General features: G+C 36.7%; 61 protein-coding genes, 20 tRNA genes, 2 rRNA genes and 5 riboswitches (2 of these 88 only partly in view). Of the genes, 21 read left to right on the top strand and 62 right to left on the bottom strand.

Annotated features, from left to right (window positions below; translation table 11 throughout):
* Positions 1–262, bottom strand: partial view of a DUF871 domain-containing protein gene (locus F0362_RS04165; RefSeq protein ID WP_001253371.1) — the 5' end (the start) only. 827 nt of this gene lie to the left of the window's left edge; the window shows 262 of its 1,089 coding nt (coding positions 1–262); its start codon is at positions 260–262; the stop codon falls past the left edge of the window.
* A gap of 472 nt (positions 263–734) precedes the next feature.
* Here F0362_RS04165 and F0362_RS04155 point away from each other — a divergent pair, with 472 nt between their 5' ends.
* Together F0362_RS04155 and F0362_RS04150 are read left to right on the top strand one after the other, a co-directional pair.
* A complete protein-coding gene (locus F0362_RS04155; protein ID WP_000503251.1) occupies positions 735–1,937 on the top strand; it encodes an MFS transporter in 1,203 nt (400 codons plus the stop codon).
* A 362-nt stretch (positions 1,938–2,299) separates the two neighbouring features.
* The gene (locus tag F0362_RS04150) at positions 2,300–3,955 is read left to right on the top strand and encodes a Na/Pi cotransporter family protein (RefSeq protein WP_000456282.1); all 1,656 of its coding nucleotides are present in this window, start codon (positions 2,300–2,302) and stop codon (positions 3,953–3,955) included.
* Positions 3,956–3,988: 33 nt separating this feature from the next.
* On the opposite strand, the gene F0362_RS04145 is transcribed toward F0362_RS04150, so the two are convergent.
* Positions 3,989–5,053, bottom strand: a complete 1,065-nt coding sequence (locus F0362_RS04145; protein ID WP_286675475.1) for a YhdH/YhfP family quinone oxidoreductase — start codon at positions 5,051–5,053, stop codon at positions 3,989–3,991.
* 248 nt (positions 5,054–5,301) lie between these two features.
* On the opposite strand from F0362_RS04145, the gene F0362_RS04140 reads away from it, so the two are divergent.
* Together F0362_RS04140 and F0362_RS04135 are read left to right on the top strand one after the other, a co-directional pair.
* Complete coding sequence (locus tag F0362_RS04140; RefSeq protein WP_079519101.1) at positions 5,302–6,591, top strand: LCP family protein; 1,290 nt, start codon at positions 5,302–5,304, stop codon at positions 6,589–6,591.
* Between the two features lie 142 nt (positions 6,592–6,733).
* Positions 6,734–7,174, top strand: a complete 441-nt coding sequence (locus F0362_RS04135; protein ID WP_000642358.1) for a hypothetical protein — start codon at positions 6,734–6,736, stop codon at positions 7,172–7,174.
* Between the two features lie 71 nt (positions 7,175–7,245).
* On the opposite strand, the gene F0362_RS04130 is transcribed toward F0362_RS04135, so the two are convergent.
* The 10 genes from F0362_RS04130 to F0362_RS04085 form a co-directional block, all read right to left on the bottom strand.
* The gene (locus F0362_RS04130; RefSeq protein WP_000060711.1) at positions 7,246–8,010 is read right to left on the bottom strand and encodes a sulfite exporter TauE/SafE family protein; all 765 of its coding nucleotides are present in this window, start codon (positions 8,008–8,010) and stop codon (positions 7,246–7,248) included.
* A gap of 33 nt (positions 8,011–8,043) precedes the next feature.
* On the bottom strand, positions 8,044–8,523 hold the full coding sequence (locus F0362_RS04125) for a DsrE/DsrF/DrsH-like family protein (protein WP_000437728.1): 480 nt from the start codon (positions 8,521–8,523) through the stop codon (positions 8,044–8,046).
* 73 nt (positions 8,524–8,596) lie between these two features.
* Positions 8,597–8,893, bottom strand: a complete 297-nt coding sequence (locus F0362_RS04120; RefSeq protein ID WP_016513814.1) for a rhodanese-like domain-containing protein — start codon at positions 8,891–8,893, stop codon at positions 8,597–8,599.
* Positions 8,894–8,909: 16 nt separating this feature from the next.
* Complete coding sequence (locus F0362_RS04115; RefSeq protein WP_001092539.1) at positions 8,910–9,269, bottom strand: rhodanese-like domain-containing protein; 360 nt, start codon at positions 9,267–9,269, stop codon at positions 8,910–8,912.
* 37 nt (positions 9,270–9,306) lie between these two features.
* Positions 9,307–9,537 (bottom strand): sulfurtransferase TusA family protein, encoded by a 231-nt coding sequence (locus F0362_RS04110; protein WP_002038023.1) that lies wholly within the window; start codon positions 9,535–9,537, stop codon positions 9,307–9,309.
* Between the two features lie 19 nt (positions 9,538–9,556).
* Positions 9,557–10,687: an MBL fold metallo-hydrolase gene (locus tag F0362_RS04105; RefSeq protein ID WP_149889663.1), complete on the bottom strand. Its 1,131-nt coding sequence runs from the start codon at positions 10,685–10,687 to the stop codon at positions 9,557–9,559.
* A 39-nt stretch (positions 10,688–10,726) separates the two neighbouring features.
* Positions 10,727–11,302: a sulfurtransferase TusA family protein gene (locus F0362_RS04100; RefSeq protein ID WP_015000162.1), complete on the bottom strand. Its 576-nt coding sequence runs from the start codon at positions 11,300–11,302 to the stop codon at positions 10,727–10,729.
* A gap of 73 nt (positions 11,303–11,375) precedes the next feature.
* The gene (locus tag F0362_RS04095; RefSeq protein WP_000456206.1) at positions 11,376–11,639 is read right to left on the bottom strand and encodes a metal-sensitive transcriptional regulator; all 264 of its coding nucleotides are present in this window, start codon (positions 11,637–11,639) and stop codon (positions 11,376–11,378) included.
* 240 nt (positions 11,640–11,879) lie between these two features.
* Entirely contained in the window at positions 11,880–13,544 is a 1,665-nt protein-coding gene (cdr, locus tag F0362_RS04090; RefSeq protein ID WP_149889662.1) for a CoA-disulfide reductase, read from the bottom strand.
* Positions 13,545–13,825: 281 nt separating this feature from the next.
* Entirely contained in the window at positions 13,826–14,410 is a 585-nt protein-coding gene (locus F0362_RS04085) for a DUF3238 domain-containing protein (RefSeq protein ID WP_149889661.1), read from the bottom strand.
* A 145-nt stretch (positions 14,411–14,555) separates the two neighbouring features.
* On the opposite strand from F0362_RS04085, the gene F0362_RS04080 reads away from it, so the two are divergent.
* Positions 14,556–15,029, top strand: a complete 474-nt coding sequence (locus tag F0362_RS04080; RefSeq protein WP_001016383.1) for a MarR family winged helix-turn-helix transcriptional regulator — start codon at positions 14,556–14,558, stop codon at positions 15,027–15,029.
* 55 nt (positions 15,030–15,084) lie between these two features.
* On the opposite strand, the gene spoVR is transcribed toward F0362_RS04080, so the two are convergent.
* Together spoVR and F0362_RS04070 are read right to left on the bottom strand one after the other, a co-directional pair.
* A complete protein-coding gene (gene spoVR, locus F0362_RS04075; protein WP_001202697.1) occupies positions 15,085–16,503 on the bottom strand; it encodes a stage V sporulation protein SpoVR in 1,419 nt (472 codons plus the stop codon).
* A 114-nt stretch (positions 16,504–16,617) separates the two neighbouring features.
* Positions 16,618–17,178, bottom strand: coding sequence for a nitroreductase family protein (locus F0362_RS04070; RefSeq protein WP_002093832.1), 561 nt, complete (start codon positions 17,176–17,178; stop codon positions 16,618–16,620).
* 234 nt (positions 17,179–17,412) lie between these two features.
* On the opposite strand from F0362_RS04070, the gene F0362_RS04065 reads away from it, so the two are divergent.
* The 9 genes from F0362_RS04065 (at position 17,413) to F0362_RS04025 (ending at position 24,102) form a co-directional block, all read left to right on the top strand.
* Positions 17,413–18,009, top strand: a complete 597-nt coding sequence (locus F0362_RS04065; protein WP_000276986.1) for a hypothetical protein — start codon at positions 17,413–17,415, stop codon at positions 18,007–18,009.
* Positions 18,010–18,133: 124 nt separating this feature from the next.
* The gene (locus F0362_RS04060) at positions 18,134–19,639 is read left to right on the top strand and encodes a spore germination protein (RefSeq protein ID WP_000489316.1); all 1,506 of its coding nucleotides are present in this window, start codon (positions 18,134–18,136) and stop codon (positions 19,637–19,639) included.
* Positions 19,636–20,718 carry a spore germination protein GerYC gene (locus F0362_RS04055; protein WP_000789833.1) on the top strand — a complete coding sequence of 361 codons (1,083 nt, stop codon included), beginning with the start codon at positions 19,636–19,638 and terminating at the stop codon, positions 20,716–20,718. The genes F0362_RS04060 and F0362_RS04055 overlap by 4 nt, the downstream gene beginning before the upstream one ends.
* 13 nt (positions 20,719–20,731) lie before the next feature.
* The gene (locus F0362_RS04050) at positions 20,732–21,841 is read left to right on the top strand and encodes a GerAB/ArcD/ProY family transporter (protein ID WP_000840374.1); all 1,110 of its coding nucleotides are present in this window, start codon (positions 20,732–20,734) and stop codon (positions 21,839–21,841) included.
* Positions 21,842–21,886: 45 nt separating this feature from the next.
* On the top strand, positions 21,887–22,396 hold the full coding sequence (locus F0362_RS04045; RefSeq protein ID WP_000761017.1) for a PCYCGC domain-containing protein: 510 nt from the start codon (positions 21,887–21,889) through the stop codon (positions 22,394–22,396).
* A 117-nt stretch (positions 22,397–22,513) separates the two neighbouring features.
* The gene (locus F0362_RS04040) at positions 22,514–22,762 is read left to right on the top strand and encodes a YhdB family protein (RefSeq protein WP_001195459.1); all 249 of its coding nucleotides are present in this window, start codon (positions 22,514–22,516) and stop codon (positions 22,760–22,762) included.
* Between the two features lie 164 nt (positions 22,763–22,926).
* Positions 22,927–23,346, top strand: a complete 420-nt coding sequence (locus tag F0362_RS04035; protein ID WP_000532269.1) for a disulfide formation protein C — start codon at positions 22,927–22,929, stop codon at positions 23,344–23,346.
* Positions 23,347–23,358: 12 nt separating this feature from the next.
* Complete coding sequence (locus tag F0362_RS04030; protein WP_000738448.1) at positions 23,359–23,814, top strand: thioredoxin family protein; 456 nt, start codon at positions 23,359–23,361, stop codon at positions 23,812–23,814.
* A gap of 72 nt (positions 23,815–23,886) precedes the next feature.
* On the top strand, positions 23,887–24,102 hold the full coding sequence (locus F0362_RS04025) for a DUF1540 domain-containing protein (RefSeq protein WP_001115393.1): 216 nt from the start codon (positions 23,887–23,889) through the stop codon (positions 24,100–24,102).
* A gap of 33 nt (positions 24,103–24,135) precedes the next feature.
* Here F0362_RS04025 and F0362_RS04020 read toward each other — a convergent pair whose 3' ends face one another.
* The 3 genes from F0362_RS04020 to F0362_RS04010 all read right to left on the bottom strand — a co-directional run bounded on the left by F0362_RS04020 (position 24,136) and on the right by F0362_RS04010 (position 26,187).
* On the bottom strand, positions 24,136–24,387 hold the full coding sequence (locus tag F0362_RS04020; RefSeq protein ID WP_000834196.1) for a hypothetical protein: 252 nt from the start codon (positions 24,385–24,387) through the stop codon (positions 24,136–24,138).
* A gap of 103 nt (positions 24,388–24,490) precedes the next feature.
* The gene (locus F0362_RS04015) at positions 24,491–25,252 is read right to left on the bottom strand and encodes a L,D-transpeptidase (protein ID WP_000756371.1); all 762 of its coding nucleotides are present in this window, start codon (positions 25,250–25,252) and stop codon (positions 24,491–24,493) included.
* Positions 25,253–25,320: 68 nt separating this feature from the next.
* Positions 25,321–26,187, bottom strand: coding sequence for an SDR family oxidoreductase (locus tag F0362_RS04010; RefSeq protein WP_001136297.1), 867 nt, complete (start codon positions 26,185–26,187; stop codon positions 25,321–25,323).
* 202 nt (positions 26,188–26,389) lie between these two features.
* On the opposite strand from F0362_RS04010, the gene F0362_RS04005 reads away from it, so the two are divergent.
* From F0362_RS04005 to F0362_RS03990, 4 genes are all read left to right on the top strand, one after another.
* Complete coding sequence (locus F0362_RS04005) at positions 26,390–27,691, top strand: NCS2 family permease (RefSeq protein ID WP_000482720.1); 1,302 nt, start codon at positions 26,390–26,392, stop codon at positions 27,689–27,691.
* 91 nt (positions 27,692–27,782) lie between these two features.
* A riboswitch (SAM riboswitch) is annotated at positions 27,783–27,888 on the top strand.
* An 88-nt stretch (positions 27,889–27,976) separates the two neighbouring features.
* Positions 27,977–29,089 carry a sugar ABC transporter substrate-binding protein gene (locus tag F0362_RS04000; protein ID WP_000732072.1) on the top strand — a complete coding sequence of 371 codons (1,113 nt, stop codon included), beginning with the start codon at positions 27,977–27,979 and terminating at the stop codon, positions 29,087–29,089.
* Positions 29,086–30,573, top strand: a complete 1,488-nt coding sequence (locus F0362_RS03995; RefSeq protein ID WP_080326600.1) for a sugar ABC transporter ATP-binding protein — start codon at positions 29,086–29,088, stop codon at positions 30,571–30,573. Before F0362_RS04000 ends, F0362_RS03995 begins: the two co-directional genes overlap by 4 nt.
* The gene (locus F0362_RS03990) at positions 30,557–31,552 is read left to right on the top strand and encodes an ABC transporter permease (RefSeq protein WP_001054978.1); all 996 of its coding nucleotides are present in this window, start codon (positions 30,557–30,559) and stop codon (positions 31,550–31,552) included. Before F0362_RS03995 ends, F0362_RS03990 begins: the two co-directional genes overlap by 17 nt.
* A 245-nt stretch (positions 31,553–31,797) precedes the next feature.
* Here F0362_RS03990 and F0362_RS03985 read toward each other — a convergent pair whose 3' ends face one another.
* The 3 genes from F0362_RS03985 to F0362_RS03975 all read right to left on the bottom strand — a co-directional run bounded on the left by F0362_RS03985 (position 31,798) and on the right by F0362_RS03975 (position 33,573).
* Entirely contained in the window at positions 31,798–32,001 is a 204-nt protein-coding gene (locus F0362_RS03985) for a hypothetical protein (RefSeq protein WP_000432816.1), read from the bottom strand.
* A gap of 127 nt (positions 32,002–32,128) precedes the next feature.
* Complete coding sequence (locus F0362_RS03980) at positions 32,129–32,983, bottom strand: patatin-like phospholipase family protein (RefSeq protein WP_000892699.1); 855 nt, start codon at positions 32,981–32,983, stop codon at positions 32,129–32,131.
* Positions 32,984–33,111: 128 nt separating this feature from the next.
* Positions 33,112–33,573: a MarR family transcriptional regulator gene (locus tag F0362_RS03975; RefSeq protein WP_000442447.1), complete on the bottom strand. Its 462-nt coding sequence runs from the start codon at positions 33,571–33,573 to the stop codon at positions 33,112–33,114.
* A gap of 139 nt (positions 33,574–33,712) precedes the next feature.
* Here F0362_RS03975 and F0362_RS03970 point away from each other — a divergent pair, with 139 nt between their 5' ends.
* A complete protein-coding gene (locus F0362_RS03970; RefSeq protein WP_052943444.1) occupies positions 33,713–34,894 on the top strand; it encodes an MFS transporter in 1,182 nt (393 codons plus the stop codon).
* A gap of 23 nt (positions 34,895–34,917) precedes the next feature.
* On the opposite strand, the gene kdpDN is transcribed toward F0362_RS03970, so the two are convergent.
* The 18 genes from kdpDN to tenA form a co-directional block, all read right to left on the bottom strand.
* On the bottom strand, positions 34,918–36,072 hold the full coding sequence (kdpDN, locus tag F0362_RS03965) for a KdpD-like non-kinase potassium sensor (protein ID WP_002038036.1): 1,155 nt from the start codon (positions 36,070–36,072) through the stop codon (positions 34,918–34,920).
* Between the two features lie 56 nt (positions 36,073–36,128).
* Entirely contained in the window at positions 36,129–36,710 is a 582-nt protein-coding gene (gene kdpC, locus F0362_RS03960; RefSeq protein WP_001085547.1) for a K(+)-transporting ATPase subunit C, read from the bottom strand.
* Positions 36,711–36,726: 16 nt separating this feature from the next.
* Positions 36,727–38,817, bottom strand: coding sequence for a potassium-transporting ATPase subunit KdpB (kdpB, locus tag F0362_RS03955; protein WP_001247984.1), 2,091 nt, complete (start codon positions 38,815–38,817; stop codon positions 36,727–36,729).
* 13 nt (positions 38,818–38,830) lie between these two features.
* Positions 38,831–40,498, bottom strand: coding sequence for a potassium-transporting ATPase subunit KdpA (kdpA, locus tag F0362_RS03950; RefSeq protein WP_000638325.1), 1,668 nt, complete (start codon positions 40,496–40,498; stop codon positions 38,831–38,833).
* A 19-nt stretch (positions 40,499–40,517) separates the two neighbouring features.
* Entirely contained in the window at positions 40,518–40,598 is an 81-nt protein-coding gene (gene kdpF, locus F0362_RS03945) for a K(+)-transporting ATPase subunit F (protein WP_000972378.1), read from the bottom strand.
* A complete protein-coding gene (locus tag F0362_RS03940; RefSeq protein WP_000887889.1) occupies positions 40,595–40,699 on the bottom strand; it encodes a SipW-dependent-type signal peptide-containing protein in 105 nt (34 codons plus the stop codon). Before F0362_RS03940 ends, kdpF begins: the two co-directional genes overlap by 4 nt.
* Before the next feature lie 98 nt (positions 40,700–40,797).
* Positions 40,798–40,943, bottom strand: a riboswitch (cyclic di-AMP (ydaO/yuaA leader).
* Positions 40,944–41,204: 261 nt separating this feature from the next.
* A complete protein-coding gene (locus tag F0362_RS03935; RefSeq protein WP_015000156.1) occupies positions 41,205–41,438 on the bottom strand; it encodes a hypothetical protein in 234 nt (77 codons plus the stop codon).
* A gap of 13 nt (positions 41,439–41,451) precedes the next feature.
* Complete coding sequence (locus tag F0362_RS03930; protein ID WP_000424095.1) at positions 41,452–41,838, bottom strand: hypothetical protein; 387 nt, start codon at positions 41,836–41,838, stop codon at positions 41,452–41,454.
* Positions 41,839–41,931: 93 nt separating this feature from the next.
* A riboswitch (cyclic di-AMP (ydaO/yuaA leader) is annotated at positions 41,932–42,080 on the bottom strand.
* Between the two features lie 89 nt (positions 42,081–42,169).
* Positions 42,170–42,976 carry a bifunctional hydroxymethylpyrimidine kinase/phosphomethylpyrimidine kinase gene (gene thiD / locus F0362_RS03925; RefSeq protein ID WP_000453552.1) on the bottom strand — a complete coding sequence of 269 codons (807 nt, stop codon included), beginning with the start codon at positions 42,974–42,976 and terminating at the stop codon, positions 42,170–42,172.
* Between the two features lie 15 nt (positions 42,977–42,991).
* Positions 42,992–44,011: a thiazole biosynthesis adenylyltransferase ThiF gene (gene thiF / locus F0362_RS03920; RefSeq protein WP_001065430.1), complete on the bottom strand. Its 1,020-nt coding sequence runs from the start codon at positions 44,009–44,011 to the stop codon at positions 42,992–42,994.
* Positions 44,004–44,774, bottom strand: a complete 771-nt coding sequence (thiG, locus tag F0362_RS03915; RefSeq protein WP_000932007.1) for a thiazole synthase — start codon at positions 44,772–44,774, stop codon at positions 44,004–44,006. Before thiG ends, thiF begins: the two co-directional genes overlap by 8 nt.
* Before the next feature lie 2 nt (positions 44,775–44,776).
* The gene (thiS, locus tag F0362_RS03910; RefSeq protein WP_001049505.1) at positions 44,777–44,980 is read right to left on the bottom strand and encodes a sulfur carrier protein ThiS; all 204 of its coding nucleotides are present in this window, start codon (positions 44,978–44,980) and stop codon (positions 44,777–44,779) included.
* 15 nt (positions 44,981–44,995) lie between these two features.
* Positions 44,996–46,105 carry a glycine oxidase ThiO gene (gene thiO / locus F0362_RS03905; RefSeq protein ID WP_149889660.1) on the bottom strand — a complete coding sequence of 370 codons (1,110 nt, stop codon included), beginning with the start codon at positions 46,103–46,105 and terminating at the stop codon, positions 44,996–44,998.
* Positions 46,098–46,718, bottom strand: coding sequence for a thiazole tautomerase TenI (gene tenI, locus F0362_RS03900; protein WP_000787163.1), 621 nt, complete (start codon positions 46,716–46,718; stop codon positions 46,098–46,100). The genes thiO and tenI overlap by 8 nt, the downstream gene beginning before the upstream one ends.
* A 10-nt stretch (positions 46,719–46,728) precedes the next feature.
* The gene (locus F0362_RS03895; protein ID WP_000670425.1) at positions 46,729–47,730 is read right to left on the bottom strand and encodes an ABC transporter substrate-binding protein; all 1,002 of its coding nucleotides are present in this window, start codon (positions 47,728–47,730) and stop codon (positions 46,729–46,731) included.
* Positions 47,727–48,479, bottom strand: a complete 753-nt coding sequence (locus F0362_RS03890) for an ABC transporter permease (RefSeq protein WP_002047254.1) — start codon at positions 48,477–48,479, stop codon at positions 47,727–47,729. The genes F0362_RS03895 and F0362_RS03890 overlap by 4 nt, the downstream gene beginning before the upstream one ends.
* On the bottom strand, positions 48,479–49,228 hold the full coding sequence (locus tag F0362_RS03885; protein WP_001256786.1) for an ABC transporter ATP-binding protein: 750 nt from the start codon (positions 49,226–49,228) through the stop codon (positions 48,479–48,481). Before F0362_RS03885 ends, F0362_RS03890 begins: the two co-directional genes overlap by 1 nt.
* On the bottom strand, positions 49,197–49,892 hold the full coding sequence (tenA, locus tag F0362_RS03880; protein ID WP_000666915.1) for a thiaminase II: 696 nt from the start codon (positions 49,890–49,892) through the stop codon (positions 49,197–49,199). Before tenA ends, F0362_RS03885 begins: the two co-directional genes overlap by 32 nt.
* Before the next feature lie 83 nt (positions 49,893–49,975).
* Positions 49,976–50,079, bottom strand: a riboswitch (TPP riboswitch).
* A gap of 60 nt (positions 50,080–50,139) precedes the next feature.
* A riboswitch (TPP riboswitch) is annotated at positions 50,140–50,252 on the bottom strand.
* A gap of 274 nt (positions 50,253–50,526) precedes the next feature.
* Here tenA and F0362_RS03875 point away from each other — a divergent pair.
* On the top strand, positions 50,527–51,687 hold the full coding sequence (locus F0362_RS03875) for an SH3 domain-containing protein (protein ID WP_001056042.1): 1,161 nt from the start codon (positions 50,527–50,529) through the stop codon (positions 51,685–51,687).
* A 5-nt stretch (positions 51,688–51,692) separates the two neighbouring features.
* Positions 51,693–52,025: a hypothetical protein gene (locus tag F0362_RS03870; RefSeq protein WP_001137815.1), complete on the top strand. Its 333-nt coding sequence runs from the start codon at positions 51,693–51,695 to the stop codon at positions 52,023–52,025.
* A 240-nt stretch (positions 52,026–52,265) separates the two neighbouring features.
* Here the strand turns inward: F0362_RS03870 and F0362_RS03865 are convergent, their stop codons facing one another.
* From F0362_RS03865 to F0362_RS03750, 24 genes are all read right to left on the bottom strand, one after another.
* Positions 52,266–53,417, bottom strand: coding sequence for a DUF3965 domain-containing protein (locus F0362_RS03865; protein ID WP_001203042.1), 1,152 nt, complete (start codon positions 53,415–53,417; stop codon positions 52,266–52,268).
* 476 nt (positions 53,418–53,893) lie between these two features.
* Entirely contained in the window at positions 53,894–54,313 is a 420-nt protein-coding gene (locus F0362_RS03860; RefSeq protein ID WP_000195540.1) for a CBS domain-containing protein, read from the bottom strand.
* Between the two features lie 132 nt (positions 54,314–54,445).
* Positions 54,446–54,517 (bottom strand) — tRNA-Glu (locus F0362_RS03855).
* A 1-nt stretch (position 54,518) separates the two neighbouring features.
* A tRNA-Asn gene (locus F0362_RS03850) sits at positions 54,519–54,593 on the bottom strand.
* Positions 54,594–54,602: 9 nt separating this feature from the next.
* Positions 54,603–54,679: transfer RNA gene (locus tag F0362_RS03845), tRNA-Ile, on the bottom strand.
* A gap of 10 nt (positions 54,680–54,689) precedes the next feature.
* Positions 54,690–54,760: transfer RNA gene (locus F0362_RS03840), tRNA-Trp, on the bottom strand.
* A 6-nt stretch (positions 54,761–54,766) separates the two neighbouring features.
* Positions 54,767–54,839 (bottom strand) — tRNA-Thr (locus F0362_RS03835).
* Positions 54,840–54,849: 10 nt separating this feature from the next.
* A tRNA-Phe gene (locus F0362_RS03830) sits at positions 54,850–54,925 on the bottom strand.
* An 8-nt stretch (positions 54,926–54,933) separates the two neighbouring features.
* Positions 54,934–55,009: transfer RNA gene (locus tag F0362_RS03825), tRNA-Asp, on the bottom strand.
* Positions 55,010–55,012: 3 nt separating this feature from the next.
* Positions 55,013–55,089 (bottom strand) — tRNA-Met (locus tag F0362_RS03820).
* A gap of 20 nt (positions 55,090–55,109) precedes the next feature.
* Positions 55,110–55,202 (bottom strand) — tRNA-Ser (locus tag F0362_RS03815).
* Positions 55,203–55,258: 56 nt separating this feature from the next.
* Positions 55,259–55,351 (bottom strand) — tRNA-Ser (locus F0362_RS03810).
* 20 nt (positions 55,352–55,371) lie between these two features.
* A tRNA-Ala gene (locus tag F0362_RS03805) sits at positions 55,372–55,444 on the bottom strand.
* A gap of 15 nt (positions 55,445–55,459) precedes the next feature.
* Positions 55,460–55,533: transfer RNA gene (locus F0362_RS03800), tRNA-Pro, on the bottom strand.
* 10 nt (positions 55,534–55,543) lie between these two features.
* Positions 55,544–55,617: transfer RNA gene (locus F0362_RS03795), tRNA-Arg, on the bottom strand.
* A gap of 3 nt (positions 55,618–55,620) precedes the next feature.
* Positions 55,621–55,709: transfer RNA gene (locus F0362_RS03790), tRNA-Leu, on the bottom strand.
* 16 nt (positions 55,710–55,725) lie between these two features.
* Positions 55,726–55,800 (bottom strand) — tRNA-Gly (locus F0362_RS03785).
* A gap of 30 nt (positions 55,801–55,830) precedes the next feature.
* Positions 55,831–55,911 (bottom strand) — tRNA-Leu (locus tag F0362_RS03780).
* 15 nt (positions 55,912–55,926) lie between these two features.
* A tRNA-Lys gene (locus F0362_RS03775) sits at positions 55,927–56,002 on the bottom strand.
* A gap of 4 nt (positions 56,003–56,006) precedes the next feature.
* Positions 56,007–56,081, bottom strand: a tRNA-Gln gene (locus F0362_RS03770).
* A gap of 12 nt (positions 56,082–56,093) precedes the next feature.
* A tRNA-Tyr gene (locus F0362_RS03765) sits at positions 56,094–56,177 on the bottom strand.
* A gap of 8 nt (positions 56,178–56,185) precedes the next feature.
* A tRNA-Val gene (locus tag F0362_RS03760) sits at positions 56,186–56,261 on the bottom strand.
* A gap of 4 nt (positions 56,262–56,265) precedes the next feature.
* Positions 56,266–56,381 (bottom strand): 5S ribosomal RNA (gene rrf / locus F0362_RS03755).
* Between the two features lie 101 nt (positions 56,382–56,482).
* Positions 56,483–57,469: ribosomal RNA gene (locus F0362_RS03750) — 23S ribosomal RNA — on the bottom strand (it continues 1,935 nt past the right edge of the window).

Below are 57,469 nucleotides of genomic sequence, written 5' to 3'. Positions count from 1 at the left end.
GGAAGAATGATAAATCATTATACGAAATACCTAATTGTTCAAAAACAGATGGACTAATATCAACTAATACTTGGAACCCTAATGCATTCGCATGAGAGATCGTTTCTTTAAATTCTTCAATAATTTTCTCTTTTTCTCCATCCACAGATAGTAAACATGTGAACACACGTGTAAATCCGTATTTACTTGCTAATGTTACATATTCCTTATCTTTCTCTACCGTTGAATGTTCTGGATAAATAGAAATACCTAATCGTCTCATATGTACACGCCTCTTTCTTCATTGTTTTGTAAACCTTTTCAAATATATGTAGCGAAAAAGTATATATCCCCTTCTCATTCACTACCTTTTGAATCCGCTTTCTTTAAAGAAAAAACAATTTCTATCATTCATAACAACTACAAGTCTATACATCTATACTTTACATCTTTTTTTCATAGTTGTGTAGCGTTTACACAAATTTGTCAGTTTTTCATTTTAAAAATTGTTATCCGCTTTCAAGACACCTTTCTTGACTGCTACATTGACCAATACATATACTCAAAAGAAAAGAGATAAAGTGAAACTTTAATCAGTGGGGGTTTTGTTCATCCCCCACCGATTATTAGCCTTCACCAATCGGGCGTTTGCTGGCAGCAGGGCTTCCACCTAACTTCTTTGCTCCAGCCAGATTTTGAGGTGGGAATTTTACTGTCCGCAATTAGCGGAAAAAATGTATATAGGGGATGAATATATGGGAGAGGCAATACTCGTAAAACGAGAACCGTTATGGACAAAAGAGTTTGTTGCTTTAATTTTTGCAAACTTATGTATGTTTTTAGGGTTTCAAATGTTAATTCCAACTTTACCTGTTTATGTGAAAGAAATCGGTGGCACAAGTTCAAATATCGGATTGGTCGTCGGTATGTTTACCGTTGCGGCACTTTTTGTTAGACCGCTAACTGGAAACGCCTTACAGAAATTTAATAAAAAAATCATTTTAATGATCGGTACTGCTATTTGTTTACTCGCTATGGGCAGTTACCTTTTCGCCTCTACCATTTTTCTCTTGCTTGCCGTTCGTATTTTACACGGAGCTGGCTTCGGTATTACAACGACTACATATGGAACTGTCGTTTCTGATTTAATTCCAGCAGCTCGCCGCGGAGAAGGCATGGGATATTTCGGACTTTCTGGAACCATTGCAATGGCTCTCGGCCCACTAATCGGACTATGGCTTATGCAAGCATATAATTTCAACGTTCTTTTTTTATGTGCACTTTCATGCACAATCGTTTCATTAATTTTAACGAAACTACTTCAAATCCAAAAAACGAAACAACCACCAAAACAATCATCTGGTACTTTTCTCGATGGATTTATTGAGCGCAAAGCTTTACTTCCTTCATTATTAATATTATGTATTACATTAATGTACGGAGGAATCGGCAGCTTTATCACACTATTTGCTACCGAAGTTGGCATTGCTGATATTAGTCTCTTCTTTTTATGTAACGCGCTAGCAATCGCTGTAACTCGTCCATTTTCCGGAAAGTTATATGATGCGAAAGGCCATACATTCGTCATCATTCCAGGGGTTATTATAACGTTCGCAGGTATTATTTTATTGTCGTATACAACGACAATTCCGAGCTTAGTTATTGCGGCAGCCTGTTACGGAAGTGGCTTCGGAGCGATTCAGCCTGCGCTACAAGCATGGATGATCGACCGAGTAGCACCGCACCGACGAGGAGTCGCAACAGCTACATTCTTCTCAGCATTTGACCTTGGAATTGGTGCGGGAGCGATTATTTTCGGATTCATTGCACATTTTACAAACTATGCGACTGTATATCGTTATTCTTCCCTATTACTTATTGCTTTTCTGTTCATTTACATTACAAGTATAAGAAAACAAAAGCACGGAGATAAAAATACAGAAAAAGCTGCTGGATAATTTAGCGGCTTTTTTTCTTGCAAAAAAAGACTACTTAATAAATATTAAACCCCATGTTGGCTTTATAAAACTACATGCATTTCCCTACATATTTTTTTAACTATCATCAAAAAATATACAATGAACTTGTAGAAGATTTCTTTGATATACAATTGAATAATACTATTCTAAAAAGTGTGATTTCTTTACAAAAACACTATTTACAAAAGACGAAAACCATTAAAATACAGCTGTTTCTTTAAAGAATTGTAAACTTTTCACCTCTTTGTAAATTTAGTGTAAATTTTACTAGCAAACCGTTTACAGTGCCTCAAGGTTTAGTTAATAATTACATCGTACATGAAATTTAAGGAGTGGAATGCGTGGAATATAATGTTCAAGAAATGATCTTCCAATTCATTGGTGGATTAGGTATTTTCTTATTCGGGATTAAATACATGGGCGATGGACTGCAACAAGCAGCTGGAGATCGTCTTCGCGATATTTTAGATCGTTTTACAACGAACCCACTTATGGGTGTACTAGCAGGTATGTTAGTTACTGTATTAATTCAATCAAGTTCAGGAACAACCGCTTTAACAGTCGGACTTGTAAGTGCCGGATTTATGACATTAAGACAAGCAATTGGTGTTATTATGGGTGCGAACATCGGTACGACAGTTACTGCATTTATTATCGGGATTAAAATCGGAGAATACGCTCTCCCAGTTATGGCAGTTGGAGCGATTTTACTATTCTTCTTTAAAAATAAAAAAGTACATTCTGTAGGTCAAGTTGTATTCGGTTTTGGTATGTTATTCTTCGGTTTAGAATTAATGAGCGCAGGTATGAAACCTCTTCGTTCATTAGAGGCATTCCAAGATTTAATGATTAGCATGAGTGATAATCCAATTTTAGGAATTATTGTCGGTACAGTCTTCACTTTAATTGTACAAAGCTCAAGCGCAACAATCGGTATTTTACAAGAATTATTCGGTCAAGGTGCAATCGATTTACAAGCTGCCCTTCCTGTATTATTCGGTGATAACATCGGTACGACAATTACAGCAGTATTAGCAGCAATCGGTACTTCAATTGCAGCAAGACGTGCAGCATTAGTTCACGTTATCTTTAATATTATCGGTACCATTATCTTTACGATTATATTGATACCATTTACAAATTTAATTCAATATTTCCAAACGTCATTAAACTTGAATCCAGAAATGACAATTGCATTTGCACATGGAACATTTAACGTAACGAATACAATCATTCAGTTCCCATTCATTGCAGTATTAGCCTGGATTGTAACAAAAATTATTCGTGGTGAAGATGCATCTATTAACTTCAAACCACAACATTTAAATCCAATCTTTATTGAACAATCTCCAGCTATTGCTTTAACAGAAGCTCAAAAAGAGATTATCCGTATGGCGGAGTTTTCATTAGATGGATTAAAAGAAGCAAACCAGTTTTTAAATACACAAGACAAAAAACACGCTAATATGGCTACTCAATTAGAAGGAGCTATTAACAATTTAGATAAAAAAATTACCGAGTATTTAGTTTTACTATCAGAAAAACCACTTTCATCAGCAGATTCTGAGAAGCATTCTGTTTTAGCTGGTGTTGTTGGAGATATTGAACGTGTCGGTGATCATGTAGAAAACCTTGTAGAACTTGTAGATTTCCAAATTTCAAACCGCGTTTCACTATCAGACGACGCACTAACTGAATTAAATGAAATGCTTGAATTAACAATTTCAACATTACAAGATGCAATCAATGCTTTAACAAACTTTGACACTGAACTAGCTCAAACTGTTATTGCAAAAGAACGTAAAATCGACCAAATGGAACGTGTTCTTCGCAAACGTCACGTAATACGTCTAAACGAACGCAGCTGTTCAGGCGATGCAAGCATCATCTTCGTTGACATGGTAAGTAACTTAGAGCGTATCGGTGATCACGCTGTAAATATCGCTGACGGTGTTTTAGGTGAACAAGGAAAAATCAATTTAAAACAATCATTATAATAGGAAAGAGACGCTCAAGTTAGCGTCTCTTTTTTATTTCATATTTACAACTGTTCTTCCTTTTAACTTTCCTTGCAATATGAGCGAAAACTTCTCATCTAATTTTTCTAATGTACATTCTTCTGTATATGATAATAGTTCTAAGTTTTTCCACTCTGTCGCTAACAATGCCCACACTTCTCTTCTCATATCTACTGGACATTGTACGGAATCTATTCCTACAAGGCTAATACCTCGCAAAATAAACGGATATACTGTTGTGTGTAATTCATGCCCTGCCACATTACCACATGTCGTTACACAACCGGCATATCGTACCAATTTCAATGCTGTTTCTAACATCTTTCCGCCCACAGTATCGATAACCCCGGCGTATATTCCTTTAAGCATTGGCCTTCCTGATTCATCACTCAACTCTACACGCTGAATTACCTTCTTTGCTCCTAAACGTAGTAACATCTCTTCTTCTTCCAATTTCCCTGTTGCTCCGACTACGTTATATCCTAACTTACTTAAAATACTAACCGCTACACTACCTACACCGCCCGTAGCACCAGTTACTAAAACATCTCCCATATTAGGCATAATTCCTGCTCCAATGAGCTTATATACCGATAGTGCAGCTGTAAAACCAGCTGTCCCATACATCATACTTTCCTTCAAAGACATTCCTTCTGGTAAAGAAACAATCCAAGATGATGGCACGCGAATATATTCTCCGAATCCACCAGACGTATTCATACCTAAATCATACCCCGTTACAATAACTTGATCCCCTACCTTAAAGGAACCATCTTCACTACTCACAACTTCTCCTGCAGCATCGATTCCTGGCGTATGAGGATATGTTCTCGTTACACCTTTATTACCAGTAGCTGAAAGCGCATCTTTATAATTTAATGAAGAGTAATGAACTCGTATTAGCACATCTCCTTCAGGTAAAAGATTGATTTCTCTCTCGACAAGCTTTCTTTCAAATTGATTATTTTCTTTTTCTTTCACGACGATTGCTCGGAATGATGTATGACCCATTATGCTCTCTCCTTCATCCGTAAAATTCTTCTTTATTATATAGAAGAAATAAGTAGTACTACCAATTTCTTATTGGCTATATTTCAACAAATCTTACTTCTCTCTCACTTTCTCACAATATATATTTTCATTTCTACTAAAAAAACATATACTTATCCTACATCTGAAAAATAACATATAGAAAATCTGACTTTTTATAAATAAATTGAATTTTTACGAAATGTAAATGATTTGTAATGTTTTTTTTCGTCAAATTTCATTATAATAAGTGGATGTGAGTGTCGTATTTCAATCCAAATGAAGGAGTACAAGAAATGGAGCAAAACCCATCTTTGCAAGAAAATACACGCAATAAACCGAAAAAAAGTAAGAAAAAAACAAAAATTATTATAAGCGTCATTCTATTCTTTTTAATAGTAGGAGGCGGTTATACGTGGTTTTTAGTAAATAAAGCATCTTCTGCTGTTCGAAATGCCGCACACGATTTAGCACGCGGTGATAAATCTGATTTACGTGATAAAGCTGTAAAACCTATTACGAACAATGTCTCTGTCTTAATAATGGGTGTTGATGAAAGCGATGTCCGAGGAAAAGAATATGGTGAAGCTATAAGAACAGATGCGCTGTTGCTTGCAACTTTTAATAAAGACAGCAAAACTGTTAAACTATTAAGTATTCCACGTGACACATATACTTACATTCCAGTAGAAAAGAAAAAAGATAAAATTACACACGCTCATGCATTCGGTTCTGCTAAAAACGGTAAAAAGGGTGGACCACAAGCAAGTATCGATGCAGTTGAAAAATTAATGAATGTTCCTGTCGATTACTTTGTAAAATTTAACTTTAAATCATTTATAAAAATTGTCGATGATTTAGGCGGCATTGAAGTCGATGTACCTGTTGAATTTTCAGAACAAGATAGTAATGATAATGCCGATGCAATTCACCTGAAAAAAGGTGTCCAAAAGTTAAATGGCGAAGAGGCTCTTGCTCTTGCTAGAACGCGACACATCGATAGTGATGCAATGCGTGGGCAACGTCAACAACTCGTTATTGAAGCTATTTTAAAGAAAATAACAAACGTTGGATCTGTAACAAAAGTTGGCAACATCATTGATGATATTAACGGACAATTCGTTACAAACTTAACATTCGATGATATGCTTTCATTCTATAAATATGGCGCAGATTCTTCAGTTGAAAAGTTACAAATTCAAGGTGATGACTGCTATATGGAAAAAGGTGATGATACATGTAGCAAATCTGCTGGTGGCGGTCGAACATATTACTACAATCCAGATAAAAAAGCACTAGCAAATGTTACGAACGAACTTCGTACTCACCTTGGACTACCTGCCTATACAAAAACTGACTTTGATTCGAAAAAAACAGATTCAGAGAAAACGAAAGACACTAACTCTGAGAGAACAAAAGACACTGACTCTGAGAGAACAAAAGACACTAACTCTGAGAGAATAAAAGACACTAACTCTGAGAGAATAAAAGACACTGACTCTGAGAGAATAAAAGACACTGACTCTGAAAATACAAACAAACGTGAGTCAAGTAACAACAACCATAATGATAATAACAATGAATAAAAAGAAACCGTACTCTATGGAGGTAGAGTGCGGCTTCTTTTTTCAAACATGAAAAATCAGAACTTTCCAACTATCTTTTTTAATATTTTTAAATTATAATAAATAATAGTAATCTATTCCAATTACCAGGGGGCTCATACATATGAAAGCTGCAGTAAAACATAACATTTCAGATTTTAAAGACTACTTAAAATCCAACGATATATACATGGAAGAAAATATAGATGAAAATGATGGTTCGGTGCATTTTTCAGTAGGATTAGAAACAGAAGCTGGCGCAAAAATTCAACTTATCGCTGCTTTCGAAAATGAAAATCCGACTGTGGATATATACTGCTTCAATGTTGCTCACGTACCTGACGAAACATCAACAAATGACATTTTACATGTCATCAATGAATTAAACACATCTTACCGATTTGCAAAATTCACACTAAATAAGCAAAATGCAATTGATATTTCAACATCTCTTGCATTCTCAGAACCAAACTTTAATCCAGCACTTGTTTTTGAGCATACGAGAATGCTGTATAAATTAGCGAACGACGAATATAAAAACTTAATGAAAGTTATTTGGGCATAAAGTAAAACTATAATCAGTGACGTTTTACTACCCACAAAACAAAAGGATGGGCTGCAAGCAGCACCATCCTTTTACTTCGATATCATATCAACCCACATTTTAACAGCAGTTCCTACAATTAAAGTGGACAATACATATTGCAGTACTTTTTGATTTAGCCTCTTCCCGACTCGTGCTCCAAGTGGCGCAGCAAATATACTTGCAACCGCAATAATTAGAGCTGGAATGATAACTACTTGCCCAGTAATCACTTTTCCTGTAGTAATCCCTATTGAGGAAATAAACGTAATAGCGATAGATGTTGCGATCGTCATGCGCAGTGGTAATTTTAAAATAACTAGCATAATGGGAACTAAAAGGAACGAACCTCCAGCTCCTATAATGCCTGAAGCTCCCCCTACAACGAACGCTAACAAGCTCGCTAACCATTTATTATACTTCACGTCTCCACTATTATTTTGTTTCGGTACAAACATCATAATAGCTGCAATTGTAGCTAATGCTGCATAAACAACATTCACTGTATGTTCCTCTAATATGTTAGCACCGAAACTCCCTATGAAGCTTCCTATTAATATACTAGCTCCCATATACATAACTAACGTTTTATTCATGTCATTACTTTTTCGGTATGCCCACGCACCTGCAAAAGTTGCAAAGAATACTTGTACCGCTGTAATACCGCTCACCTCATGTGCAGTATAACCAGTAAACCCTAGCAATACTGGAATGTAAAAGATCATCGGATAATTAATAATCGCGCCGCCAATCCCAACCATTCCTGATATAAACGATCCTATAAACCCAATTATAAAAAGTAATACGACTAAGCTCACCTTACATCCCCCGCCTTCTTAAAAGAAGGTGATTTAAATGAATAAGTTTACATTCCCATCCGAAGCATCTGCTAAATATGCTCCTACCCCAGCAAACTCTACCCCTTCCATAATCTCTTCCTCTTTTAACCCTAATAAATCTACTGTCATTTGACAAGCTACAAGTTTAATTCCTTGTTCTTTCGCCAAATCAATTAAATCCGGCAAAGGCATTGCGTTATGTTTTTTCATAATGCCTTTAATCATCTTCGGCCCCATGCCAGCAAAATTCATTTTGGATAATCCCATCTTATCGGCACCGCGCGGCATCATCTTCCCAAATACTTTCTCTATAAAAGTCTTCTTTACTTTCACATGCTCATCTTTTCTAAGAGCATTCAACCCCCAAAAAGTATGAAATATAGTCACTTCTTGATCATAAGCCGCTGCACCATTTGCAATAATATAGGCAGCCATCGCTTTATCATAATCTCCGCTAAATAACACGATTGTCGTTTTCTTCTGTTGTTCCATTTTGTTCCTCCTCTAAATTACCTATAGGGGTATTTAATTGTTTATAAAAAGGCTCAAATCTTTTATCTCTATGCTATATGACTTTACCTTCCCAAGCTAACATACCACCTACCATATTAATCACTTGAAAACCGTAACCTTCTAAAAATTGAACTGCTCTTGCACTTCTTCCTCCCGAGCGACAAACGATAATGTATTCATTATTTTTATCAAGCTCATGCATTCGAAACTCTAGTAAGCCTAACCTAATATGAATCACGCCTGGAATTTTCCCTTCCCTCACTTCTTCCACTTCACGAACATCAATTACATGTATCTCTTCATTTCGTAACAATCTTTCCTCTACTTCTCTCGCTGTAATTTCTTTCATCTTAATATTCCTTTCCTTACAAAGCGTTCATACCACCTGAAACATTTATAATGCGCTGAAATCCTAATTTCTTTAATACTTTTGCTGCTTGCTTACTTCTCATCCCACTCTGACAAATAACGATTACTTCCTTATTCTTATTTAATTGATTTGCCTTACTAACTAACTCATTTAGCGGGATATTCTGAAAGCCCTTCATATGGTTCCCTCTATATTCGCCTACTGTACGAACATCGATAAAGTACTTCCCCTGTTTTCCCACTATACTTTTTAATTCTTTTCCATTTATATTTTGAACACCTTTCACCGGTAAGAACCGTAAAATAACAAACCATGCAGCCAATACAACGAAAAGCGTACTTACTATTGTGTTCATATAACTCCCCCTCTACATTTATAAAATTATTTCTTTACTACGCCTTCTTAATCCAAAACTTTAGTACATCGCTTTCTTCTGCATGCTTTACGATGTCATGACCAGTTTTGTTTGCCCACGCTGGAATATCCTTAATTGACCCTTTATCCGTTACATGTACTTCTAACACTTCGCCCGATTGTAAAGTATCCATCGCTCTTTTCGTTCTTACAATTGGCATTGGACATGCTAAATCTTTCGCATCTAAAACTTGTTTTATATTCATCATCTATTCCTCCAATTTGTTATTAATTATGAACTGCACAGCGGTTTGGACCAATCTCCATTTCACGTTCTTCTTCCACACTCGGATGAATTTTCCCCATATTCGTTTGACGAATTTCTTGATAAGCATTCGGCTGAGGTGGTAGATTCTCCGTTACAATTTTGCGAAATTCATTCTCATCTTTCATATTTAACCCTGCATTCACTTCAAACAATTGTTTTAAATTAGCACTCACAACCCCATTTTCATCCATTTCACTTATTTTTGAATAATGAGCTGGTAAAACAATTAACTCTTGAGATAATTCCTTATAGCGCTTATATAATGTATTTCGTAAATCGCTCACCCAATCTTCAGCCTTACCAGCAAGATCTGGACGCCCGATTGAATCTACAAATAAAATATCGCCCGATAATAAATAGGAATTATCTACAATAAATGATGTACTCCCAATCGTATGCCCTGGTGAGTATAGCGCATCAATTTCGATTTTGGTACCCCCTACCGTAATAACAGATCCTTCTACAAATGGTTCGTATAAGAAAACGACTTCCTCCGCATCTTTTGGAGGTAACCAATACGTACCACCTACTTTTTCAGCTAACTTACGACCGCCAGAAATATGGTCTGCATGTAAATGTGTATCCATTACATTCGTAATAGTAACTCCATGCTCTTCCGCAAACTCCTCATATGATTCAATCGTTCTTACTGCATCAATAACTGCTGCTTCACCGTTAGAAACGACCATATAAGATAAACAGCCTTTTCCAAGACGATTAAATTGATATATACTCCCTCCGCCCTGTACATCTCCTACTTTGAGCGGCTTTACATATTCACTCCAAGCTTTCATCCCACCAGCTAAATAGGAAACATCGTTGAAGCCAGCATCCAACAATTGCTCCGCGACAAACTGCGAAGAACCTTCTTTTGCACATACGACTAAAATCTCTTTCTCTCTCGGTAATTCATCTACAATATGGTCTACACCATCTAACAAGTCAAAATAAGGTTTATTAATAGAAGAAACTTGTTTCCCTTCAATTTTCCAATCTTCATAATCCGTCTCATTACGAACATCTAAAATGAATAACTCTCCGAATAAAACTTTCTCTGCGACATCTTTTGCTTGTAACGGTTTAACATTCATTTTATTACCCCCATAGGTATATTTTCGTTCAAAAAAAATTTACTTCTCTATATTCCCTTGCCACCCTAACATACCAGGAATGACATTTTTCACATTTGAAAAACCTTTCTCTTTCAACATTTGGCAAGCTACATCACTGCGGTTACCAGTTCGGCAAACAACATAAATTTGCTTCGTCTGATCTAACGATGTACTGTCTAGTTCACCTAGTGGCACCGAAATAGCAGATGGAATATGACCAAAAGCAAATTCTGCTGCTTCGCGAACATCTAATACAATGCACTCTTCTCCGTGAGATAATATATCCTGTAATTCCGCATTCGTAATTGTATGAGGATATTTCACAACTTCATTCACTTCATGTTCATGCGCTTTCCTCACATAATGCATCAATATAGCACCCTCGTGTTTCGTCCCGATATATTGATGCCCTATTTTATTCGCCCAACTTTGTATATCTACCGTAGATCCTTTATCTGTTGCCTCAATTTCAATCACTTGCCCTGATGCCAATCCTTCCATCGCCTTCTTCGTCTTTACAATAGGCATCGGACAAGCCAAACCTTTACAATCTAAACTCATATCCACTTTTATACTCATTATCGATTCCTCCATATTTCACATACTTATACCTGTAGGGGTATATTAAAACGTTTTTGAAAATCTGTCAACACTTATGTTTGACAGATTATCGGCTTTTTACAAGTAATTGAACGGCTTCTTTAATTAACTCTTCATTTGAACCATTGCCACTTTCAAACTGTTCACGCAAACATTGCTCTAAATTTGTTCCAACAACTAATCCAATTGTACGATCTAATGCAGAACGAGATGCCGTTAACTGTGTAATAACCTCTCGGCAATCTTTTCCTTCTTCCATCATACGAAGCACACCGCGCACTTGGCCTTCAATACGTTTTAATCTATTTTTCATATCTTGATTGTATTCCATTCTATAATCACCTCATTACCATTATGTTACTACTTATATCTTATAACAATATATTATACCCTATAGGGTATCTTGTAAACCCCTTAATTTAAAATTTTTAACCTACATGTGAAAAAAGACATAAAGTGAGACTTCTATCCTTATTTTTTGTAGCCTATACAAAACTGAATTTCACGAGCAGCAATCTCCCACCAATTTTTAAAATGGGAGACTCACTGCCTGTAACTATTAAGATAAATTTCAATATACAATACGGTCTGGTAATACTGTCCCGTATAATTTAAAGCCACCATCTACATTCTTTACCTTATATCCTTTTTCCATTAACATGCGCGCTGCAACATACCCTCTCATACCAAGTTGACAAGTAATATATATATCTTTATCTACCGGAACTTCGTCCAAACGATCTCGTAATTCATCTAACGGAATATTAATAGAGCCTTTAATCATTCCCTGTTTTAGTTCATTTGGCTCTCGAACATCAATGAGATATCCACCATTTTCAACAATACGATCTATTTCATACCATTGAATCGTTTCTACAAAACCATCTATTATATTACTTGCCGCATACCCCACCATGTTTACTGGGTCTTTTGCAGAAGAATAGGGCGGAGCATATGATAATTCTAAATCTGGTAAATCGATTACAGTTAAATTTGCCTTCATTGCCGTTGCAATAACATCTATACGCTTATCCACTCCATCACGCCCTAAAGCCTGTGCCCCATAAATTTTTCCGCTTTCTTCATTAAAGATTAATTTTATTAGCACTGGCGTAGCATTCGGATAGTACCCTGCATGAGAATTTGCCTGTACATGTACTACCTCATAGGGTATATTTAATCGTTTTAATATTTTCTCATTTACTCCAGTCGAAGCAACTGTTAAATCAAAAACTTTAGCTACAGAAGTTCCCATCGTACCTTTGTATAAAGAATCCGTATGACCATGAATAATATCTGCTAACATGCGACCTTGACGATTAGCTGGCCACGCTAAAGGAATCATCGTTTCTGTTTCTGTAACAAAATCTTTCACTTCAATTGCATCACCAATTGCATATATATGGCGGTCCGATGTTTGGAATTTCTCATTTACCTTTATCGTTCCTCTAACTCCTAGTTCTAATTCTGCATCCTTTGCTAAACTACTCTCTGGTTGCACACCAATTGCTAAAATAATCATATCTGTCTTTATGATTGAACCACTTTTTAAACGTACAACAGTCCCGCCCTCTTCTAAAGCATCTACACCATCTTCAAAAACAAGCTCAACATTGTGATTTTTCATAAGCTCATGTACATATGCTGCCATTTCATAATCGATCGGTGGCATCACTTGATTTGCCATCTCTACAAGAGTAACATCAATCCCTCGTTCTCTTAAGTTTTCAACCATTTCAACACCAATAAATCCGCCACCAATAACCGTCGCATGACGCGGTTTCTTCTCATCAATATACGCTTTTATACGATCTGTATCAGGTACATTTCGTAACGTAAACAGCGCCTTCGCTTCTTCAATACCCGGAATAGGTGGAACAATTGGTTTCGCCCCTGGTGAAAGGATTAACACATCATATTCCTCGTTATATGTTTCATTTGTAGTTACATTCTTTATAGTAATTGTTTTCTCTTCTTTATTAATCTTTACCACTTCACTCAATACACGTATATCTAAATTAAAACGCTTTGACATCTTTTCAACAGTTTGTACTAATAATTTTTGTCTTTCTGTAATGACACCGCCAATATAGTACGGTAATCCACAATTTGCAAATGAAATATATTCACCGCGCTCCACCATAATAATTTCATCTTCTTCACTTAAACGACGAAGCCTTGCAGCTACTGATGCCCCGCCCGCAACTCCGCCTACTACTACAATTTTTCTAGACATATTTCAAACCTCCATATTATTTATTATTCAATTTCCTCATCCATCACACATAAAACCTATACCTGTATGGGTATATGATAAAATATAAAAAATTTAATTTCAATACATATATCTTTCTTTCACAAATTTGAAACAAATAAAAAAGAACCTAGATATCTCCAAGTTCCTTTCTATATGATTAAGTCAATGCCTAAAGGCAGCATAGTATGAGTTCTGACTTATTTTTGGCGGCTGAATTTCATTTACGAATGAAATAACCTATCGTTCCATTGTTATAATTCTTATAATCTCTTTGCAAAATTATAATCCATATCGCCACCTAACGCTGCAGCTGTATCACCAGTTTCTCTAAAATCATGTGTATAAATTTTCTCAAATGAACCGAAATCTACTTGCTTATAAAATTCAAAACAAGGGAATCCATCATGTTCTCCTTGAATATCGATACTACCATCCCTTTTCACACATACAGTTAATACATAGTCCACAGGAGGGGCATACATATTTAGCGGATTACTAGCACTTGCACTCATTTTGAATTGCACACCGTTAGAACTCCATACAATATGAGTACACACAATATTTTCAGTACTCGCTTTTCCTGTTCTTTTATTCACAAAACCGTCTGGATTAGTAACCTTCTCTGTCGTAATACCCGTATTTGCATATGAAAACACTTCTTCTTTATAAAAATCCACTACAACCTCTTGCTCCACTCTAGAGCGCATAGTATTTACCGCATGTGGTGTAAATTCACGTGAATCACCTTCAAATTGGATTACTTTTCCTGTTTCCATATCCTTCTTAGCTTCCGTCCAAGGCATTGGAATAAATACACTCGCTCTAATTTTTACGATATTAGTCATATGAAACCTCCATTAATTCTATTTAAATACATCATAATTTGTTTTATCACTATAATTTAGTCAACTTGATTGACTGCATTGTGTATAGTACAATGAATTGCACTTATAGTCAATTTAATTGACTATAAGTGAGGAGGTTATATACATGAATCATCAAAAATTTAACGAATTAGATCTGACATCACTTTTATCATTATCGTTCAGTACATTAATTACTGAACTACATGACAGGTTAAGTAAATTGGGATTTGAAGATATTAGGCCCGCACACGGTTTTATGTTCAAACGCATCCTTCCTAGTGGAGCAACAGGTATTGAACTAGCTGAATATTTAGGGGTTTCCAAACAAGCTGTAAGTAAAATGGTGGATTCTCTTGAAAACAGTGGTTATGTCACGCGCAAAACGCACCCTACTGATAAAAGAGGTAAAATCATCGTTTTAACCGAACGTGGTTTGTCAGTAATGAAAGCAAAAGAAGAAATAGTAGCTGAAATAGAACAGCGATGGATTGAAAATATCGGTGCGGATCGAATGCAATTGCTAAAAGAAGATTTGACAACATTCGTTACTACAAAAGATGCAGGAAAATTATCATCCAACATACGACCTGTTTGGTAAACAAAAACTCTATATAAAAAAGAACGGACATAGCATGCTATGTCCGTTCTTTCCATCACACATACTTCCGATGCACCATCTTCCCATCATAAGAAAACACAACGCCCTTACTCTCCACAATGGACTCCATATGCACCGTTCTTCCCCACAACTGATGAAGATATGGCAATACTTTTTCTAAGTATTTTAAATCGAGCTCGATTCCTTCGTAACTATGTTTAATGTATAATTCTCCGTTCTTTAAGTAGTCTCCATCCTCTACTACTAAGTACGGGAATCCACCATTTGTCCGCATATTTACGAGCTGATCACGTACATGTTCCCATTCTTTATCAATTACTTTATATTCTTTTCCTTGGCGCTGGAATAAGTACATATCTTCTCTCATTACGAGTTCTTTATTTAAGTAGTTTCTTAGGAATGATACGTCCCATTCAATTTCGCGTACTTCAAACATTTTCTCTCGACCAGAACCAGGCTTCACACCACGCCTTTTCATTTCTTCTGTCGGGTTGTTGTAGCGTTCTTCAATATCTTCAAACATTTTAATACCGAGGTAGTATGGGTTAATGCTTGTTTTTGATGGCTGAACGACACCTGCATTTAATTTTGCGAATTCGATTGCTTCATCAGATGTTAAGTCCATTTCACGCAGTATACGTTGATGCCAGTAGGAAGCCCAGCCTTCGTTCATGATTTTTGTTTCAAGCTGTGGCCAGAAATATAACATTTCCTCACGCATCATCGTTAATATGTCTCGCTGCCAATCTTCAAGCTCACGGCTATATTCTTCAATAAAGAGTAGTAAATCTTTCTCTGGTTGCGGTGGAATCTTCTTCTTTTTGCGTATATTCGATCGTTCCCTCTTTTTATTTCGATCATCTAAATTCCATAAATCATCGTATTGTGATGCTTTTTTCTTTTCCACTTCTTCCTCTTCTAAATCATCAATACTCCATGCAAGTTTCGGACGCATAAGCGACGGATCAATATGCTCTTGAATGGCAAGTACGGCATCTAAAAATGTTTCTACCTCTGCCTTTCCGTACTTATGCTCATACGCTTTCACACGGTCCGCTGTTGCGGCCATACTTTCTACCATATCCCGCTTCGTATTTGAAAAACGAATATTATTTTTGAAGAAGTCACAGTGTGCTAAAACGTGTGCTACAATTAATTTGTTTTGGATTAAAGAGTTCGTATCCAATAAAAATGCGTAACATGGATCAGAGTTAATAACGAGTTCGTATATTTTACTAAGTCCTAAATCGTATTGTAATTTCATTCTGAAAAATTGTTTTCCAAAACTCCAATGTGAAAACCTTGTCGGCATCCCATATGCACCAAATGTATAAATAATTTCCGCTGGACATATTTCATAACGCATCGGATAAAAATCAAGCCCAAATCCAGTCGCAATTTCCGTAATTTCCGCAATCGCATATTGCAGTGCTTTATCGTCACTTGCTCTCATTATTTTCCCTCCTTACACTTTCCCTTAAGAAAGTGTATGATGGGGAACAAGCTTTCATGAGGATTGATTGCATAATAAAAAGACACCCTCGTAAAAACGAGAATGTCTCATCTATTAATCTTCAATAATCTCCATCTTCTCCGTAATCGGTGTACGAGCTTTTCCTTCTGGCGCTTTTTCGAAATAACCAATATGAAGAATTCCAACGATACGTTGGCCTCTTGTTAAACCGATTCCTTCTATAAATAATGGATTATAGTTTAATCCACCTGATTTCCAAACACAGCCTAAGCCGCGTTCCCAAGCAAGCAATTGGAAGTTTTGCATAAATGCGCATGTTGCAGCGTAATCTTCGTCACGCTGAATTTGACGCGGATCTTCATTCATATATACAACGATTTGTGCAGGTGTGCTTAAGAAACGATCAGATAAAATTTTACCGCGTTTCGCTCTTTCTTCTTCTGTGAAAGAGTTTAATACCGCATCTACTAATTTCTTACGGCCGTCCCCAATGTATAATTTACAATTCCATGGCTCACGGTGTTTATGATTTGGTGCCCACGTTGCATCGTTTAATAGTTCAATTAATAATTCTTTGTCTACTGCTTTATCTGTAAATGTACGAACAGATCGTCTTTCTTTAATAACATTTGCGATGGAAGTATATGTAGTCATATTTTTCTCTCCCTTATTTTTCATCTATATGTATAAGTTTGTTATTGATATTGATTTTCAATTTCGATTATAACCTAGTTTTTCACTATTAATCAATGTTTTATGTTGGAAAACATATAAAAAACTTCTTTTTCTACTGTGAATAAAAAAACTTAGCTTGTTCACAAGTTTTTCACATTTTATGGAAATGATATGTGTAAAGTTTTCCACATTATCCATCTAGGAGGAGTTTACATGTACAAAAAAATCGCAGTAAGTATGACTATGGCCGCATTATTATGCGGGGTATCTACCTTCCCTGCTTCTGCTACCACGCCAAAGGAAGTTGCAATGCATCATCATAAACCTATTTCAGAAGAAGAAATGCAGTCGCTCGAAAAACTCGGCTATAATAAACATGAAATTTGGAAAGCTGCCCACATTGCAAGAATCAGCAAAAAAGAAACTAAGGACGTTTTAGCTTACTATAAGCAAAATAAATCTTGGGAGAAAACCGCACAACATTTCGGTGTAGATCCAAGTAAGCTTAAAAAGCATCATATGAATAAGGAAACAAAAAAAGCATTACTGCAACAATTAGCAACGATGCAAAAATCCACACCAGATGGACTAAAACAAAAAATGAAAGAATATAATATCGGCTTACGTCAGCTCACGGTATTAACAATCATCTCTCAAAAAAGTAATACCCCTCTTGATGATGTACTAAAAATGAAAAAAGACGGTATGGATATTAAACAAATCGCGGAAAAATTAAATGTTAAAAGAGAAGATATACGAGCAGAGATGATTAAATTAGTGAAGCTTATTAAAGAGAAGCAAACAAATTAACACGCAAAAAAGGAAGAGGTATTCACTGCTCTTCCTTTTCTTTATGAACTTTCAACTTTGAAGTATAAATTCCCGTCTTTCCCAAAAACTAACATAAACAAATGATGTAGTAAGGGGTGAGAAAGTGTTTCGTTTATCGTCTAAAAAGAAGAAAAAAACAATCTGTTCCATTCCAGAGTTTATCCTCACTATGAAAGAATCTAGTGATTTCGTTTCTTATAACATCGTAGAAGATGGGACACTATGTTTGTTTTATTATAAATCTACAGCTGAATCACTCCTCATTAATCGATTCATTTTAACACCTATAAAAAGAGAATTGGATCGCATTGAAAATATAAGTGACATAGCAAATATCGTTACACTCGAAGGGATCATCACCAGTCCTTCTATTGATGATATTCGTGAAAAATTATTAGTTGGGTATGTACTCATACAGATAACAAACGATTCCCAAGCAGCAGAATATGCACTTATTCGTGCTGAAAGTTCAGTTTTAGGTACACGCTTATATAACGATACCGAAAATGAATATAGTGTAATCGGTCCAAAAGTCGGATTTGTTGAAAATATTGATACAAATACACACTTACTTCGCCGAAATATAGTAACAGAGCAATTAGTTTTCAAAGAAGTTATAGTTGGCTCTATATCAAAAACAAAGGTTATAGTTGCTTACATCGAAGGCATTACAAATGAACAACACATCAATACTGCAATGCAGCGCTTACAAGACGTTGACTTTGATGTTCCTTTTGATGCAACTATGATTGAACAGTTTATTAGCGATAATAGTAACTCACCCTTCCCTGTTTTACTACCTACAGAGCGGCTAGACCGCTCGGTGTACGCATTACTGAATGGAGGCGTTGTTATTTTAACAGACGGTTCACCTTACGCATTAGCTGGACCAGCGACGTTACTTGATTTCTTCGTCTCGCCAGAAGATTATTATTTACCATGGATTGCAGGCTCATTTCTTAGATTAGTTCGTTTTTTTGGAGCAGCTTTCTCTCTATTTTCTTCAGCTATTTACACAGCTGTATTAACATATCATTATCAAATGATTCCTGCAGATTTACTTGGCCCTATTATTTATTCTAGAGCCAATGTACCATTTCCACCTGTTTTGGAAGCTCTTTTTTTAGAAATTACAATTGAATTACTGCGTGAAGCTGGAGCACGCTTACCGACTAAAGTCGGCCAAACAATTGGTATTGTTGGAGGAATTGTAATTGGGCAAGCATCTGTTGAAGCTGCTTTAACGAGTACGATTTTATTAATTGCGGTTGCATTATCTGCGCTTGCTTCTTTTACAACACCGACAGTAAAAATGTCTTCTACAATCCGGATATTACGATTTCCTCTTATCATTTTAGCTGGAGCGTTTGGTGGCGTTGGTCTCATCGTCGGATTTGTATTCATATTAGCTCATTTAATTCGCCTTAAATCACTCGGATCACCTTATTTATTACCTTTATATCCATTCCGCGGTTTAGGGACAGCAGAAGGACTCCTTCGTTTGCCGTTTAGTCAAACTGCTGGGCGTGCCTCTTTTCTGAGACCAAAAAAGAAATGGCGCTATGACCCAAACAAAGCGAAAGAAAAACGTGACGGTGAAGAGAAATGAAAAATATTTTATTATGCTTTTCCATTATCATTTTAATTTTTCAATCTGGTTGTACAGAAACAAATATAGTTGATACACAGCGAATGATTCACGTAGGTGGATTCGATATAATGAAAGATAAAAAATTTCGCGGGACAATTTTATATCCCGATTACACAAAAGGAGTACAATCGAAACCAGAAACTCAATCAACTCATGCAGGTACAATTGAAACTATATCGTCCCTTCTAAACGCAAAATCGCCACATACGATCGCTATAGGTCAAATGCGTGTTGTCCTATTTGGGAAAGCATTTGGTGAACGTGGAATTGGAGATGTTATTAACAACTTACAACGTGACCCTAACATTGGCCGCGATGTACAGCTAGCACTGGTAGATGGTTCAGCAGAAGAATTACTTAAACATGTTAAAACAAATGGATCACTTTATCTATCTGATTTACTGGAGCAAAATATAAAAAACGAGACAATCCCGCGGACAGCTTTAAATATTTTTTTATATAACTTTTATTCATCAGGATGCGATCCATTTCTTCCTTATATTAAAGTTGATGAAGACAAGTCCGCTTCCATTAAAGGACTCGCTTTTTTAAAAAAGGATAAAGTGGTTATGTACACCGATAAAAAAGAATCTTTTTTATTAAAATTACTTATTAATCCAACGAAAAATGGTCGCTACGAAGTTCCAATACGTCAAGGTAAGCATAAAGGATTGATCGCTACTCAAAACTTATCTGGAAAAAGTGTTTGTTCTCTTTCGCAAAACGGTGATATTCCGAAAGTTAACATTCACTTAAAATTAAATGGACTCATAAAAAATGCTCCCGACTGGCTTGATTTATCTAAGAACGAAAATGTAACTTACGTAAAAAAACATGTAGAAAAAACGCTTGAGAAACATTTAAACGAATTAATAAAACAATTCCAAGAAAAAAAAATTGATCCAATAGGTATACGAGAAGAAATTCGTAGTCATTCAAGAAAATGGACTATAAAACAAATTCAAGAAATGTACCCTAATGTAGACGTTGCTGTTCATGTGCAAATCAATGTCGTGCAATCTGGTATCGGAGAATAGTGGAGGTGCTATAATGGCTGAACAAGATAAAACACATACTGTTTCCCCTTATTTCACATTCCTTCTATTACACTCCCTTCAAATTGGAGTAGGTGTGTTAGGGTACCAAAGAATTATTGCGCAATATGCCGGTTATGATGCTTGGATTTCTCTTATTATCGCTGGTATTGCAACTCATATCGTTTTATTTTGTATGCTTAAAATGTTAGAAAAAGATAATGATTTAATGAATATTCATACGACATGTTTTGGAAAGTGGATTGGAACATTTTTTTCCGTATGTTTTGCCGCATACCTTCTATTATTTTGTCTTACTGTTCTTCGTACATATATTGAAGTCATTCAAGTTTGGGTCTTTCCTACAATTAAACCGTGGAAATTAACTTTACTATTTTTACTTGTAACTTATTACATAATTAGAGGCGGCTTTCGTTCTGTAACAGGAATATGTTTTTGGGGTGTCATAATACCGATTTTCGTACTACTTTTCTTAGTTTTCCCAATGAAATACGCACATGTCCGTAACATTTTCCCAATTCTCGCTCATTCACCTTTAGACATTTTAACTTCAGCGAAAGCATCTGCATTAGAATTTCTTGGATTTGAAGCAATCCTTATCTTTTATCCATTTATTAAAAAAGGAAAATCGTTAAATAAATGGGCACATAGCGGTATTGCTTTTACAACCATTCTATACGTAATATTAGCGATTGTGTCCCTTATGTACTATAGCCAAGGGCAACTACATCATACAATTTGGCCAACATTAACGATGCTAAAAATAATTAAGGTTCCTTTTATCCAAAGGTTTGAGTACATTATTATTTTCTTATGGTATCTAATTATTTTACCTAACCTTTGTTTAACGATTTGGTCTTCTTGTTGCATTACTAAGAAATCTTTTCGCATACCATTTAACATTACACTGCCATTTTTTATCGCAACTATATTTATTTCATCCTTGTATTTCACAAACCGCGAAAGTATCAATACATTGAATACAGTACTGTCTCAAGCTGGTTTATATATTGTATACGCTTATATCCCAGTCTTATTTCTATTCCATTCATTGCGGTGGCGCTTCAAAAATAAGTCGAAAGAATCTTCACCCGACACACCATGATATTTGATACAATTTGATTAATACATGTGTAAAGGGGACAAGCGTATGAAGAAATATGTATTTTCTTTACTTGCAGTACTGAGTTTAATTCTTGCTGGATGTGGAGCTACTAGTACAAATGAAAAAAAATCATCTGAATCAAAAGAAGAGCATGACCATGCATCGCACACGCAGCAAGCTGACATTCAAGAAAAAACAAAGGGAGTCGACACACTTCCTGCCTTCCTAGACAAGCTTGATCCACAAATGAAAGACATTTACACTGTCGCTGGACAAAATGCAGAGCTATTAGATTGGATTCCATGTTACTGCGGTTGCGGTGAAAGTGTAGGACATAAAAACAATAAAAATTGCTTTATTCGTGAAATTAAGAAGAATGGTGAAGTTGTTTGGGATTCCCATGCAACGACTTGCGTCAATTGCCTAGAAATCGCAGTTAAATCAGCTACGATGAAACAAAAAGGAAAATCAACGCTTGAAATTCGTAACTATATTGACAATAAATACAAAGAAGGCTATGGCAAACCAACACCTACGCCAATGCCAAAAGCTTAAAAAACGAGGAAATACCTCGTTTTTTTTCATTCACTTTTTTTCTTAACAAATTCTTTCAAGTGTATTTCTCCTTACTTATCACACACTATATATAACTCTCGGTAAGGAGGGTACACAGTGCAAACATATAACGACTATGATAAAGCTCTCTATTACACGTATTGCTGTAATTGGGATAAATTACTCGTTCTCATGGTTCAGACGAACGATCAATTATTTTCTAAGCGTATTGAGCATTTTTTACATGCTTATCAATACAGTAAAGAGCTACCAGAAGTTGATAAACAATTGCAGCTCCTATTTCAATATATTGACCACGCATCTCAAAAGTCACATGTAGAAGAAGTAGAGCAAATTCAAATGTAAAATATAGCGCTATTCTCTTTATGAGAATGGCGCTTTTTAAAATGTTGATATCAATAAATGTTTCTCCTTATAAAACTTTTATTGATAAACATATTTTTTCTTTCTTTTCCCTACTACTTCATACTATAATTTAGTATGTAACTATTATAAGTGAGGTATAAAATATGGGACGAGAAAAAAAGCAAGAATATGCTTTACTTACTGCATGGGGAGCTTCATTTATTGCTACATTAGGAAGTCTATACTTTTCCGAAATCATGAAATTTGAGCCTTGTGTCCTTTGTTGGTATCAGCGTATTTTTATGTATCCATTTGTTTTATGGCTTGGTATCGCTGTCGTAAAGAAAGACTATCGCATTGCAAGTTATTCTTTACCAATCGCAAGTATTGGTGCTTGTATTTCTTTATATCACTATGCAATTCAAAAAATCGCAGCATTTTCAGCTGCTGGGGCAGCTTGCGGCCGCGTACCTTGTACGGGAGAATACATAAACTGGTTCGGCTTTGTGACCATCCCGTTTTTAGCACTTATCGGCTTTATCACAATCGCTGTTTGTAGCTTTATCGTAATCAAAAACAAATAAGGAGATGAAAGAATGAAAAAAATGCTTATATTTGGCGGTATTATTATTGCCTTGTTTGTAGCAATTTTCGCTGTCACACAAATGGAAGAAAAAAATGCTTCAACTAGCCAAAAAATTGATAATGCTACTGGTAGTCAAACAGATGGTGCTGACTACTACACAAATAAAATCTCTCTTTCAGATCTCCAAAAGAATTTAAAAGAGAAAAAAGAAGAAACAGTATACTTTTATCAAACATCTTGCGTTCATTGCCAAAAATTATCTCCTGTCGTAGTACCTATGGCTAAAGACTTGAATGTTGATATGAAAGTTATGGATATTGAAAAATTAGATGCTCCTTGGGATGAATATAAAATTCAAGGTACACCAACAATCATTCATTTTAAAGATGGTAAAGAAGTGAGCCGTATTAGCGGCGAACAATCGAAAGACAAATTAAAAGAATGGCTTGAGCAAACGAAGAAATAACGAGAAAAGGAAACTCCTTCTACACATGAAATGGGCGTAAAACCTCACACTAATGTATAAGGAGGGGGTTTTATGCCAGAAGTAAAATGCTCTGTTTCCAATTGCTCATTTTGGGGACAAGGTAACTTTTGTCAAGCAAGTGCTATCATCGTTCAGCCTGATGCAGATGAAGCTGGTCAAACTGAAAATGATTCGTATACAAGCGCGGTTTTAACAAACGAGACGTTAGAAAGCTCTGTAGCAACGAGTGTAGAAACTTGTTGCCATACATTTAAACCAAAATATTAAACATAAAAAGCATACGATGAATCGTATGCTTTTTTACATTCCCCTCCAAAAATCATGCATGATAAAAAAGTACAAAATAACGAGGACAACCGTCCCACATAGGGTAATGCGCCTATATATACTCTTTTCTCCTTCCCTTGCTTTTACAAAAGCCCAAATAAATCCGAAGAACAATATTAAATCAACATATGGAACATAAAAGGAAAAGACGAGAAACGCATACAAATACACAATGAATAAACAGGTCGTTACTAAGAAAACTTTAAATGCAAATTCGCTTTTCATAATGTAACCGCCCCCTATCTGTATTGTATTATATTCAGCAAAATACAATAGTTGCAGTTAAACTCCAAGTAGAAATAAGCTACCGCCTATAAAACGGTAGCTATTACGGAACATTGTATTTCCGTTTATATATATTACTTAAAGTCGAAGTAGGAATTTGCTCGTAACGAATTTTTTCTCCTGTTTCATCTACAATATACAAATTGTTTCCTATATAATATATTCCATTTTTTCGTTTTGAGTACACCGTATATCTTTCATTCGGCAATACCGTTTTCACTTTTGTTAACTGCCCATTCGGTTCTTGCCAATATATATCCGCGCGATCTACTAACGTAAGTATTCCTATTTGCTCTTCTTCTACTTTACGACCATTCCAACTCACAACACGATAACCAAGTGTATTTGCCTCATATTCCGGACTCATATGAAAACGAGAAATGATTACTTTTGTTTGTAATTGTACTCGGTCATATAACCATTGTATATCCTTGTCATGCATGCGAATACAACCATTTGATTCCCTACTTCCAATCGTCCATTCCCGATTTGTCCCGTGAATCGCATATTCCTTTTTATCTAGTCCAAGCCACCTCGTACCGAGAGGGTTGTTTGGTGCACCACCACGTATCTTTTTTCGATGGTATTCTTTATTTTTATATTTAGTTATAATACAAAAATTACCTTCTGGCGTAGGTGTACGATCTCTTCCAGTCGTTATCGGAAACGTTCTCGTATAGTTTCCTTCTTCAAAGAAAGACAGCTGATTCGTCGTAAGATTAACTAATATTAAATGATCTGTATTAGCAAAAACGCTAGCTGGTAGGCAGAAAAATAGGATTACGATAAACAATACTTTTTTCATCTAAATCCTCCCTAGCACTAACATCATAATAAATGCAATTAGCTTTACTTTGCTCTTATAAATGAAAACTATCCATTTACGATAACGCCCCCGTTTACATGTATCATTTGCCCCGTAACATAAGATGAATCGTCCGATGCTAAGTATACGTATGCTGGTGCTAATTCATATGGCTGACCAGGTCTTTGCATCGGAACATTGCTTCCAAACTGTGACACTTTCTTCTCACCAAAGCTCGATGGAATAAGAGGTGTCCAAATCGGGCCTGGCGCAACACCATTTACACGAATTCCTTTTTGCACTAACGATTGAGAGAGAGATCTTGTAAAAGCAACGATAGCTCCTTTCGTTGCAGAATAATCAATTAAAGTTTCATTTCCTTCATATGCAACGATAGACGCCGTATTTATAATGACATCCCCTTGTTTGAAGTGAGAAAGTGCTGCTTTCGTAACGTGAAAATAAGAAAAAATATTAATACGGAATGTTTTTTCTAGCTGTTCTGCTGTAATATATTCTAGTCCTTGCTGCGGATATTGCTGTGCGACGTTATTCACAACAATATTTAAACCACCTAACTGCGAAACAGTCTCTTCCACAATATCTTTACAATGTTGTTCATTACTTAAATCTCCCGGTAGTAATACACACTTTACACCTTCTTTTTCAACACGTTGTTTCGTCTCATTCGCATCCTCCTCCTCATCTAAATAAGCAATTGCAATATTTGCACCCTCTTTTGCAAAAGCGATGGAAACAGCTCGTCCAATCCCGCTATCTCCCCCTGTAATTAACACATTCTTCCCCTTTAACTTTTCACTTCCCTTATAATTGGGATCTTCAAACTGCGGAAGTGGATTCATTAATGATTCAATACCAGGCTGTTTATTTTGATGTTGGGCTGGCATTGTTAAAAAGCTTTTTTGCTGTGGCATAACTTCCTTCAGCTCCTTTTCCTTATCATGTGCACAATAAAAAACTACAATTCACACATAGTTTTACGATTAATATTCGAATTTAAGACACAAAATATGAATTGTTGTAAACTTTTTATACAAAACTATTGCAAAATAGTTAAAAAACGAATATTATATATAACTGTTGTGAAAATTATTCGTAAACAGAAAGGATGTTTATATGTTTAACCTTTCAAAACATAAAACTTCTATTAAAACTGAAATTATGGCAGGTATTATTACCTTCTTAACAATGGCATATATCATTGTCGTAAACCCTGTCATCCTTGGGGATGCAGGTGTTCCATTTGAACAAGCATTTACAGCAACAATTATCGCTGCTGTTGTCGGAACATTATTTATGGCGATCTTTACAAACTTACCAATCGCAATTGCACCAGGTATGGGATTAAATGCTTACTTCTCTTACTCTGTTGTAAAAGCTCATGAAGGCATGACTTTCGCAATTGCATTCTCTGCTGTATTCGTAGCAGGTATGATTTTAATTTTGTTATCATTCACATCTTTCCGTACAAAATTAATGGAAGCCATTCCTGAAAACTTAAAACACGCAATTACTGCTGGTATCGGACTATTTATCGCCTTTATCGGTTTACGTTTAACAGGTATCGTTACAAAAAACGATGCAAACTTAGTTGGACTTGGTGATCTTCACTCTGCTCCAGTTCTACTAGCATTAGCTGGACTTGGAATTACAATTGTCCTTATGTCTTTAAATGTAAATGGTGCGCTATTTATCGGCATGCTATTAACTGGTCTTATCGCTTTCTTCACAGGACAATTAACGTTCTCAAACGGTGTTACATCAATGCCTGGATTACCAGAAGGTATTATCGTATCAAATCCAATTACTGCTGTATCTGATGTAATTAACTACGGATTATACGGCGTTGTATTCTCATTCTTCCTTGTTACACTATTCGATACAACAGGTACACTACTTGGCGTTGCGCAACAAGGTGGATTTATGAAAGACGGAAAGCTTCCAAAAGCAGGACGAGCTCTTCTATCTGACTCATTCTCAGCAACAATCGGTTCTATGTTCGGAACAACACCATCAACAGCTTACATTGAATCTTCTGCTGGTGTTGCAGCTGGTGGCCGTACTGGTTTAACAACAGTTACAGTAGCTGTTCTATTCGCATTAGCAGCTTTCTTTGGACCATTAGTGAGCGCTGTATCTGGTGTATCAGCTATTACTGCACCATCACTAATTATCGTTGGTAGTCTTATGATGGGTTCAGTTCGCCACATCGATTGGGATTCATTTGATGAAGCATTCCCAGCATTCTTAGTAATCTTAAGCATGCCACTTACATCAAGTATCGCAACAGGTATCGCACTTGGATTTATTTCATACCCACTTATGAAAGTGGCAAAAGGTAAATTCCGTTCTGTTCACCCACTTGTGTATGTATTCGGAATCTTGTTCGCTTATCAATTGATATTCTTACCACATTAAAATCCCTCTTTCTGAGGGATTTTTTATTTTCAAAAAACATTTGACAACTGTACAGAATCATGGAATAATTCAAAATAGTTAAATATTCGATGTCTTATCAAGAGCAGGTGGAGGGATGAGCCCTACGAAGCCCGGCAACCGACCCATTTATGGGCACGGTGCTAATTCTTACAACACGTTGTGTTGAAAGATAAGAGTAATATGATAAGACGTCTTTTCTATATGAAAAGGCGTTTTTTATTTTCACTCCCTCCCCTCTCTTCTTAGTTTAGGAGGGATTTTTTTATGAAAAAATTGTGTTCCATCGTACTTATTTTTCTATTACTTACATTGACGGCTTGTACAAATGAACAAGATGCTATCTCTTCACAAAAGCAACAAACGGTGAAAAAAGTAACTACAACAGTTGAAAATCATTTACAAACAGAAATTCCAAAGCAAATAAAAAAGCCATTAAAAATCGCATTAATTATGCAAATGTCTATCGGAACTTTTTCCTCTCAATATATTGAGGGCGTCAAAAAACAAGTCGAGCTATTTGGCGGTAGTGTACAAGTCTACAATTCTGATAACGATTTAGCAAAAATGGCTGCAAATTTAGATACTGCTATTAATTCAAAAGTGGATGGTATTTTAATTGATCATGGCCGATCTGAAGCATTAAAACCTGGGGTAGAAAAAGCGTTACAGGCGAACATTCCCGTAGTCGCGTTTGATAACGATCTACGCTTACCAGGTGTAACGATTATTGATCAAGATGACTATAGTCTTGCATGGAAATCATTAAAAACGTTAGCAGAAGATTTGAATGGACAAGGAAATATCGCAGTCGTATGGGTTGGCGGATTTGCTCCAATGGAACGTCGTAACGTTATCATTGATGCTTTTTATAAACGGTATCCAAATATAAAAGAAGTTGCGCGATTCGGTACTGCTAGTAATAACACACCACTTGATACACAAACACAAGTAGAAGCTTTACTAAAAAAATATCCGAAAGAAGGAGATTTACAAGCCATTTTCGCTTCGTGGGATGAGTTTGCTAAAGGAGCTGTTAAAGCACTTGAACAAGCTGGTCGTACAGATATAAAAGTATACAGCATTGACTTAAGTAATGAAGATTTACAACTTATGCAAAAAGAAAACTCACCTTGGTCTGCTACGGCTGCAACGGATCCAGCTGAAGTAGGGAAAGTTCAAGTACGATTCTTATACAAAAAAATTGCCGGTGAACAAACGCCAGATATTTATTCACTAGAACCTTATTTAGTAAAGAAAAATAGTTTACCAAAAGAAAATATAACAATGGATCAATTATCAAAACATATAAACGGTTGGGGAGACTCGAAAGATGCGTATTCTCCTTGGATGAAAAAATTAGAGAAGGAGAAAAAATGATGACATTCTCTCTTCAAAACATTACACATTCTTATCATGCCGCTACACCTGTTCTAGAAGATGTTTCTATCCATATTCAAAAAGGAAATGTTCATGCCCTACTAGGAATGAACGGTGCTGGGAAAAGTACTCTACTGAAAATAGCAACTGGTGAAATTCAACCAGTTGCTGGCGATATAAAAATTGATAATCAGTCTGTTTCCTTTCCTTCGCCACGCGATGCAAAAAAGCACGGTATTTCTTTCGTAACACAAGAAGTAGACCACGGACTTATTCCGGGATTATCTGTATTAGAAAATGTACTTATCGATCATTTAGCAATGCAAAATAAAGTACTATTTTCAAAGTCAAAATTAGTCGCACTCGCTAAACAACATTTGCAAACTGTACAGGCTGATTTAAATATTTTTGAAGATGTTTCAAACTGCTCATTACATGAAAAACAATTACTTCTTATCGCAAGAGCTTTATCCAACAATACAAATTATCTTTTATTAGATGAGCCTACTTCTTCTCTTGGACCGAAAGAAATTGAAACCTTCGGGCAACTATTAAAAGATTTAACATCAAAAGGAATTGGCATCATCTTAATTTCTCATCGTTTATCAGAGATTCGAAATTTCGCGGATGATGTAACTGTATTACATAATGGTAAAGTCGCACTTTCTGATGCGATTACAAAGGTTACAGATCAACAAATTGTAGAATCGATGACTGGAAAACAACTTACACTTCCTATTAATGCAGCACCAAAACGAGGGAACGAAGAATTCTTTAAAGTACAAGAACTTCCATTACACAAAAACCATTCTCCCCTTTCTCTCACCGTACGGAAAGGTGAAACTGTTGTGATATACGGATTAATTGGCAGTGGCAAAACAACACTTGCTGAAACGTTATTTGGTGCTCATCATACTTATCACGCAGAAATAAACGGTCAAAATATAACGATTAAAACACCGCGAGATGCGATTAAAGCGAAAATCGCACTTGTACCAGAAGAAAGAAGAAAACAAGGCGTATTTCTTTCGGAAGATATTATAAGCCACACGAATTTACACCAATCAGGTTGGAGACGAAAACAAACCGAATTAAATAATGCTACTGCGGCAATTTCTTCTTTCAGCATTTCACCGAATGACCCAAAAGCCTTTATTCATTCACTTAGCGGTGGAAATCAACAAAAAGTCTCGATTGCAAAGTGGCATGGATTCAAACCGAATCTCTTTCTTTTAGACGAGCCAACTAAAGGTGTAGACATAGCTGCAAAACAAGACATTTTTCAATTCATTCGTAACATTACTGAAAACGGGAGTTCCGTAATTTACTTCACAGGAGAACAAGATGAAGCACTACATATCGCTGATCGCATTCTTATACTGGCAAACGGAGAATTTGTAGGTGAATACTTACCAAACGAACTATCTCCTGAACAGCTTTTACATTTATCTGAAGGGAGTTATTCCATTGAATCTCGTTCATAAAACAAAAACTAAGAAACTATATTTACCTACTCATCTTTTTTATCAATTTAGTACGATTGCTATCATTATAGGTGTTACAATTTTCTTCTCTATCGTCAACGATTCTTTTTTAACGTACAACAATATTAGTGATATTTTACGCTCCATTTCTATCGTAACGTTACTTGCAATTGGTGTTACCTTTACATTAATTGTAGATGGGTTTGATTTATCAGTCGGCTCTACCGCTAGTTTAGCAACCATTGCAGCCGCTTCCTGTCTCGTTTTATATCGACAAGAACTATTAGTCACACTCCTTGTTCCTATTCTTTGTGGGCTATTAGTTGGATTATTAAATGCACTACTCGTTATCCGAATTAAACTACCAGATTTACTAGCTACATTAAGTATTATGTATATCGTGAATGGACTACACTTAACATTTTCAAAAGGATCTTCTATTTATGAAGGAATGTCTGGTGCCAAAGGACATTTTATTCCATCCTTTTTATTTATCGGTCAAGGTTCTGTCTTAGGAATTCCAGTCCCTGTCATTATCATGCTTATTGTCGTTTTGATTGCATATGTATTTTTAGAAAAAACAACGTACGGTCGTTTCTTTTATATGACAGGTGGGAATCGAGAAGCTGCTAGACTAGCTGGTATTCCTACTGATCGTTACCGTGTATATGCCTATATGATTAGCGGTTTACTTGCCTCTATTGGCGGAATTATTCTATGTAGCCGCGTTGGCACAGGACAAGTTTCAGCTGGCGCCCCATTATTAATGGATGCAGTTGCCGCTGCCTATATCGGTTATGCAATGTTCGGTGCTAAGAAACCAAATGTCATCGGAACATTTCTTGGTTCCGTATTAATCGGGATCATATTAAACGGCCTTACAATGATGAACGTTCCTTATTATGCACAAGATATCATTAAAGGCAGTATTTTAATTGCTGCTTTAGCCTTTTCATTTATTAAAAAGAAGCGTAAATAAAGTGAAGGCTTTTACGGGCAAATAGCGGGATAAAAAGTAGCGCATCGAATTCGATGCGCTACTTTCCTTTTGCAACAATCACACGAACTACTTTCAACGCAAGGAGCAGAAGACCGTTCGCTATTGCTATAACACCTAAGAAAATTGCTATCATCAGCTCTCCCATTCCATTATTAAATACATAAATAATAGAAGAAATGAAAACCTCCTCTACGACCAAACTACTTAAAAGAGGTTAGAAACCTTTAATATTTCTCATTTACCTGTAATTCTTTACTATACTTTTGAATGAACACTGATGAAATAATCATTACCATTCCTATACTAAAACCAATAAGCTGATCTAATAACATTTCATCATGCATGAGCAAACGAAATAAAAATACACCACCAAAAATAAGCAACATAGTAAATCCAGTATGTCTAAGTCCTTTATATACATTTTCCATATGTATCACCTCTCTACATACCTTTATCCATATTATACCATATTCCGAAAATTTGTATAACCAACATTCGGTATTGAAACCACTAATAAAAAAGACTGCAGAGAAATTCTTCTCCGCAGCCTAATATTTATTTTTGCAAAAACGCCTGTAAATCTGCAAATTGTCTCTTTGCATCCTCATAGCCTTGCTCATATAAACTTTGTAATTTTGCTGTATCTTTTTCCATACGATCTACTTGAAGCGGCACTTCTGGGCGAATAACAAATAAATTCCCAGCTTGTTCTTCTTTTTCAATGTAGTGAAGTGTTTCATTATACACTTCATAACGATTCAGCATCGTGTTAACAAGGTTCGGATATTTTTTATAAGCTTTCGCTGCAACCCATCCAAACTTTGATTTTTTCTTTGCGTAACCATGATTTCTCGTTAAAATAACGACTGATTTTTTAAATCCGTCTTCTTGCGCTTTACGAACTGGAATCGGATCAGAAATCCCGCCATCTAACAATTGCTTACCGCGGTAATTTACTACTGGTGCAATGAAAGGCAATGAACTAGACGCTTGTAATAAATTTAGCGCATCATCATTCGTTCCTTCTTTTTCAAAATAAACAGATTGCCCTGTTTCACAATCTGTTGTCCCTACAAGGAAACGCTCTGGACTATTGAAGTATGTTTCAAAATCAAACGGCACATGCTTTTCTGGAATTTCATGAAAAATGAAATCCATATCGAATAGTTGACGTTTTTTCCACAAATTTTTATACGATAAATATTGTGGATGTGATGCATAATCAATATTGACTGTTTTATTTCTATTTCTTTGTCTGGAAAGATACGACGCTGCATGACAAGCACCAGCCGAGACACCAATCACATATGGAAAATATAAATCTTGTTCCATAAAATATTCTAATATCCCGCCCGTATATACACCACGCATACCGCCGCCTTCTAATACTAACCCCGTATTTTCAAGCATGTTACTCTCTCCTCTATATATATTGACTCTTTAATTATTCACTATGTTAAGTATCTTTTTCTATTATATATGAGTTCTTTCAGAAATTATATTCAAAAGGCTTGAGAAAAAAGTATTTTTTCTTCCAATTATATTTCCAAATGATCAGAGACATCCTTTATAAACCTTTGAATAAAATCTTGCTCTTCTTTCGTATATCCATCTAAAAGTAACAGCCACTTTTCTTCCGCTTGTTTATGCAACTTTTCATGAGCTTTATATATTTCATTTCCTCTTTCCGTTAAGCGGAAGAAAATTTCTTTTTGATTATCTAACATTTGCATCTTCTCAACGAACTGCTTTTGAAATAACTTTGTACAAATTTTAGAGATCGCGCCCTTCGTCATTCCCATTTCTGTCGTAATAGCCGTTACATTCATGAGACCATTTTGTCCGATACACTCGATAACATGTAACTCAGATAAAGACATACCACTTACACCTGTTTCACGAAGAAACTTCTCATTATTTTCTTTCAAATGCTCTTCTTTTTTATGAAAAAGTGTACGAATATCCGAAATTATTTCCATTTGTTTCGCTGTACGTTCCAATCCATTCGCCTCCTAAGTTTCCAAAGAAACAATTTAACTATATACCATTTTAAAATCATTTCTCCATCTTTACAAGTGAGAAAATCATGTTAAAATAAATTTAGTTTCCTAGGAAACTAAAAATAAGGAGGTTAGCATTATGGAAAAAACCAAACTGAATTTCATTTTATATGTTGTCTGTATGAGTGCCTTACTCAGTTCCTTCGCTCAAAATATTTACACACCGATCTTACCGATGATTCAAAATTCGTTTCATACTTCTCTTTATCTTGTAAGTTTAACCGTTTCACTTTTCACATTCATTCTTGCGATTATGCAGCTCATATACGGACCTTTAATTGATACAAAAGGAAGAAAATCTGTCCTTATCCCTAGTTTAATTATTAGTACAATCGGCTCAATTGGTTGTGCTTTCTCACCAAACATTTACTTATTTCTATTTTTTAGAGCTGTTCAAGCTATAGGAATAGCGGCTATACCTGTAGTTGCAGCAACGATTATCGGTGATTTATTTGAAGGAAAAGAACGCGGAGAAGCGATGAGCCTTTATCAAATGTTACTTGCTCTCGCACCTGCGATCGGCCCTCTTATAGGTGGTTATCTCGGCAGTATACACGGCCACTTATCTGTATTTCTGTTTTTATCTACAATTGGCATCATATTATTAATTATAAACATTTCACTACTTCCAGAAACAAAACCAAATGTAATTAAACAGCCTAAAGTAAAAAAGAATTACTGGCTTATCTTAAAAAATAAAACTGGATTTTCTATTACACTTATTGGCTTTATTCAATTTTGTATGTATTTCTGTTTCCTGTTTTTTTTGCCTAGCATATTAACAAATATATATCATCTACACGCAAGTGAAATTGGTCTTATGTTTGTACCAATGTCCCTTTCTATTATGTTAGGAAGTTATTGCTACAAATTTTTGCAAAAACAGTTCACAACAAAGCAAGCTTTATTCATCACTAGTTTCTTCAATATTATATGTATCACTTTATTCTCTTTAGCATATAGCAACAATATCCCAACCTTCATTATCGTTACCTCTTTATACGGTTTTAGCATGGGACTTTCTATGCCAACTCACACTACTTTATTAACGGAAGAATTCGTACAAGAACGCGCAACAGCTATCGGTATGTACAACTTCATTCGCTATTTTGGCATGGGTACAGGACCTATTGTAGGTGGGTTTCTTTTATTTAATCAAAATTACTTTTGGATTTTCTTTATAGGAGCAGTTACATTTCTACTTATAGTTTTATACGCAATAAAAATGTTACGTTTCTCTACCGCACAAAAGGCAAAATAGAGCCCCCGAAAGGTGGGCTCTATTTAAGCTCTTTGATCCGCAACAATATGAATATCAATATACTTTGTTTGTCTCATAATTTCATTTACAATAGAACCTTTTCGTATTTCTTCCCACCTTGTTCTTGCAGATTGTCCGAGTAAAACTTGTGTTACTTGTAGTCTCTGGGCAACTTCGATAATAACATCAGCTGGTTTTCTTCCTTTTGCTTCTTCTAATACAAAACTCGCATCAAATTGATTGGTTAACGATTTCCACTCTTCAATCGTCTGCTTTTTTCCAGCTGAAATAGAATCTATATTTTCCCTCTCAACGTTTAATACGTACAATTCAGCATTTAACCGATCAGCCATGCGCCATCCCCGTCTTATTAATTTCTCCGCTGTTGAACTGTATTGTACACAAACGAGAATTTTTTCTTTTACGCCAATTGGTTCTATTACTGTTTGGCTAATTTTCTCGTCCATATCATCAGCAACTTCTCGAAGTGATAATTCCCTAAGTGCCCCTAGATTATTAAGCGTAAAGAAATTTTGTAAGCTCTGCTGAATTTTTTCTTCCTTATATATCTTTCCATCTATTAATCTCTTCCTTAATACCTCAGGCGTTGCATCAACGAGCTGAATTTCATTTGCTTTTTGTAAAATAAAATCTGGAATACGTTCCCGTACTTTTACATTCGTAATTTGAGCTACAATGTCATGAACGCTTTCTAAATGTTGAATATTAAACGCAGATAATACAGATATACCGGCATCTAACAATTCTTGCACATCCATGTAACGCTTCTTATTTTTAGACCCAGGAATGTTACTATGTGCAAGTTCATCCACTACAACTACTTGCGGGCCACGCTTTATAATTCCTTCTACATCAAGTTCATAAAATACTTTTCCTTTATACTCTATTTCTTTTAAAGGAACTTTTTCTAAATCAGCAATTGCTTCTTCCGTCTCTTTTCTACCATGTGTTTCAATTAAACCAATTACAATATCAATGCCGTCTTTTTTCATCTCTCGTGCATCAAAAAGCATTTTATAACTTTTCCCTACGCCTGGGGCAGCCCCTACGTATAGCTTTAATTTTCCACGATTTTGTTGACGAATGTATTCTAAATATTCCTCTGGCGTTCGCCTTTGAAACGTCGGTTTATAATCATCCGCATACAAAACACTCACAACCCTTCTTGCGAAACAACACTACCTCAATCCGTTAGATTGAGGTAGTACTGTTACTATTTCATTAATTTCTGTAATTCTAAGTTTAACTTTAAGACGTTTACGCGATCTTCTCCAAATAAACCGAGGGCAGCACCTTCTGTTTGTTCCTTAATCAATTGATTTAACTTTTCTTTCGGAATATTCGTTAATTTAGAGATGCGATCTACCTGCACAGACGCTGCCTTTGGACTAATGTCAGGATCAAGCCCTGAACCTGAATTCGTCACTAAGTCTATCGGTACTTCTGTAACTGGAACGGTTGGATTTTGTTTCTTCCAGTCTTCCATACTTTTCTCTACTCGTTTCTCTAAATCTGGATTAGACGGTGCATAGTTATTTGAACCAGATGCTTCTGCTTTATATTCTATACTAGAGACACGTCCATGAAAATAACGTGGATCTGTGAAATTTTGACCGATTAACTTCGAACCAACTATTTCATCCTTATCATTATATATAAGACTTCCATCCGCATTATCCTTCATTACCGCTTGTGCAATACCAGTTACAATAAGCGGGTATACGAGGCCGCACAAAACTAAAAATGTAAAAGTAATACGAATAATTGGTGATAGTATACTTTGTTTCTTCGCCATCTTTTTCCCCTCTTCCTTATATGAACAAGCCGACAATCATATCAATTACCTTAATTCCAATGAACGGAACGATAACCCCGCCAAGCCCGTAAATGAGTAAGTTTCTGCTAAGCAATGCATTAGAGCTCATCGGTTTATATGCGATTCCTTTCATCGCTAATGGAATAAGTAATGGAATAATAACAGCGTTAAATATTAATGCTGATAAAATTGCTGACAGTGGTGACGTTAATTTCATAATGTTCAATGCTTCCATTTGCGGAATCGCAAGTGTGAACATCGCTGGAATAATTGCAAAATATTTTGCTATATCATTCGCAATACTAAACGTTGTTAACGCCCCGCGCGTCATTAACAATTGCTTACCAATTCCTACAACCTCAATAATTTTCGTTGGATTCGAGTCTAGATCAATCATGTTCGCCGCTTCTTTCGCTGCTGTCGTACCACTATTCATCGCTAATCCAACGTCGGCTTGCGCTAACGCCGGCGCATCATTTGTACCATCACCTGTCATCGCTACAAGCTTCCCTTTATCTTGCTCTGCTTTAATAACTGCAATTTTATCTTCTGGTTTACACTCGGCAACGAATTCATCTACACCTGCTTCTTTTGCAATTGTTGCTGCTGTTAATGGGTTATCCCCTGTACACATAACCGTTTTAATCCCCATCTGACGTAATTGTTCAAAACGCTCACGCATACCAGGTTTTACCGTATCCTTTAAATAAATTAAACCGTAAATACGATCATCTACTGCCACTACAAGTGGTGTTCCACCCTCTTTTGAAATGAAATCTGCTTTTTGATTCACATCTTTTGGAATCTTTCCACCTTGTGATCGAACCCATTCAATCACGCTACCTACAGCACCTTTTCTCACTTTCGTTCCGTCCTGTAAATCGACACCACTCATTCTTGTTTCTGCTTTAAACGGAACGAACTCCCCTTGTTCTGCAAGTTCTCGATTATATGATATAGATTTCGTTTGCACATATTCTATAACAGATCGGCCTTCTGGTGTTTCATCTAAAACAGAACTAATAGCAGCCCACTTTCCAACTTGCTCAATCGTTTCATTTCCTACTGGAAGCAGTGTATGTGCCATTCGGTTCCCGAAAGTAATCGTACCTGTTTTATCTAAAATAATTGTATTAATATCGCCCGCAGCTTCTACTGCTTTCCCTGACATCGCTAACACGTTAAATTTTGTCACCCGGTCCATCCCAGCTATACCAATTGCCGATAATAACCCACCAATTGTCGTTGGAATTAAACAAACTAACAATGCTACAAGTACAGCTGTATCAATTTGAAACCCTAAATAATTCGTGAAAATTGGCAACGTCACAACAACGATTAAGAAAATAAGCGTTAAACTCGTTAATACTGTATTTAAAGCAATCTCATTCGGCGTTTTTTGACGAGCAGCCCCTTCTACTAATGAAATCATTTTATCAATAAATGATTCTCCAGGATTACTTGTAATAACAATTGTAATCTCATCACTTACGACCATCGTTCCGCCTGTTACGGAACAAAAATCGCCACCCGCTTCCTTTATAACAGGGGCTGATTCTCCTGTTATTGCAGATTCATCGACAGACGCTAACCCTTTTATTACTTCACCATCATTTGGAATCATTTCCCCTTGTTTTACGATAACAACGTCACCTTTTCTCAGATCAGTTGCTGAAACTTGAACAATGTCTCCATTTTCTTTTACGACATTTGCAAACACATCTTTCTTCGATTGTTTTAAAGAATCGGCTTGCGCTTTACCACGGCCTTCAGCTAATGCTTCTGCAAAGTTAGCAAATAAAACTGTAAATAATAGAATGAGAGAAACTGTTATATTAAACCATCCTGGTACACTACTAGAACTGCTTGGGAGAAAAGATAAAATGAACGTAATGATAAACCCAATTTCCACAATGAACATAATCGGATTCTTTATCATTACTTTCGGATTCAATTTCGCAAAGGATTGTTTCATCGCATGCGTCACGATATCACGATCCAACGTTTTCGCTTGTCTAACTTCATCTTCTACAGCATGTATTTGTGAATCGTTCAATTGTTTTTCTTTTACTACTACCGGTCTCATTATTTACCCTCCATTACTTCAATGTAAGAAATTCTGCAATTGGGCCAAGTACTAACATCGGGAAAAATGTTAATGCACCAACAATTACAATCGTTCCAATAAAGATTCCTCCAAATAAACCATTATCCGTACGGAACGTTCCGACTGTTTCTGGTACTACCGTCTTCTCTTTCAATGAAGCTGCTACAGCTAGCATCGTAATTAAACTGAAATAGCGTCCTAAAAACATAACTAAACCAGTCGTAATATTCCAAAACGGTGTATTATCTGCTAATCCTTCAAATCCAGATCCATTATTCGCAGCTGACGATGTGTATTCATATACAACTTGCGTTAAACCGTGAAAACCGGAATGAGAAATCGCATCCGTTCCTAAACTTGTTGAAAGAGCTAATGCAGAAAATCCTAAGATAAGTAATGGATGAAATAGAATCGTTACTGCAATTAATTTCATTTCCTTACCTTCAATCTTTTTACCTAAAAACTCTGGTGTTCTTCCGACCATTAATCCAGATATAAAGACTGCAATAATTGCATACATAATAATATTAATAAAGCCCGCTCCAACACCGCCGTATACTGTATTCAACATCATATTTACGAGTGGAACTAAACCGCCAATTGGCGTTAACGTATCATGCATCGTATTAACGGCCCCTGTTTCAGCAGCTGTCGTTACTGTTGCGTATAGTGAAGAGAATACTGTTCCAAATCGTACTTCTTTCCCTTCTGTACTTCCTTGTACATGTTCGATACCCATTCCATTTAATGCCGGATTCCCGTTTAGTTCAGATGTCGTAATCGTTATAAATCCTAGTAAAAACACCATGAATAGTGAAACGAAAAGGATACGCCCTTGTTTTTTATTTCCTACCATTCGTCCGTACGTAAATGGAAGTGCTGTTGGTAATAACATCATAAGCATCATTTGCAAAATATTACTCATTTGTCCTGGATTTTCAAAAGGATGTGTAGAGTTTGCCCCGAAAAATCCACCGCCGTTATTCCCAAGTTCCTTAATAGAAACGAATGATGCAACAGGCCCTCGTAAAATACTTTGTTTTGCTCCATCAATCGTTTGTGCTGTAACCGCCCCATCTAACGTTTGTGGTACACCAAGTGCGACAAAGACTAACGCTGCAATAAATGCGATAGGAAGAAACACTCTCGTTAACGCCCTCGTAAAATCAACGAAAAAGTTGCCAAGTTCTTTTCCAGCAAGTCCTCTTATAAAAGCCATAACAATCGCTAACGTCGTTGCTGGTGCCGCAAACATTAAAAATGTAATCCCGATTAATTGTGATAAATAAGATAAACCATTTTCACCGCTGTAATGTTGTAAGTTTGTATCAGCCATAAAACTAATCGCTGTATTAAAAGCGAGCGTAGGCTCCATCCCTTCAATATGCGCTGGATTTAATGGCAATACACCTTGTAATCTAAAAATGAAATATACAACGACAATCATAAATCCGTTGAGTAGAACTAATGATAATGCATACTGTTTCCACGTTTGATTGTATCCTTTTACACCTGTAATTTTAAAAATAAGTTTCTCAAAAGGCCCGAATACTTTATCTAACATTTTGCTACCTTGAAAGGCTTTCTCTAAATAAATCCCCGTTGGCTTTGCTACTAAAATAAACAAGAGCATTGTAATAATGACTGCAACCCAAATCATAATGAATGATTCCCCCTAATTAAAACTTTTCTGGATTTAATAATGCGTATACTAAGTACACCGTAATCGCTGCAACAATAACCGATAAGGCAATCATCATGATTGCTTCCCTTCTTTCACAACTTTATCTGACCAACTTGCAAGACTTGCCATCGATGCTACTAATACAACAAAAATTCCGATCATCACAACATCTAACATAACAATCCCTCACTTTAAATGTTAAAATTTACCATTAAAATATTAAAAAAGAACACTGAGCTCTACTCAGTGTTCAAAAAATGAACAACAAAAAGTAAACCTCCTCTCTAAACGCTTACGAGGTTAGCTGTCGGATTCGGGCCTAAAGAGTAGCCCTACTTTCAAAACTGAAAGATTCACCCCAAGTGACGATGCACAAAATTGGTTCCCCCGCTCCATTTCTGGAACTCAGCGATTTTAGGTTTTTTTTGGAAATTTGATAAATGATTTATGAGAGTAAATATACTCCTCTATATTTCACTTGTAAAGAGGTAAATTACTTAAAATAAGAAAATATTACGCTATTTAAACGCTTACATTACGTATTATTAATATTCTTTCATCTGTTTTCTTGTCTTTTCTTTCTTTTTCATAGAAATGACCTTTTATATATAAAAAAAGAGCGAATGTATATAAGCACCCCACTTAGGCACACTTAACATTCGCTCTCGTTTTCATTCAGAATTTATTTACCACGTAAAAATGCACGTAAATTTCTCCCGCGAATATAAACTTGTGTCAATTCTGCATGTAGCTGCTCATACTCGGTAATATCCATCTCTAAATACAAAGCATCTTTTGATGGTAATATAATATATGGCCCTGGAAAAAGGGGATCAATCTGAACCAATTCTTGAACTCGCTCTACCGATACTGCCCAACGATTTGCTATATCTCCAAGTAATAGTACCTTCATCATTTCTTCCCCCGCCCTATTCAAAAAATAAAAACGAAATATTATCACAGTTCGTAAACACGACAAATTTAGCTCCAATTGTTTCATAGAGCCGCGCTGGATATCGTTTATTCCTTGTAACAACAGTAATAGGCGCTTGAAAAGAAAAACGAATGTGTTCTGTGAAGAAACTAACTGTTGGAAGCTCATCCCCTAGTAAAATCACCTTCTTAATTCGTGTGCACATACTAGTAAAATCTTTCTCCTTATTACAGCTATAAGCTGATTCAAACCCATAATCTCTAACTTCAGCCGCTATCTCTTCATTGGCTGTAAAAATAATTAACTCATGCTGAAATGCTACTAGCTCTCTTAAACTCTTTACCTTGTTTTTTTCTCCAACACAAATAAGTGTTAGTTCCATGTACCTCATCCTCCTTAGCATAAAAGAATTCAAACGTAGATTGATATTCCCCTATACTAATCGGATCGATGAAGTGATGTATCCATCATGGCACCGTCCTCTCTCAAAACGCTTACGAAGTTAGCTGTCGGATTCGGGCTTTGAGAGTAGCCCTACTTTCAAAACTGAAAGATTCACCCCAAGTGACGATGCACAAAATTGGTTCCTCCGCTCCATATATTTGGACTCAGCGTATTACAAAAAATGTATTCTGGCTGATATATTACTCTTGTATTTGGAAAAAGTAAACAAAAAAAGCCAGTTGTAAAACTGGCCTTTTCATTCTTCATGCTTATGCTTTATTCAATTTATACGCAAAATGATTCGTCGGTCCATGACCACTACCAATATTCAATGGCTCTTCAATTGCTATACTAATAAATCGTTTTGCCTCTTGAACTGCTTCGTCCATTGAGTACCCTTTCGCAAGTCCAGCTGTAACTGCTGAAGCAAATGTACAGCCACTTCCGTGCGTTTGTTTCGAAGGAATTCGTTCACTTCTAAATTCAATAAACTCTTCTCCATCAAAGAGTAAATCAATTACTTCATTACCTTGATATTCCGCATGTCCGCCCTTCATAAGCACATATTTAGCACCTAATTCGTGCAATACTTTCGCAGCTTTCTTACTATCTTCTATATTATGAATCTCCATCCCAGTTAACACTTCAGCTTCTGGAACATTCGGTGTAATAACTGTTGCTACTGGTAATAAATATTCCTTTAATGCTTGAACTGCTTCTTGCTGTAATAATGATGCTCCGCCCTTTGCAATCATAACAGGATCTAGCACAATATTATTCCAACCAAATTTCTTAATCTGTTCTGCCACAATTTGAATAATTTCACTACTAAATAACATTCCTAGTTTCACTGCATCTGGTGTTAAATCCGTACCAATTGAATTCAGCTGTTCCGTAATACCTTCTAATGGAACAGGATATACCCCTTGAACGCCAAGCGTATTTTGAGCAGTAATTGCCGTAATAACCGTCATCCCATACACACTAAGCTCTTGGAATGTTTTTAAATCCGCTTGAATACCAGCACCACCGCCGCTATCAGATCCTGCAATTGTTAAAGCTTTATTCACTTCCATCTCACTCATCCTTTTCTATCCAAAATAGCGATGATAAATCGTCTTTGCTTCGCTTATATCTTTCGTTCCATGTACAAGTACACGGCCATCTTTGAAGGCAACTAACCTCTTTTCTTCAACAGAGAAAGATAGTAAATATGGATTTACATTTAAATTATTCACACGGCCTTCTAGTAGCTGTTTATATTGTTCAAAATCCATTTCTTCTTTATGAGGTGGTCTAATTTGAACTGTATTTCTCCCGCATAAAACTGCTGTTTTCGATGTGTTCTCTTTATTTAAATACGGATATAATGCATTCTCTCCGCACGAAGGACAATTATGTTTGCGAAGTTTTTGCACATTCATACAGGAATACTCATTCTTCCACATATCAAACGATACAAGTCCATCTCGAAGTGATTTATAATCTTCTACTAACAGTTTAAGAGCTTCTGTTACTTGATGAGAAACGACAAGAGATACAGCAGGTGATATAATACCCGCTGTATCACATGTCGCCCCGCCAAGCGGAATCGATTGTAATAAACATGATAAACATGGTGTTTTACTAGGAAGAATTGTGTAAGAAAGACCGTAACTGCCTACACATGCACCATAAATCCATGGAATAGAATATTTTTGTGCTATATCATTCACAATAAAACGTGTTTCAAAATTATCAGTCGCATCAATCATTACATCAACGTTTGTAACAAGTTCTTCTAGCTCCTCAGCTGTTACATCTTGAACGAGGGCCTCTATTGTTACATCACTATTAATCTCTTCTAAACGCTTTTTAGCCGCTATAGCCTTCGGAAGATTATTTTTCACGTCGCTCTCTGCATACAATTGTTGTCTTTGTAAATTACTCCAATCGACATAATCACGGTCAACAATTGTTATCTTCCCAACACCAGCTCTTACAAACATTTCTGCATTTGCACTACCAAGTGCGCCTGCGCCGATAATAAGCACATGCTTTTCTCTTATCTTTTGCTGCCCTTCTTCCCCAATTGGAGAAAATAGTTCTTGGCGAGAATATCGATTATTCAACTACACTCATTCCTTCTAAAGGACTGCTTGCAGTTGCACAACGTTTACGTGCAATACGCCCCGCTTCAAAGCCTATGCGACCTGCCTCAATACCTAACTTCATTGCGTATGCCATCTTAATAGGATCTTTTGCTCCTGATACAGCCGTATTTAATAACACACCATCTGCTCCTAATTCCATCGCAAACGCTGCATCAGCTGGGCTACCAATACCTGCATCAACGATAACCGGTACTGTCGCTTGTTCAATAATGAAGCTTAAATTTAACGGATTTACAATACCAAGCCCTGAACCGATTGGTGATGCTCCTGGCATAATTGCATGCACACCTAGTTCTTGTAATTTACGTGCTAATACAACATCATCAGATGTGTACGGAAGTACGATAAACCCTTCTTCTAGTAACATTTCAGATGCCTTTAACGTTTCTACTGGATCAGGTAACAACGTTCTATCATCACCAATAACTTCAACTTTGATCATGTCACAAAGCCCTGAAGCTTTTGCTAATTTTGCAATACGAACAGCTTCTTCAGCATTTTTTGCTCCAGCTGTATTTGGTAATAACGTATATTTTTTCACATCAAGCTTCTCTAATAAATTAGGTTGCTTTGCATCAAATATATCCATACGACGTACTGCAAACGTTAAAATTTCAGCTTCAGAAGCGTCAATTGCTTTTTGCTGTACGTCAAAATCAGGGAATTTCCCTGTTCCTAATAAAAGTCTAGACTGAAATGACAATGGTCCAATGTTTAACATAATCAACCGCCTCCTACGAAAGTTACAATCTCAATTTGGTCTCCATCAAAAACAGATGTATCTGTATGATCATCTTTTTGTAAAATATCTTTATTACGCTCTACTACAACAATTCTGTTATCTAACTCTAAATGTGTAAGTAACTCAGCTACTGTTTTTACACTCTCTGGTACTTCAATTTGGTTACCATTAATTTTTAAATTCAAACTTCCATCCCCTTTCTAAACCGTTTTAGAAAGCAATGAATCTAGCAAGTGATTCTCCTGCTTTCCTTCTATTAAATCCGCCATATATTGACCAGAAACAGGGCTTAATAAAATGCCGTTTCGATAATGGCCCGTACAAGCATATAAACCTTTTATTTCTTCATGTTCTCCCATATAAGGAGCTTCGTGATTCGATTGTGGTCTTAATCCTGCCCATGCGCTTTCCCACTCTGCTTCTTTTAAAGCTGGCAATATTGTATAAGCACGCTCTAATATAGAAGTAATGCTTTCCGGTTTTACAGTTTTATTAAACGTATGCGGTTTCATCGTTGCTCCAATTACGTAACGTCCGCCGCGCTTTGGAGCAATATAAAATCTTTCTTGGAAAATAGGTGCCTTTAAAAGTGGTTTTCTACTTCTTACCGCTACTACTTCTCCTTTAACTGGATATGTACCCCATTCGCGGTGAAAATGACCTAGTAACTTCGTGCTCCATGAGCCACCGGCAATCACCACTTTTTCGCATGTGATTATACCTTCGCTCGTAACAATACCAGTCACTTTATTATTTTCAATACGAATATCAAACACTTCTGTCTGTTCATATATATCCGCACCGGAAATTGATGCAGAATGCGCGAATGCTTTCGTAAGCTCTGGTGCAATAACGTGACCATCTTTCGGATAATATACCGCTCCTATAATGGATTCGGATAGAAATGGCTCTTTTTCCCGTAAATGGTCTCCCGTTAGAAAATATGAATCTTCACCTGTTTTCTGTTGCCAATCCATAATGTGAAGAATTCTTTCCTTCTCATCTTCGTTTTGTGCAATACGATATATCCCTTTCTCCTCATATCCAATATCAATACCCGTCTTTTCACGTAAAACTGTTGCAAGTTGTGGAAATATAGCTCGGCTTTCTCTAGCAAGTTCAAATAGCGGGTCATACGCATCCCATTCTGCTTGAACACCAAGCAGGCCAGCAGCTGCTTTAGAAGCTTCTGATGCAATTTTTTGCTTCTCTATAATTGCTACTTTATGTCCTCTTTCTGCTAGAAAATGTGCAACTGAGCTACCAATTACACCACCGCCAATAATCGCTACATCATACTTCTCACACATGTTTTTCCGCCCACTTTCTTATTGATTCCTTATAAGATTTCGCTTTGCTATATGGGTTACTACTACTTACAATTCCGGACATAACTGCTATACCGCTTACACCGTTAGTAAGAACATCTACTGTGTTTTCTGGGGTAATTCCTCCAATCGCTGTAATCGATATAGATAAACAGCTTGCAATGTCTGAAATTTCTTCAAGTCCTCTCGCTGGCACACCTTTTTTACAATCTGTCGGAAATACATGACCATAAACGAGTGAATCCGCTCCATTTTTAAATGCTACTATCGCTTCCTCTAACGAGTGTACTGAATAACCGACATGCAAATAAGAAAACTTTTCTTTCACTAACCTTACATCTGCGCTTCGGTATCCTAGTTGAACACGCGGAATGTTTAATAAAATGGCAATATCAATTCGATCATTTATAACAAGCTTAGATGCTGGAAAGCCTTTTTTCAAAAGACTTTCCACCCCTTCATATAATTCCTTCGTACTTTTCTCACGCTCACGAATATGCAAATAATCAATCTCACTCTCAATTTGCATCGCTACATTCACTAACTCTTCGAATGGCATATGGCCATTTGAGATTACATGGAGCTCATTTTTCATATTCATTCGCCTACTTTAAAATGTTTTCGAATAATTCATCGGCAGGAACAATTTCTTTCGTCATTCCTTTGTCTTTCAACCATTTGTTTTGTTTCTCCCATGACTCTTTTGAATCTGATAAAAATGGCTCATCTTTCGTTTCCATCTTCTCTAATAAAATTTTCATGCTTTCTTTTTCAACTTCTGGTACAAGCGGGAAGTTTTCTTTTTCTTGATGATCTAATAAAATATTTAATGCTTCATCAGGGCTTTTCTTCATAAAGTCATACCCTTTTTTTGCCCCACGTAAAAAGGCTTGCAATGCTTCTTTATCTTTTTTCAACGTTTTATCACCTGTTACGAAAACAAGTTCATGATAATTAGGCACACCATATTCTGCTGGATTAAAGTACGCTGGTTCATGACCTTCATGACGCATAACAGGTACTTCATGGTTAATGTATGCTCCTGTTACAGCATCCACTTTTTTCGTAATTAACGCTGGTACTAAATCAAAGCCAACATCAACTACTTTCACCGTATCAGGATTACCACCAGCTTCTTTTATCATCGTTTTTAAATATGCTTCACTTAAAGGAGTTCCAGAATATCCTACTGTTTTTCCTTCTAAATCTTTCGGTGATTGAATACCTGCTGATTTCAGCGATACGACATGATTTAACGGTGAACGTACGACAGCTCCAATTGATTTCACTGGAATTTGTTCATTTGCTCTGGCCATAACAACATCTGGCTGATAATACAAACCAACTGTCACTTTCCCTGCTGCAGCTAAAGTTAATGGATCAGTTGGATTAGAAGGGAATTTTATATTTACCTTTATTCCTTCTTCTTTAAAGTAGCCTTTTTCAATTGCTGCATAAATAAAGCTATGTACCGCATTTGGGTACCAATCGAGCATAACCGTTATTTCTTTCTCTTTTTTACTTTTATCTGATGCTGAATTACTCGAACATCCTGCAATCATTGCAACTAATAATGTAAACACAAAGATGCGTTTTAAAAATTTCATGAATGCTTCCTCCAACTAATGAATTTCTTTTCTAATACGGAAATAAGTATGACGAAGAAAATAGCTAATAATGATAACAATACAATGGGTGCAAATACACCAGCTCCATCTAACTGTGTCATCATTCTCTTACTGAAATAACCAAGCCCAGCTTGTGCACCGAGCCATTCACCGATTGCTGCCCCAATTACACTAAGCGGAACTGCAATTTTTAAAGCTGAAAAAAAATAAGGAAGAGCAGACGGTAACTTTAACTTAAGAAAAACATCTTTCTTCGTTGCTCCATATGTAACTAAGAGCTCCTCCCATTCTTTTTTCGTACTACGCAGTCCGTCATACGTATTGACCGCAATAGGGAAAAACGTAATTAAAACTGTAACAACAACCTTACTCCAGATGGTATATCCAAACCATAAAACGAAAAGCGGAGCAAGCGCTGTAATGGGAATCGTTTGTGAGGCAACTAATAATGGATAAAATGCCCTTTCCATCCATGTACTCGCATTCATTAACATCGCTAGCCCTACACCTAATACGATAGAAATAACAACACCTATTAAAACGACGTATAACGTTGCCGGTAAATGAACCGTAAATAATATGTCTTTTAGTTTCCATATCTTCATTACAATTGCTGACGGTGACGGTAAAATGTACATTTCATCTACAATTCTTGCTCCTATTTCCCACATAACGAGTAAAATGCTAGAAAGTGTAATGGCAGGAACTAATTCTTTCAATCGGTTCATCATACGAGTACCTGCCTTTGTAACATACTAAGAAGCTCATCTTTCAGCGCTAACACATCCGGTTTATATAAATCTTTTCGTGTTCTGTTATGATCAAGCGGCACAATCCGTTCAGTCAAAGTAGTTATCGGCTGCTGTTCCACCACTAAAATTCGATTCGAAAGAAACAACGCTTCTTCCACATCATGAGTGATAAATAAAATTGTTTTTTCCCACTCTTTCCATTGTTCAAACAACCATTCTTGCAAAGATGCCTTCGTTAAAGCGTCCAATGCGCTAAACGGTTCATCTAGCAATAATATCTCTCCGCCTGTTAATAATGTTTGGATAAAAGATACGCGCTGCTTCATACCACCAGATAAATCTTTCGGGTATTTTCCCTCGTATCCTTGTAAACCAAATTTATGTAACAGTTCCTTTGCCTTTACTTGTGCTTCTTTCTTCTGTACACCCTGACATTCTAGTGGCAAAGCAGCATTCTCAATAATTGTTCTCCACGGCAGGAGCATATCTTTTTGAGGCATATACCCTACAGGATGACTTTTTGTTTCTGTCAGCTCTATCCGTCCAGTACTAACTTCTTCTAAGCCTGTAATAAGGCGAAATAGAGTACTTTTCCCGCAGCCACTTGGCCCAATAATGCTTACAAACTCTTTCTCTTGTATAGAAGTATTTAATTCATCGATGATTGGCTTCTCATCATAATGAAAAGAAACATTATGAAACTGTAGTATGTTCTTGCTCCTCAAATCCCCACATCTCCTTACGATAGGACATATCCCAGAATAAATATTCAAATCGACTGGAATATAAGAAAATCTCCTCTAATCTTTCTAGCTCTCGCTCTGACTTTCCAATTGCCATTTCATCTAATAAATCTATTAACCAAATACAAAGGTTACCGTATTCTTCAGAACTATATCCTTGAATCCACTCACCAAAGAACTCATGATCTCTCGCTCCAGGAATATCATTTAAACGCTTTCCAATTTCCCAATAACTCCACATACATGGAAGAAGTGCTGCTATTAATTCCGCAAGTGTGCCATTTTGAGATACAGACATCATGTAATTTGTATAAGCTAAATTTTTAGCAGATGGTTTTGCTGATTCTATCTCCTCTATAGAAATTCCAAGCCTTTTTGCATACTGTTTATGGATCGTCATTTCTCCATTTAATATTCCATCAATTTGTTCAGCAAATTTTCCCATTACTTGTGGATTCGTTGCCTTTACAACACCGATGGCATATAGCTTTGCATAATCTAACAAATATAAATAATCTTGAATAATGTAATACTGAAACTTATCTTTTTCTAACGTGCCATCCCCCATCCCTACTACAAATGGATGATTATGACTCATCTCCCAAACTGGTTGTACAGCTTCTAACAATCTATTACAAAATTTCATTTCTATTTCCCCCTTCAATATATGTATCTAAATAAAAAACCACTTCTATAATCAGAAGTGGTTACAACAAATAAAATTATAGTTTATTCGTTGTTCCACTTCCCTTCGCTAGTATTACCTAGATCAGGTGTTGTAAGGGTTAAGGATTATTCCTCTCTCAGCACGAAAAGCACCCCTAGTGGTTTCAATATAAAATTTTCAAATAAAAAAGCCCCGTTTCTATACGCAAAGAAACGGGGACTCATCATTAGTGTCCGAATTGCTTCCCTACGCTAGCATAATCTAGATCAGGTAATGAAAAGGATCAAAGACTTAAGGTCTTACTCTCAGCTGGCAACACCAGCTCTCCTAGCAAACTATAAAATTATCACTGTCAGTATAACACCCTAATAAGACATCATCAACTGTTTTAATTTTCTCAATTGTCAACGAAATTACAGAGTTATATAATAATTATTATTCTATTTCGTAAAATAAAATCCCAATTAATTCCATAAAAAGGAATCATTATCCTGAAAAAATTTATTTTTATATTGATTTCATATTACATTTATGTGAATACACCCACTATATTATATCTTTATACTATAATAAAATTACAACTAACTATACAACTAGAGGAGGTCTCTATTATATGAATATGAAAGCTACAGCTCTAACAGCAACTACTGTCGCAATCGCCTCATTACTTCCTTCTATGGGCGAAACAAATGTACAAAAAGCAAACGCTGAACAATTATCTAATGTCAAAACTGGATATGTCAAAGTCGATCAAGTAGCCTTACATAAAGAAGATAATACAAATAGCACATCCCTTGATACAATTCGCTTTAATACGAAAGTTAACATACTTAAAACAACGAAGGATTGGTATAAAGTATCTGTTAATAATAAAGTAGGCTATGTACAAAAAGATGCTATTCTGCAAAAAAACAAACTTCAATCTACTAATCAATACATCGTCAATGCTAATGCATTGAACGTTCGCTCTGAACCTAATTTAGAATCTTCCATTTTAGATGTATTACCAAATGGTAAGTTCGTGACTATTCAAGGAGAACAAGGCGAATGGTATAAAATTTCACATAACGGTCAAACAGGTTATGTACAAAAAGCATTCGTATCTAATGGTTCGCAGCCCTTAGTAAAAGGAATCACAGTTCAAAATGATACGAAATATACTGTTGCAACACCTAAATTAAATGTACGTAACAATGCTAGCACAAATGGTACTCTACTTGGTTCTTTACAAAACGGTACACAGATACAAGTAGTAGAAACAGTAGGAACTTGGTATAAAATTCGTTTTGGCACAGGATACGGGTATGTGGCCAAACACTATGTGGTACAAAATCAACAGCAATCACAAGCTCAAACAGCTCAATCTTCAGCTATTCCAGCAGTTTTCAAATTCCCTACTCAAGGAAAAATCAGCTCAACCTTTGATATACGCTGGGAACAAATGCATTATGGAATAGATATTGCAGCACAAGGTAACGTCTCCATTCAAGCTGCCGCTGCAGGTAAAGTTATTAAATCATATTATTCAGCTAGTTATGGCAATGTAGTGTTCATCGCCCATCAAATAAACGGGAAATTATATACAACAGTTTATGCTCATATGAAAGATCGCACTGTACAAGCTGGTGATCAAATACAAACTGGACAATTACTAGGTCATATGGGTAACACAGGTCATTCATACGGACAACACCTCCATTTCGAATTACATAATGGAGAATGGAATTTTGAAAAAACAAATGCAGTAAATCCACTGCCGTATTTAGTTAGGTAAATTGTATGCCACGCAATATACCTCTCTTCATTGAATACTTAGCCTTTTTAGGTTTAATCTGTTGTTTAATAATTTACAATACAAACACTGTATTTTTATCTATTATCATTGCTTTTGTTGCTCTAGAAATTATGATGGAGTCATTTCAAGTGCGACTAAAGCAAAAAGTTGCCCATGTTTATAATGCTATTTTTCTATTAAGTGCCCTTATAACAAATGTTATTAGTAATGGCTTTTATTTATCTACTATAATTCCCGTATTCTTTATGGCTGTTTTATTATTCATAGCTAGATACATTAATGTCCCTAATAATAAAAAACATGAACAAGAAGCTTAGAAAGAGGAGACACTGTGTACCAATCTTTCAAAGATAACACAATGAAATATATATTGAATTTATACGGAAAACTAAATACTTTTTTTGGTATACAAGGAAGTTATACTGCACAACTTCTCCTATATGGAATGCTATTTCTCATCTTAATCACTTTCTCCTTGTTTTACTAACAAAAAAGGATCTCACATAACATTGAGATCCTTTTTAATTTATATTAATTTTTCATATGTAAAATACTGTTTAGCCACAAGCATATTTTTCATAAATAAAACTAAGATTATATTTTTTCTCTAAACCCATTCTTTGTTCATCGTCACACCAATAGAAAAGAATATCATGAATCGTCGCATAACGCTTATTTTTAAGAAATAGTTTAAAGAATGATGGTAAACAATCATGTAATTGTATAAATATATAATTGCGTAGTATTTCCTCTTTATATTCAATGCCCTTACAAATATACAGTAATTCTTCACAATAATATGCATGCTGTGGAACTTGAATCATTTCGAAAAATGGCACGTATGATAATAACTTTCCGATAAAATGGTTATATCGATCCATTATACCTATTGTCATATGTTCCATCATTTCTTTCATCACATATAAATAATCATCTACATGAGTTGTCTTTAGTGGATCTAATCGATCTGAAATTTGAGAAAGTACAGCTCTTTGACAAGCTAAAACTACTTGACTAGGTCCATAATATGATAGAAAATCTGTACACTTACGATACTTTCGCAACAAGTCATGTCTATATAAATCATACACAAAAGTATTACAATACATCGCTAGACTCATCATATCACTATTCAGCTGCTCTTTTGACTGTGCTTTAGCCCTCTTACACATATAGAAGAATGTAAACTCTAATATTTCTTTTTGAGATAATAGATGTTTACAATTTGTTATACATTTCTCATTAAATTTAACTCTATCCCAAATTTCTACATCCCCATCTGTTAATTCCCCGACACGATATTTAATAACTAAATAGTTTAAAGCAACTGCTTGTGTCAAAAGATCCCATGTTTCATATTCCAATGAAGTTTGGACAAATTCAGCTAGCCCTTGTGTTACCATAAAAGTATTTGCCTCTTCATACCAACCAATCTCTTGACATAAACGAAGAATACGTACTAAGGTTGGAATTTCATCTTTATGAAACTGTGGTAAATTCTTTACTCTATTCATTCCATAAACGATAACTGCTGCTAAATTTTCTTCTTTATAAAATTCTTTTTCTTTCCATGCTAATATAGTTCGCTCTTTTCCTTCACCTTTTGGGTGACAAGGTACAAGTAAAGATAATAATTCAGCAAAATTATTTGGTTCTATATATGTATCTGTAACCAAATTCCAATTTGGATCGCCCTGTACAGCCCTCATATAATTCCCCTTCCCTTTTTATCCCGCTATTTGCCGGGCAGTAAGACGCCCACCTCAAAATCCAGTGAATGCGAGGAAGTTAGGTGGGAAATAAAACTGCCGATAAAAGCCCGATTGGTTCAACGAATAATCATTGGCGGATGGACAAAACCCCCAATAATTAAAGTTTCACTTTATCTACGTAGGAAATATTAATTCATTATTACAACACTAAAAATAAATATTGTTATATTCAAAACCTATCATAATACTTATATCTATCAGTATATCACTTTTTCTCTTATTTAAAATTAGGAATGAAAAATTTAAATAAACTGTCGAAAACCTTAACTATGTACTTATTATATAATGTCTCAGATACATCACGCTAATATATTAGTTTAATCCACATATACTAGAATAATGTATCTGATTTTTATCCATCATTTATCCCACTATTTGCGGACAATAACACTTTCACTAATTAAAGTTTAACTTTATTCCGTACGTTCCGAGATTTCACTTAAAGCGAACCCAGCTTGATCATCTGCCGCTTCTCTTATAGCTAAATCACCTAATGCTAGCATCCCGACAAGTTGACCGCCCTCAACTACTGGCAATCGTCTAATTTGATACTGTGCCATTAATTCTGTAGCTTTTTCAATAGAATCATCTGGAGAAACCGAAACAATGTTTGTCGTCATTACATTTGTAATTTTATTAGACCCAGGATGTTTTTCAGCAATCCCTCGAACAACTAAATCTCGATCAGTAACAAGCCCAACGACTTGTTCATTTTCAAGAACAGGAATCAATCCAACTGATTCTTCCTTCATTTTTACAGCAGCCTCATATACATTATCTAACGGTGTACAATGTACAATATGAGTACTCATAAAGTCTCTAACTTGCGTCATTTTTTATCTCCTCCTTTTAATACATACCATAGTTTTTCCTAAATCCCTTTATTTATTTGAGGAAAATAAGATGATAAAAAAGAGGATTATACACAATAAAAAAGAGCCAGCATATTGCTGACTCTTTCTTTATGACCCGTACGGGATTCGAACCCGTGTTACCGCCGTGAAAGGGCGGTGTCTTAACCACTTGACCAACGGGCCATGGCTCCGCAGGTAGGACTCGAACCTACGACCGATCGGTTAACAGCCGATAGCTCTACCACTGAGCTACTGCGGAATAAATATATGGTGGGCCTAAATGGACTCGAACCATCGACCTCACGCTTATCAGGCGTGCGCTCTAACCAGCTGAGCTATAGGCCCATATACTTTACAGGGGCAGTAGGAATCGAACCCACACTGGAGGTTTTGGAGACCTCAGTTCTACCTTTAAACTATGCCCCTAAATGATGCCGGCTAGAGGACTTGAACCCCCAACCTACTGATTACAAGTCAGTTGCTCTACCAATTGAGCTAAGCCGGCATAAAAAAAATGGTGGCTCGGGACGGAATCGAACCGCCGACACGAGGATTTTCAGTCCTCTGCTCTACCGACTGAGCTACCGAGCCAACATAAATGGCGGTCCCGACCGGGGTCGAACCGGCGATCTCCTGCGTGACAGGCAGGCATGTTAACCACTACACCACGGGACCATTTGGTTGCGGGGACAGGATTTGAACCTGCGACCTTCGGGTTATGAGCCCGACGAGCTACCGTACTGCTCCACCCCGCGACAATATAATATTTTAAAAATGGAGGAGGTAGAGGGATTCGAACCCCCGCGCGACTCTCGCCGCCTGTCGGTTTTCAAGACCGATCCCTTCAGCCGAACTTGGGTATACCTCCATGAAGGAAAATAAATATTTTATTATTATATGTAGCTAAACCATTTCAAAAGAAAATGGAGGAGGTAGAGGGATTCGAACCCCCGCGCGATTCTCACCGCCTGTCGGTTTTCAAGACCGATCCCTTCAGCCGAACTTGGGTATACCTCCGAGACATATAATAAATAAAGTGGAGCCTAGCGGGATCGAACCGCTGACCTCCTGCGTGCAAGGCAGGCGCTCTCCCAGCTGAGCTAAGGCCCCATGTTTTTGGGAAAATCGGGAAGACAGGATTTGAACCTGCGACCCCCTGGTCCCAAACCAGGTGCTCTACCAAGCTGAGCCACTTCCCGTTAATAAAAGCGCGCCCGAGAGGAGTCGAACCCCTAACCTCTTGATCCGTAGTCAAACGCTCTATCCAATTGAGCTACGGGCGCATATGGTGCCGAGGGCGGGGGTCGAACCCGCACGGTGGTCACCCACCGCAGGATTTTAAGTCCTGTGCGTCTGCCTGTTCCGCCACCCCGGCATGTCATATTGAAAATTGGAGCGGAAGACGGGATTCGAACCCGCGACCCCAACCTTGGCAAGGTTGTATTCTACCACTGAACTACTTCCGCAAGACATGTTATGAGATATTTTATTAAAAGTGCGGGTGAAGGGAGTCGAACCCCCACGCCAAAGGCGCTAGATCCTAAGTCTAGTGCGTCTGCCAATTCCGCCACACCCGCATATTTTATTGAAAATGGTGAGCCATGAAGGATTCGAACCTTCGACCCTCTGATTAAAAGTCAGATGCTCTACCAACTGAGCTAATGGCTCTTAATGGCTGGGCTAGCTGGATTCGAACCAGCGCATGACGGAGTCAAAGTCCGTTGCCTTACCGCTTGGCTATAGCCCAATAATTAAGAAATGGTGGAGGGGGGCAGATTCGAACTGCCGAACCCGAAGGAGCGGATTTACAGTCCGCCGCGTTTAGCCACTTCGCTACCCCTCCGACATAAATGGTGGAGGATGACGGGATCGAACCGCCGACCCCCTGCTTGTAAGGCAGGTGCTCTCCCAGCTGAGCTAATCCTCCATTTGCCTGGCAACGTCCTACTCTCACAGGGACAAGGTCCCAACTACCATCGGCGCTAGAGAGCTTAACTTCCGTGTTCGGTATGGGAACGGGTGTGACCTCTCTGCCATCATTACCAGACTATATTCATTTAAGACAAGAATCATTTTAACTTATTCAACTTTTAAAGTCAATAAGTTTTTTATATTCTTTCAAAACTAGATAACATTGCTTCATATTATATGGTTAAGTCCTCGATCTATTAGTATTCGTCAGCTCCACATGTCACCATGCTTCCACCTTGAACCTATCAACCTGATCATCTTTCAGGGATCTTACTAGCTTACGCTATGGGAAATCTCATCTTGAGGGGGGCTTCATGCTTAGATGCTTTCAGCACTTATCCCTTCCGCACATAGCTACCCAGCTATGCCCTTGGCAGAACAACTGGTACACCAGCGGTGCGTCCATCCCGGTCCTCTCGTACTAAGGACAGCTCCTCTCAAATTTCCTACGCCCACGACGGATAGGGACCGAACTGTCTCACGACGTTCTGAACCCAGCTCGCGTACCGCTTTAATGGGCGAACAGCCCAACCCTTGGGACCGACTACAGCCCCAGGATGCGATGAGCCGACATCGAGGTGCCAAACCTCCCCGTCGATGTGGACTCTTGGGGGAGATAAGCCTGTTATCCCCGGGGTAGCTTTTATCCGTTGAGCGATGGCCCTTCCATGCGGAACCACCGGATCACTAAGCCCGACTTTCGTCCCTGCTCGACTTGTAGGTCTCGCAGTCAAGCTCCCTTATGCCTTTGCACTCTACGAATGATTTCCAACCATTCTGAGGGAACCTTTGGGCGCCTCCGTTACACTTTAGGAGGCGACCGCCCCAGTCAAACTGCCCACCTGACACTGTCTCCCGGGTCGATAAGACCCGTAGGTTAGAATTTCAATACAGTCAGGGCGGTATCCCACCAGCGCCTCCACCGAAGCTAGCGCTCCGGTTTCAATGGCTCCCGCCTATCCTGTACAAACTGTACCAAAATTCAATATCAGGCTACAGTAAAGCTCCACGGGGTCTTTCCGTCCTGTCGCGGGTAACCTGCATCTTCACAGGTACTATAATTTCACCGAGTCTCTGGTTGAGACAGTGCCCAAATCGTTACACCTTTCGTGCGGGTCGGAACTTACCCGACAAGGAATTTCGCTACCTTAGGACCGTTATAGT

The sequence above is a fragment of the Bacillus sp. BS98 genome (assembly GCF_008432245.1).
Classification (GTDB): Bacteria; Bacillota; Bacilli; order Bacillales; family Bacillaceae_G; genus Bacillus_A; species Bacillus_A toyonensis.
This window is presented reverse-complemented; position numbering and strand designations above follow the sequence as displayed.

Coding starts and splice junctions, on each gene's coding strand:
- F0362_RS04155 (WP_000503251.1), top strand. CDS start 735: ATGGGAGAGGCAATACTCGTAAAACGAGAACCGTTATGGACAAAAGAG.
- F0362_RS04140 (WP_079519101.1), top strand. CDS start 5,302: ATGGAGCAAAACCCATCTTTGCAAGAAAATACACGCAATAAACCGAAA.
- F0362_RS04135 (WP_000642358.1), top strand. CDS start 6,734: ATGAAAGCTGCAGTAAAACATAACATTTCAGATTTTAAAGACTACTTA.
- F0362_RS04125 (WP_000437728.1), bottom strand. CDS start 8,523: ATGGAACAACAGAAGAAAACGACAATCGTGTTATTTAGCGGAGATTAT.
- F0362_RS04120 (WP_016513814.1), bottom strand. CDS start 8,893: ATGAAAGAAATTACAGCGAGAGAAGTAGAGGAAAGATTGTTACGAAAT.
- F0362_RS04115 (WP_001092539.1), bottom strand. CDS start 9,269: ATGAACACAATAGTAAGTACGCTTTTCGTTGTATTGGCTGCATGGTTT.
- F0362_RS04110 (WP_002038023.1), bottom strand. CDS start 9,537: ATGATGAATATAAAACAAGTTTTAGATGCGAAAGATTTAGCATGTCCA.
- F0362_RS04105 (WP_149889663.1), bottom strand. CDS start 10,687: ATGAATGTTAAACCGTTACAAGCAAAAGATGTCGCAGAGAAAGTTTTA.
- F0362_RS04100 (WP_015000162.1), bottom strand. CDS start 11,302: ATGGAGGAATCGATAATGAGTATAAAAGTGGATATGAGTTTAGATTGT.
- F0362_RS04095 (WP_000456206.1), bottom strand. CDS start 11,639: ATGGAATACAATCAAGATATGAAAAATAGATTAAAACGTATTGAAGGC.
- cdr (WP_149889662.1), bottom strand. CDS start 13,544: ATGTCTAGAAAAATTGTAGTAGTAGGCGGAGTTGCGGGCGGGGCATCA.
- F0362_RS04085 (WP_149889661.1), bottom strand. CDS start 14,410: ATGACTAATATCGTAAAAATTAGAGCGAGTGTATTTATTCCAATGCCT.
- F0362_RS04080 (WP_001016383.1), top strand. CDS start 14,556: ATGAATCATCAAAAATTTAACGAATTAGATCTGACATCACTTTTATCA.
- spoVR (WP_001202697.1), bottom strand. CDS start 16,503: ATGAGAGCAAGTGACGATAAAGCACTGCAATATGCGATTGCGGAAATT.
- F0362_RS04070 (WP_002093832.1), bottom strand. CDS start 17,178: ATGACTACATATACTTCCATCGCAAATGTTATTAAAGAAAGACGATCT.
- F0362_RS04065 (WP_000276986.1), top strand. CDS start 17,413: ATGTACAAAAAAATCGCAGTAAGTATGACTATGGCCGCATTATTATGC.
- F0362_RS04055 (WP_000789833.1), top strand. CDS start 19,636: ATGAAAAATATTTTATTATGCTTTTCCATTATCATTTTAATTTTTCAA.
- F0362_RS04050 (WP_000840374.1), top strand. CDS start 20,732: ATGGCTGAACAAGATAAAACACATACTGTTTCCCCTTATTTCACATTC.
- F0362_RS04045 (WP_000761017.1), top strand. CDS start 21,887: ATGAAGAAATATGTATTTTCTTTACTTGCAGTACTGAGTTTAATTCTT.
- F0362_RS04035 (WP_000532269.1), top strand. CDS start 22,927: ATGGGACGAGAAAAAAAGCAAGAATATGCTTTACTTACTGCATGGGGA.
- F0362_RS04030 (WP_000738448.1), top strand. CDS start 23,359: ATGAAAAAAATGCTTATATTTGGCGGTATTATTATTGCCTTGTTTGTA.
- F0362_RS04025 (WP_001115393.1), top strand. CDS start 23,887: ATGCCAGAAGTAAAATGCTCTGTTTCCAATTGCTCATTTTGGGGACAA.
- F0362_RS04020 (WP_000834196.1), bottom strand. CDS start 24,387: ATGAAAAGCGAATTTGCATTTAAAGTTTTCTTAGTAACGACCTGTTTA.
- F0362_RS04015 (WP_000756371.1), bottom strand. CDS start 25,252: ATGAAAAAAGTATTGTTTATCGTAATCCTATTTTTCTGCCTACCAGCT.
- F0362_RS04010 (WP_001136297.1), bottom strand. CDS start 26,187: ATGCCACAGCAAAAAAGCTTTTTAACAATGCCAGCCCAACATCAAAAT.
- F0362_RS04005 (WP_000482720.1), top strand. CDS start 26,390: ATGTTTAACCTTTCAAAACATAAAACTTCTATTAAAACTGAAATTATG.
- F0362_RS04000 (WP_000732072.1), top strand. CDS start 27,977: ATGAAAAAATTGTGTTCCATCGTACTTATTTTTCTATTACTTACATTG.
- F0362_RS03995 (WP_080326600.1), top strand. CDS start 29,086: ATGATGACATTCTCTCTTCAAAACATTACACATTCTTATCATGCCGCT.
- F0362_RS03985 (WP_000432816.1), bottom strand. CDS start 32,001: ATGGAAAATGTATATAAAGGACTTAGACATACTGGATTTACTATGTTG.
- F0362_RS03980 (WP_000892699.1), bottom strand. CDS start 32,983: ATGCTTGAAAATACGGGGTTAGTATTAGAAGGCGGCGGTATGCGTGGT.
- F0362_RS03970 (WP_052943444.1), top strand. CDS start 33,713: ATGGAAAAAACCAAACTGAATTTCATTTTATATGTTGTCTGTATGAGT.
- kdpC (WP_001085547.1), bottom strand. CDS start 36,710: ATGGCGAAGAAACAAAGTATACTATCACCAATTATTCGTATTACTTTT.
- kdpB (WP_001247984.1), bottom strand. CDS start 38,817: ATGAGACCGGTAGTAGTAAAAGAAAAACAATTGAACGATTCACAAATA.
- kdpA (WP_000638325.1), bottom strand. CDS start 40,498: ATGATTTGGGTTGCAGTCATTATTACAATGCTCTTGTTTATTTTAGTA.
- kdpF (WP_000972378.1), bottom strand. CDS start 40,598: ATGATGATTGCCTTATCGGTTATTGTTGCAGCGATTACGGTGTACTTA.
- F0362_RS03940 (WP_000887889.1), bottom strand. CDS start 40,699: ATGTTAGATGTTGTGATGATCGGAATTTTTGTTGTATTAGTAGCATCG.
- F0362_RS03935 (WP_015000156.1), bottom strand. CDS start 41,438: ATGATGAAGGTACTATTACTTGGAGATATAGCAAATCGTTGGGCAGTA.
- F0362_RS03930 (WP_000424095.1), bottom strand. CDS start 41,838: ATGGAACTAACACTTATTTGTGTTGGAGAAAAAAACAAGGTAAAGAGT.
- thiD (WP_000453552.1), bottom strand. CDS start 42,976: ATGGAAGTGAATAAAGCTTTAACAATTGCAGGATCTGATAGCGGCGGT.
- thiG (WP_000932007.1), bottom strand. CDS start 44,774: ATGTTAAACATTGGACCATTGTCATTTCAGTCTAGACTTTTATTAGGA.
- thiO (WP_149889660.1), bottom strand. CDS start 46,105: ATGTGTGAGAAGTATGATGTAGCGATTATTGGCGGTGGTGTAATTGGT.
- tenI (WP_000787163.1), bottom strand. CDS start 46,718: ATGAAAAATGAGCTCCATGTAATCTCAAATGGCCATATGCCATTCGAA.
- F0362_RS03895 (WP_000670425.1), bottom strand. CDS start 47,730: ATGAAATTTTTAAAACGCATCTTTGTGTTTACATTATTAGTTGCAATG.
- F0362_RS03890 (WP_002047254.1), bottom strand. CDS start 48,479: ATGAACCGATTGAAAGAATTAGTTCCTGCCATTACACTTTCTAGCATT.
- tenA (WP_000666915.1), bottom strand. CDS start 49,892: ATGAAATTTTGTAATAGATTGTTAGAAGCTGTACAACCAGTTTGGGAG.
- F0362_RS03875 (WP_001056042.1), top strand. CDS start 50,527: ATGAATATGAAAGCTACAGCTCTAACAGCAACTACTGTCGCAATCGCC.
- F0362_RS03870 (WP_001137815.1), top strand. CDS start 51,693: ATGCCACGCAATATACCTCTCTTCATTGAATACTTAGCCTTTTTAGGT.
- F0362_RS03865 (WP_001203042.1), bottom strand. CDS start 53,417: ATGAGGGCTGTACAGGGCGATCCAAATTGGAATTTGGTTACAGATACA.
- F0362_RS03860 (WP_000195540.1), bottom strand. CDS start 54,313: ATGACGCAAGTTAGAGACTTTATGAGTACTCATATTGTACATTGTACA.